At 59.8% G+C, this 56311-nt stretch carries 52 protein-coding genes, 1 tRNA gene and 1 riboswitch (1 of these 54 cut by a window edge); of the genes, 27 read left to right on the top strand and 26 right to left on the bottom strand.

Annotation, left to right across the window (positions count from 1 at the left end):
* Positions 1–131: 131 nt before the first annotated feature.
* The 11 genes from LNV09_RS23560 to LNV09_RS23610 form a co-directional block, all read right to left on the bottom strand.
* Positions 132–207 (bottom strand) — tRNA-Asn (locus LNV09_RS23560).
* 36 nt (positions 208–243) lie between these two features.
* A complete protein-coding gene (locus tag LNV09_RS23565; protein ID WP_263559510.1) occupies positions 244–2397 on the bottom strand; it encodes a TonB-dependent siderophore receptor in 2154 nt (717 codons plus the stop codon).
* 71 nt (positions 2398–2468) lie between these two features.
* A riboswitch (TPP riboswitch) is annotated at positions 2469–2573 on the bottom strand.
* A gap of 96 nt (positions 2574–2669) precedes the next feature.
* Positions 2670–3794 (bottom strand): NAD(P)/FAD-dependent oxidoreductase, encoded by a 1125-nt coding sequence (locus LNV09_RS23570; protein ID WP_263559511.1) that lies wholly within the window; start codon positions 3792–3794, stop codon positions 2670–2672.
* A 44-nt stretch (positions 3795–3838) separates the two neighbouring features.
* The gene (fdxA, locus tag LNV09_RS23575; protein ID WP_263534495.1) at positions 3839–4162 is read right to left on the bottom strand and encodes a ferredoxin FdxA; all 324 of its coding nucleotides are present in this window, start codon (positions 4160–4162) and stop codon (positions 3839–3841) included.
* An 86-nt stretch (positions 4163–4248) separates the two neighbouring features.
* Complete coding sequence (cobA, locus tag LNV09_RS23580) at positions 4249–5052, bottom strand: uroporphyrinogen-III C-methyltransferase (protein ID WP_263559512.1); 804 nt, start codon at positions 5050–5052, stop codon at positions 4249–4251.
* A gap of 2 nt (positions 5053–5054) precedes the next feature.
* The gene (locus LNV09_RS23585; RefSeq protein ID WP_263559513.1) at positions 5055–6383 is read right to left on the bottom strand and encodes a sulfate adenylyltransferase subunit 1; all 1329 of its coding nucleotides are present in this window, start codon (positions 6381–6383) and stop codon (positions 5055–5057) included.
* Entirely contained in the window at positions 6383–7342 is a 960-nt protein-coding gene (gene cysD, locus LNV09_RS23590) for a sulfate adenylyltransferase subunit CysD (protein WP_263559514.1), read from the bottom strand. The genes LNV09_RS23585 and cysD overlap by 1 nt, the downstream gene beginning before the upstream one ends.
* On the bottom strand, positions 7339–8124 hold the full coding sequence (locus tag LNV09_RS23595; protein ID WP_263559515.1) for a phosphoadenylyl-sulfate reductase: 786 nt from the start codon (positions 8122–8124) through the stop codon (positions 7339–7341). The genes cysD and LNV09_RS23595 overlap by 4 nt, the downstream gene beginning before the upstream one ends.
* Entirely contained in the window at positions 8121–8609 is a 489-nt protein-coding gene (locus tag LNV09_RS23600; RefSeq protein ID WP_263559516.1) for a DUF934 domain-containing protein, read from the bottom strand. The genes LNV09_RS23595 and LNV09_RS23600 overlap by 4 nt, the downstream gene beginning before the upstream one ends.
* Positions 8610–8624: 15 nt before the next feature.
* Positions 8625–10331, bottom strand: coding sequence for a nitrite/sulfite reductase (locus LNV09_RS23605; protein ID WP_263559517.1), 1707 nt, complete (start codon positions 10329–10331; stop codon positions 8625–8627).
* Positions 10332–10348: 17 nt separating this feature from the next.
* A complete protein-coding gene (locus tag LNV09_RS23610; RefSeq protein ID WP_263559518.1) occupies positions 10349–11116 on the bottom strand; it encodes a sulfite exporter TauE/SafE family protein in 768 nt (255 codons plus the stop codon).
* Positions 11117–11314: 198 nt separating this feature from the next.
* On the opposite strand from LNV09_RS23610, the gene LNV09_RS23615 reads away from it, so the two are divergent.
* Positions 11315–12232 (top strand): NYN domain-containing protein, encoded by a 918-nt coding sequence (locus LNV09_RS23615; protein ID WP_263559519.1) that lies wholly within the window; start codon positions 11315–11317, stop codon positions 12230–12232.
* On the opposite strand, the gene ybiB is transcribed toward LNV09_RS23615, so the two are convergent.
* Positions 12229–13158, bottom strand: coding sequence for a DNA-binding protein YbiB (gene ybiB / locus LNV09_RS23620; RefSeq protein ID WP_263559520.1), 930 nt, complete (start codon positions 13156–13158; stop codon positions 12229–12231). The two genes, LNV09_RS23615 and ybiB, sit on opposite strands and share 4 nt — an antisense overlap.
* 115 nt (positions 13159–13273) lie before the next feature.
* Here ybiB and LNV09_RS23625 point away from each other — a divergent pair, with 115 nt between their 5' ends.
* Both LNV09_RS23625 and LNV09_RS23630 read left to right on the top strand, forming a co-directional pair.
* Positions 13274–13783 carry a DUF1993 domain-containing protein gene (locus tag LNV09_RS23625; RefSeq protein WP_263559521.1) on the top strand — a complete coding sequence of 170 codons (510 nt, stop codon included), beginning with the start codon at positions 13274–13276 and terminating at the stop codon, positions 13781–13783.
* Positions 13784–13893: 110 nt separating this feature from the next.
* The gene (locus tag LNV09_RS23630; RefSeq protein WP_263559522.1) at positions 13894–14034 is read left to right on the top strand and encodes a hypothetical protein; all 141 of its coding nucleotides are present in this window, start codon (positions 13894–13896) and stop codon (positions 14032–14034) included.
* 130 nt (positions 14035–14164) lie between these two features.
* Here LNV09_RS23630 and LNV09_RS23635 read toward each other — a convergent pair whose 3' ends face one another.
* Positions 14165–14878: a PEP-CTERM sorting domain-containing protein gene (locus LNV09_RS23635; protein WP_263559523.1), complete on the bottom strand. Its 714-nt coding sequence runs from the start codon at positions 14876–14878 to the stop codon at positions 14165–14167.
* 262 nt (positions 14879–15140) lie between these two features.
* Between LNV09_RS23635 and LNV09_RS23640 the strand changes: the two genes are divergently transcribed.
* The 18 genes from LNV09_RS23640 to LNV09_RS23725 all read left to right on the top strand — a co-directional run bounded on the left by LNV09_RS23640 (position 15141) and on the right by LNV09_RS23725 (position 35547).
* Entirely contained in the window at positions 15141–15557 is a 417-nt protein-coding gene (locus LNV09_RS23640; RefSeq protein ID WP_263559524.1) for a gamma-butyrobetaine hydroxylase family protein, read from the top strand.
* Positions 15558–15598: 41 nt separating this feature from the next.
* Complete coding sequence (gene ubiE, locus LNV09_RS23645; protein WP_263559525.1) at positions 15599–16330, top strand: bifunctional demethylmenaquinone methyltransferase/2-methoxy-6-polyprenyl-1,4-benzoquinol methylase UbiE; 732 nt, start codon at positions 15599–15601, stop codon at positions 16328–16330.
* Between the two features lie 632 nt (positions 16331–16962).
* Positions 16963–18021: an EpsD family peptidyl-prolyl cis-trans isomerase gene (locus tag LNV09_RS23650; RefSeq protein WP_263559526.1), complete on the top strand. Its 1059-nt coding sequence runs from the start codon at positions 16963–16965 to the stop codon at positions 18019–18021.
* Between the two features lie 5 nt (positions 18022–18026).
* On the top strand, positions 18027–18911 hold the full coding sequence (epsE, locus tag LNV09_RS23655) for a polysaccharide export protein EpsE (protein WP_263559527.1): 885 nt from the start codon (positions 18027–18029) through the stop codon (positions 18909–18911).
* A 9-nt stretch (positions 18912–18920) separates the two neighbouring features.
* Positions 18921–20342, top strand: coding sequence for a chain length determinant protein EpsF (epsF, locus tag LNV09_RS23660; RefSeq protein ID WP_263559528.1), 1422 nt, complete (start codon positions 18921–18923; stop codon positions 20340–20342).
* A 33-nt stretch (positions 20343–20375) separates the two neighbouring features.
* Positions 20376–21263 carry a polysaccharide biosynthesis tyrosine autokinase gene (locus tag LNV09_RS23665; protein WP_263559529.1) on the top strand — a complete coding sequence of 296 codons (888 nt, stop codon included), beginning with the start codon at positions 20376–20378 and terminating at the stop codon, positions 21261–21263.
* Between the two features lie 6 nt (positions 21264–21269).
* Positions 21270–22178 (top strand): exosortase B, encoded by a 909-nt coding sequence (gene xrtB / locus LNV09_RS23670; RefSeq protein WP_263559530.1) that lies wholly within the window; start codon positions 21270–21272, stop codon positions 22176–22178.
* Complete coding sequence (epsI, locus tag LNV09_RS23675; RefSeq protein ID WP_263559531.1) at positions 22175–22852, top strand: exosortase-associated protein EpsI, B-type; 678 nt, start codon at positions 22175–22177, stop codon at positions 22850–22852. Before xrtB ends, epsI begins: the two co-directional genes overlap by 4 nt.
* Before the next feature lie 157 nt (positions 22853–23009).
* Positions 23010–24521 carry a lipopolysaccharide biosynthesis protein gene (locus tag LNV09_RS23680; protein WP_263559532.1) on the top strand — a complete coding sequence of 504 codons (1512 nt, stop codon included), beginning with the start codon at positions 23010–23012 and terminating at the stop codon, positions 24519–24521.
* Between the two features lie 11 nt (positions 24522–24532).
* Positions 24533–25978 (top strand): O-antigen ligase family protein, encoded by a 1446-nt coding sequence (locus LNV09_RS23685; protein WP_263559533.1) that lies wholly within the window; start codon positions 24533–24535, stop codon positions 25976–25978.
* A 123-nt stretch (positions 25979–26101) separates the two neighbouring features.
* Entirely contained in the window at positions 26102–26854 is a 753-nt protein-coding gene (locus LNV09_RS23690) for a glycosyltransferase (RefSeq protein WP_263559534.1), read from the top strand.
* A 35-nt stretch (positions 26855–26889) separates the two neighbouring features.
* Positions 26890–27336, top strand: coding sequence for a serine O-acetyltransferase (locus LNV09_RS23695; protein ID WP_263559535.1), 447 nt, complete (start codon positions 26890–26892; stop codon positions 27334–27336).
* Positions 27333–28547: a glycosyltransferase gene (locus tag LNV09_RS23700; RefSeq protein ID WP_263559536.1), complete on the top strand. Its 1215-nt coding sequence runs from the start codon at positions 27333–27335 to the stop codon at positions 28545–28547. Before LNV09_RS23695 ends, LNV09_RS23700 begins: the two co-directional genes overlap by 4 nt.
* Before the next feature lie 91 nt (positions 28548–28638).
* The gene (locus tag LNV09_RS23705; RefSeq protein WP_263559537.1) at positions 28639–29730 is read left to right on the top strand and encodes an NAD/NADP octopine/nopaline dehydrogenase family protein; all 1092 of its coding nucleotides are present in this window, start codon (positions 28639–28641) and stop codon (positions 29728–29730) included.
* A 4-nt stretch (positions 29731–29734) separates the two neighbouring features.
* Positions 29735–31051 (top strand): phenylacetate--CoA ligase family protein, encoded by a 1317-nt coding sequence (locus tag LNV09_RS23710; RefSeq protein ID WP_263559538.1) that lies wholly within the window; start codon positions 29735–29737, stop codon positions 31049–31051.
* A 22-nt stretch (positions 31052–31073) separates the two neighbouring features.
* The gene (locus LNV09_RS23715; protein WP_263559539.1) at positions 31074–32165 is read left to right on the top strand and encodes a glycosyltransferase family 4 protein; all 1092 of its coding nucleotides are present in this window, start codon (positions 31074–31076) and stop codon (positions 32163–32165) included.
* A complete protein-coding gene (locus tag LNV09_RS23720) occupies positions 32162–34192 on the top strand; it encodes a heparinase II/III family protein (RefSeq protein ID WP_263559540.1) in 2031 nt (676 codons plus the stop codon). The genes LNV09_RS23715 and LNV09_RS23720 overlap by 4 nt, the downstream gene beginning before the upstream one ends.
* Before the next feature lie 80 nt (positions 34193–34272).
* Positions 34273–35547, top strand: a complete 1275-nt coding sequence (locus LNV09_RS23725; protein WP_263559541.1) for a glucosamine inositolphosphorylceramide transferase family protein — start codon at positions 34273–34275, stop codon at positions 35545–35547.
* A gap of 18 nt (positions 35548–35565) precedes the next feature.
* On the opposite strand, the gene LNV09_RS23730 is transcribed toward LNV09_RS23725, so the two are convergent.
* The 5 genes from LNV09_RS23730 to wecB all read right to left on the bottom strand — a co-directional run bounded on the left by LNV09_RS23730 (position 35566) and on the right by wecB (position 43066).
* Positions 35566–38592, bottom strand: coding sequence for a heparinase II/III domain-containing protein (locus LNV09_RS23730; protein WP_263559542.1), 3027 nt, complete (start codon positions 38590–38592; stop codon positions 35566–35568).
* Positions 38593–38790: 198 nt separating this feature from the next.
* On the bottom strand, positions 38791–39747 hold the full coding sequence (gene fcl, locus LNV09_RS23735; protein WP_318023321.1) for a GDP-L-fucose synthase: 957 nt from the start codon (positions 39745–39747) through the stop codon (positions 38791–38793).
* 107 nt (positions 39748–39854) lie between these two features.
* Positions 39855–40976 carry a GDP-mannose 4,6-dehydratase gene (gmd, locus tag LNV09_RS23740; protein WP_263559543.1) on the bottom strand — a complete coding sequence of 374 codons (1122 nt, stop codon included), beginning with the start codon at positions 40974–40976 and terminating at the stop codon, positions 39855–39857.
* An 87-nt stretch (positions 40977–41063) separates the two neighbouring features.
* On the bottom strand, positions 41064–41804 hold the full coding sequence (locus LNV09_RS23745) for a WecB/TagA/CpsF family glycosyltransferase (protein WP_263559544.1): 741 nt from the start codon (positions 41802–41804) through the stop codon (positions 41064–41066).
* Between the two features lie 155 nt (positions 41805–41959).
* The gene (wecB, locus tag LNV09_RS23750; RefSeq protein ID WP_263559545.1) at positions 41960–43066 is read right to left on the bottom strand and encodes a non-hydrolyzing UDP-N-acetylglucosamine 2-epimerase; all 1107 of its coding nucleotides are present in this window, start codon (positions 43064–43066) and stop codon (positions 41960–41962) included.
* A gap of 223 nt (positions 43067–43289) precedes the next feature.
* On the opposite strand from wecB, the gene LNV09_RS23755 reads away from it, so the two are divergent.
* Positions 43290–44297: an NAD-dependent epimerase gene (locus LNV09_RS23755; protein ID WP_263559546.1), complete on the top strand. Its 1008-nt coding sequence runs from the start codon at positions 43290–43292 to the stop codon at positions 44295–44297.
* A 65-nt stretch (positions 44298–44362) separates the two neighbouring features.
* On the opposite strand, the gene LNV09_RS23760 is transcribed toward LNV09_RS23755, so the two are convergent.
* Positions 44363–45319 (bottom strand): MBL fold metallo-hydrolase, encoded by a 957-nt coding sequence (locus LNV09_RS23760; protein ID WP_263559547.1) that lies wholly within the window; start codon positions 45317–45319, stop codon positions 44363–44365.
* Between the two features lie 47 nt (positions 45320–45366).
* On the opposite strand from LNV09_RS23760, the gene def reads away from it, so the two are divergent.
* Both def and LNV09_RS23770 read left to right on the top strand, forming a co-directional pair.
* Positions 45367–45903, top strand: a complete 537-nt coding sequence (gene def, locus LNV09_RS23765) for a peptide deformylase (RefSeq protein ID WP_263559548.1) — start codon at positions 45367–45369, stop codon at positions 45901–45903.
* A 68-nt stretch (positions 45904–45971) separates the two neighbouring features.
* A complete protein-coding gene (locus LNV09_RS23770; protein WP_263559549.1) occupies positions 45972–47915 on the top strand; it encodes a DUF6600 domain-containing protein in 1944 nt (647 codons plus the stop codon).
* A gap of 41 nt (positions 47916–47956) precedes the next feature.
* Here LNV09_RS23770 and LNV09_RS23775 read toward each other — a convergent pair whose 3' ends face one another.
* A complete protein-coding gene (locus tag LNV09_RS23775; protein ID WP_263559550.1) occupies positions 47957–48607 on the bottom strand; it encodes an arylesterase in 651 nt (216 codons plus the stop codon).
* 20 nt (positions 48608–48627) lie between these two features.
* Between LNV09_RS23775 and LNV09_RS23780 the strand changes: the two genes are divergently transcribed.
* Positions 48628–49299, top strand: a complete 672-nt coding sequence (locus LNV09_RS23780; RefSeq protein ID WP_263559551.1) for an ABC transporter ATP-binding protein — start codon at positions 48628–48630, stop codon at positions 49297–49299.
* On the opposite strand, the gene LNV09_RS23785 is transcribed toward LNV09_RS23780, so the two are convergent.
* From LNV09_RS23785 to LNV09_RS23810, 6 genes are all read right to left on the bottom strand, one after another.
* Positions 49296–49862, bottom strand: coding sequence for a DUF2062 domain-containing protein (locus tag LNV09_RS23785; protein ID WP_263559552.1), 567 nt, complete (start codon positions 49860–49862; stop codon positions 49296–49298). The genes LNV09_RS23780 and LNV09_RS23785 overlap by 4 nt on opposite strands.
* Before the next feature lie 146 nt (positions 49863–50008).
* Positions 50009–50830 (bottom strand): peptidylprolyl isomerase, encoded by an 822-nt coding sequence (locus LNV09_RS23790; RefSeq protein WP_263559553.1) that lies wholly within the window; start codon positions 50828–50830, stop codon positions 50009–50011.
* Positions 50831–50902: 72 nt separating this feature from the next.
* Positions 50903–51178, bottom strand: coding sequence for a BolA family protein (locus LNV09_RS23795; RefSeq protein ID WP_263559554.1), 276 nt, complete (start codon positions 51176–51178; stop codon positions 50903–50905).
* Positions 51175–51840 (bottom strand): septation protein A, encoded by a 666-nt coding sequence (locus tag LNV09_RS23800; RefSeq protein WP_263559555.1) that lies wholly within the window; start codon positions 51838–51840, stop codon positions 51175–51177. The genes LNV09_RS23795 and LNV09_RS23800 overlap by 4 nt, the downstream gene beginning before the upstream one ends.
* A 46-nt stretch (positions 51841–51886) precedes the next feature.
* The gene (gene msrB / locus LNV09_RS23805; protein ID WP_263559556.1) at positions 51887–52309 is read right to left on the bottom strand and encodes a peptide-methionine (R)-S-oxide reductase MsrB; all 423 of its coding nucleotides are present in this window, start codon (positions 52307–52309) and stop codon (positions 51887–51889) included.
* Positions 52306–53811 (bottom strand): protein adenylyltransferase SelO, encoded by a 1506-nt coding sequence (locus tag LNV09_RS23810; RefSeq protein ID WP_263559557.1) that lies wholly within the window; start codon positions 53809–53811, stop codon positions 52306–52308. The genes msrB and LNV09_RS23810 overlap by 4 nt, the downstream gene beginning before the upstream one ends.
* 203 nt (positions 53812–54014) lie before the next feature.
* Between LNV09_RS23810 and LNV09_RS23815 the strand changes: the two genes are divergently transcribed.
* Both LNV09_RS23815 and prsT read left to right on the top strand, forming a co-directional pair.
* The gene (locus LNV09_RS23815; protein WP_263559558.1) at positions 54015–55670 is read left to right on the top strand and encodes a 3-(methylthio)propionyl-CoA ligase; all 1656 of its coding nucleotides are present in this window, start codon (positions 54015–54017) and stop codon (positions 55668–55670) included.
* Positions 55671–55774: 104 nt separating this feature from the next.
* A protein-coding gene (prsT, locus tag LNV09_RS23820) for an XrtA/PEP-CTERM system TPR-repeat protein PrsT (protein WP_263559559.1) crosses the window boundary here: on the top strand, positions 55775–56311 show its start. Its footprint extends 2280 nt past the window's final position; only the first 537 of its 2817 coding nucleotides appear in the window; the start codon lies at positions 55775–55777; its stop codon lies beyond the right edge, outside the window.

The following is a 56311-nucleotide window of genomic DNA, read 5'->3' on the forward strand; positions in this document are numbered from 1 at the left end:
TTAACAGTCCGGCGCTCTACCAACTGAGCTATCGAGGAATTATTCGGTTTGTGACACGACTCAAAAGAGTAGGCCTACATAAATGGGAAAAGCCGCTTGGCATTGCTACCAAGCGGCTTTCACATTTTCTGTGGCTCCTCGACCTGGGCTCGAACCAGGGACCTACGGATTAACAGTCCGGCGCTCTACCAACTGAGCTATCGAGGAACAGAGCCTCAGATTATAGACCAGTTTTCTAGAGCTTTACAAGTGGTATTCCAAACTGGCGCGGAAAGTTCTTGGTGCCAGCGGGTAGAGGTAAACATGGCCAAACTGAAACGGCGACTCCTTCCAGGCCCGCTTGTCGGCCAAGTTGTCTACGCCGACGCGCCACACCAGCAATTGCTGGCCCATCAATGCTTGCTCGAAGCGTGCGCCCGCGTCTAGGCGGGTCCAGCCTGGAATGAAGACGCTGTTGTCGGCCAAGACCGCCCGCGGGCCTTCGTAGACCAGGCCGGCTTGCAGTTGCAAACCGCTTAACGCGGCGATGTCCTGGCGCGCTTGCAGGCGCAAGCTGCGCTCGGCCACGTTTTCGGGCCGCAGGCCGTTGAGGCTCGCGTCGGCGCTGTCCTCGCGGCGTGCTTTGAGCTGCATCGCGCTGGCCAGCAGGCCACCGCCGGCCCATTTCAGGTCGGCCTGCGCTTCCAGGCCTTGATGGCGAGCGATGCCGTCGGCCCGGCGCACGCAGCTGCCTGGCTTGCTATCCGAGCATTCGCCCAGATCGGCCCATTTGGGGCGGCTGGTGTTGAACCAGTTGAGCGACCAATCGACCGTATTGCTGCCGGCTTTCAAGCCGATCTCGAATTGCCGACTGGTCAAAGCGGGCAGGGCACGGCCCGCCGCATCGCCATAGCGCTTGCGGTTCGGGGTGACTTCGCTCTCGACGCCTTCGCCCCAGCTGGTGTAGGCCAGCAATTGGCTGTTGATCGCATAGCTCAGGCCCAACCAGGGCGTAGTGATGTTCTGCGTGTAGCCGGTGGCGCGGGAGCCATCGGTGCGCACGCTGTCGCGCTCCAGCCGCGTATGGCGCAGGCCGGCCCAGGCTTGCCAGTCGGCGCTGAGCTGGATGGCGTCGCGCAGATAGAACTCCGTGCTGCGCTCGTCACGGTTGGTGTTCTCGTCCGTCAGGCTGGGGTCGGCGATGGTGATGGCCTTGCCGTCAATGGTGCCGGTGCCGGCCCAGTTATAGGCCTGCTTTTGGAAGCGACTGTTGAAGCGGCTGAGCAAGACGCCGGTGCTGACTTGGTGAGTGATGCTGCCCGTCGCCAACTTGCCGGCCAAAGACAGATCCAGCGCCTCGCTATTGCGGCGCTCGTTTTCGCTGCGGAAGTCATACATATCGAACGTGCCGTCGGGGCAGTAGCGATCAGCGTAATAGTTGCCGTCCGCTGCGGTGCAGCCATAGGCGTAGGCCAGCCTGTCGTCGGTCTTCAGGCGCTGCACGCCCAGGTGCGCTTGGGCCCGCCAATCGGCATTGAGCTTTTGCGTCACACGCAGTGAGGCATGGCTGTTGTCAAACACCACCGGCTGCGACCAGCTTTGATTGTTCAGGTTGATGCGAGGGTCGAAGTCTTTGGCGCTGGGCAGCTTGTCGCCCAGCATGCTCATGCCGGGCTGGCTGGGCTGGCTCTGCTTGTTCAGCTCGAACTCGGCCTCGACCAGGGTGTCAGGGCTCAGGCGCCAGTCGCCGGCCATGGCCAGCAAATGGCTGCGGCCTTCGGCATCGCGCAACTGGGGCATGAGTTCGGCGGCGGCTGCGTTGACTCGCAGGCCTAAAGCTTGGCCCTCGCCAAAGCGCTGGCTCCAGTCCAGGCTAGCCTCGGTCGTGCCGCGCTCTCTGAGTGACAAACCCAGCACCGTCATGGGCTGAGCTGTCGGCCGTTTGACGATCATATTGACCAAGCCTGCGGGCGAGCTGGTGCCGGCCTGGATGCCGCTGCTGCCTTTAAGAATCTCGACGCTTGCCTTGTTGCCCAGCGCCAAGGCGGTTTCCGCATTGATAGGCAAGCCGTCGCGGCGGTAGTTGAAGCGGTTGTCGAGGTCGAAGCCGCGAATCTTCAGGTAGGACACATAGCCTGCCGCGTTATAGGCGTCGCCGACGCTGGCGTCCAGCGCGGTCAGTCCAGATAAAGCGCTAATGCCGGCATCCATCAGGCGCTCGCTGCTGATCAGGCTGAGCTGTAGCGGTAGCTTAGCGACCGGAATTTCACCGAAGCCGCCGACTTGTGCGGGCGTATCCGCCGAGCGGCCGCTGACCGACACGGTCGGCAGGCTTTGCGCCAAAGCGGCCGTGCCGCAAATAAGGCCGGCCGCAGCGGACAGCAAGGACTTCTTGGAAATTGGAGTTGTGGGTGTCATCGAAACAGTCGGCGATGACAGGGCTGCAAACAGCAAGGCCAGGACGTCAGGAGAAATGCGAATCGACGTCGGCCGATGAAGGCTTGCTTCCCTGCGCGAGGATTAACTCAATCAGGTTCAAAGGGACTTTCTCAGCCGGCCCGGTTTGATCCGGACCAGCACCCCTAGCGTGGACAGCGATGCGAATCGCTGCTTGGGACTATTGTATCGGCCCATGAAAAAGGCCCGCGGTCAGCGGGCCTTTGATCAGCAAAATTCGAACTCAGTCGAACTCAGTCGAACACAGGCGACTCGACGCCCAGCACCTTGTGCAACTTGGGGCTGGTGGTCGTGTACTGCAGATGAATGCGCTTGTCCGGGCTGATGTAAGGCATGGCGCCAAAGGCCGCCAAGGCGCATTCATGGAAGCCCGACAGAATCAGCTTCTTCTTGCCCGGATAAGTGTTCACATCGCCCACGGCAAAGATGCCCGGCACGCTGGTCTGGAATTTTTCGGTGTCCACGACGATTTGCTTGCGCTCCAGCGCCAGGCCCCACTCGGCGATCGGGCCCAGCTTGGGGCTCAGGCCGAAGAACACCAGCAACTGTTCGCAAGGCATCACGCGGGTGACGCCGTCGCCGCCGGTGACCTTGATGTCGGTGAGAACGCCGTCAGCCTCGACGATGTCCGTCACCTGGCCGACCACGAATTGCATCTCGTAGGCGTCGCAGAGTTCGCGCATCTTGGCGACCGAGGCGGGCGCCGCCTTGAAGCCGTCACGGCGGTGCAAGAGGATCACGCTCTCGGCCTTGTTGGCGCTGCCGTCGGCATTGCCGGCGCAAAAGTTCAGCGCCCAGTCGAGTGCGGAGTCGCCGCCGCCGACGATCACCAAGTTCTTGCCGGCGAACTGCGCCGGGTTGCGAACGCGGTAATGCAGCTGGTTGCCTTCGTACTTGTCGATGCCGTCGACCTTCAGCGTACGCGGCTGGAACGAGCCCACACCGCCAGCGATGAAGATGGTCTTGGTCAGGAACTGCGTGCCCTTGGAGGTCTCGACGAAGAAACGGCCGTCTTCTTGCTTCAAGACGGTGGTGACTTCCTGGCCCAGGTGGAAGGTCGCGCCAAAGGGCTCGATCTGCTTGAGCAGGTTGTCGGTCAACTCCTTGCCGGTGCAGATGGGCACGGCCGGGATGTCATAGATCGGCTTGTCCGGATACAGCTCGATGCATTGGCCGCCGGGGTAGGCGAGCGAGTCAATGATGTGGGCTTTGACTTCGAGCAATCCGAGCTCGAAAACCTGGAACAGTCCGACCGGACCGGCGCCGACGATGACGGCATCGGTCTGAATCGCGTCGGGTCCGGGCGTTGGGTTTGCGTCGGCCGTCGTGGCAATCTCTGCGTTCAATTGAGCATCCATTTTTTCTTGGGGCCTGAGCTTGGAGCCAGGCGGCGTTCTACAAATTAGCGGAGCAGCTCGGGCAGCTTGCCCGTGCGATCCTTCCAGTCATCAGCGTCCGGCAGCGGGGCGTGGCGCTTGGTGATGCTGGGCCATTTCTTGGCCAGATCGGCATTCAGCTTAATCATGTGCTGCATATTGCCGGGCACATCTTCCTCCGGCACGATCGCATTGACCGGGCACTCAGGGATGCAGACGGCGCAGTCGATGCACTCATCGGGATCAATGGTCAGAAAGTTCTGGCCTTCGCGGAAGCAATCGACCGGGCAGACATCGACGCAGTCGGTGTACTTGCAGCGGATGCATGATTCGAGGACGACGTGGGTCATGATGGTGCAGCTCGTGTTGTTGTTTGGTCTGAATTGCCGCGCAATGCCATTTCACTCTGAGGCTGAACGGCGGCAAAACGCGGATTTTAATCGCTTGGGGTGCTTATGCCGGCTTGATGCGTCGCAAGACCCGGCGTGATGCTGGAATTTGTTGGCGCGGACTGGGCTTGCGGTGGTGGCAAAGCCAGCGCTTTGGCACCAGCGCCAACGGTCACCACGGTCGGCCGGCCCTTGTGCAGCAGCGAGGCCGCTGCGAGCGAATCCACCCGGTGATCACTGGCCAAGGCATCGGCACAGCCCGCCTTGGAGACCACGCTGACCGGCGTATCTGCCGGCCAACCGGCCTCAATCAGTTTGCGGCCCAAGGGGCCGAGCTGGCGCCCGGCCATATAGAAAACTTCGGTGTCGGCCGAGCGTGCGGCTTGCAACTCGCCCAACTGTGTCATCGCCGTCGTCAGGCTGACGCTGCGGCCCGTGCCGCGCCGTGTCAAAGGGCGCTGCGTTTGCGCGGCAGCGGCAATCGCGGCGGTCACGCCGGGCACCACTTCGCTGGCGATGCCGGCCTCGGCCAAGGCCAATAACTCTTCTTCCAAGCGGCCAAACACGCTGGCGTCGCCGCCCTTCAAGCGCACCACCAGGCTGTGGCTCAAGGCCTGCTTGACCAGGGTCGCGTTGATAGCGGTTTGCTTGGTGGAATGGCAAAAGCCGCGCTTGCCGACGTCGATCCAAACTGCGTTTGGCGCCAAGTCACGCAAGGCCGGGTCTGTCAAGGCGTCGAACAGAACGACCTCGGCCAAACCCAGCGCGCGGGCGCCGCGCACCGTGATCAAGTCGGCCGCGCCGGGGCCGGCGCTGACGAAGATGACTCGGCCTTTGCTCGCGCTGCTCATGATCAGCTCGCCGCGCGCACCAGCAAGGCGCCGCTGGTGCGGTTGCTGGTCGGGTCGACCACGATCAAGGCGCCACCGATGCGGTTGTTGGCGTAGGGCTCAACCGGCAGCGCGCTTTGCGTTTCGATGCGCACATGGCCGATTTCGTTGACCTTGATTTCGGCGGCTTCCTGCTCGGCCAAGGTGTGGATGTCCAGGCGGTGCTCGATTGAGCTGATGCGCGCCTGCACCCAGCGGTTGCCATGGCGCAGCCAATATTTGCGCCCGGCCACGGCAGGCTCGGTGTCCAGCCAGGCGAGGGTTGCCTCAAAGCTTTGCGTCGGCGTGGCCGAGCCGGGCGTGACGATCCAGTCGCCGCGCGAGACGTCGAGTTGACGATCCAGCAGCACACCGGCCGACTCACCGGCGACGCAATGCGCGACCGTCTCACCAGCGCGCCGCACTTCGGCGACGATGGCTGTTTGGCCGCTGGGCAGAATCTGAATCTGGTCGCCGGCCTTGACCTGGCCGTGCGCAATCCGGCCCCACAGGGTGCGCGGCTGATGCCCAACGCCATCACCGGCGTCGCCGGGTTCACGCGCCACATATTGCACCGGGATCGACAGCCCACCTTCGACCTTTTCCTGCACGCCGGGCAGGCTTTCCAGCACTTGCAGCAGCGAGGGGCCTTGGTACCAGGTCGCCCATTCGCCGTCCAGCGGCTGGGTCACGTTGTCGCCGCGCAGCGCCGACACCGGCACGATGGCGGTGACGTCAATGCCGGCTTGCTCGGCAAAAGCGCGCAAGGCTTTGCTGACCGCCGCGAAGGCCGGGCCGGGCTGGGCCAGCGCGTCGAGCTTGTTGACGGCGAAGACGATGCTGGGCACCCGCAGCAGATGCGCTAACAGGCTATGCCGACGGGTTTGCGGCAACAGTGTGACGGCGTCTACGCTGGTGTCCAGCTTGGTGATGTCGACCAGCACCACGGCGGCGTCTGAGCCGGCGGCGGCGGTCACCATATTGCGCGTGTACTGCTCATGGCCGGGCGCGTCGGCGATGATGAATTTGCGCGACTTGGTGGCGAAGTAACGGTAGGCCACGTCGATGGTGATGCCTTGCTCGCGCTCGGCCTCCAGGCCGTCGGTCAGCAGGCTCAGGTCCAGGGGTTGACCGGCGGCGCGCTTTTCCAGCATATCGAGTTGATCAGCCAGAATCGCTTGGCCGTCGAACAGCAGGCGGCCGATCAAGGTGCTCTTGCCGTCGTCAACGCTGCCGGCGGTCAGGAAGCGCAAGGCGCGGTGGTGGGTGTCCACCTCGTTGTCGTGGACGATTTTTTCAGTCACGGTTGTCATCAGAAATAGCCCTCTTTTTTCCGGCGCTCCATCGAGGCTTCCGAAGTTCTGTCGTCCATGCGGGTGGCGCCGCGCTCGCTGACGGTCACGGTCAGCGTCTCGGCGACGATGTCGGTGGCGGTGGCGGCATTGCTTTCGACCGGGCAGGTGCAGGTCATGTCGCCAACGGTGCGAAAGCGCACCGTGGCCGTCTCGACCACTTCGCCGGCTTCCGGCGGCGTCACCTCGGTCAGCGGCACCAGCAGGCCCTTGCGGCGAATCACTTGGCGCTCATGCTTGTAGTACAGGCTAGGCAGCGGGATGTTCTCGCGCGCCAGATAGAGCCATACATCCAGCTCGGTCCAGTTGCTGATGGGGAAGGCGCGGAAATGCTCGCCCGGCCGGATGCGCGTGTTGAACAAGCTCCACAACTCGGGCCGCTGCTCCTTGGGCTGCCATTGGCCGAAGCTGTCGCGGTGGCTGAAGATGCGCTCTTTGGCGCGGGCCTTTTCCTCATCGCGGCGGGCGCCGCCGATCAGCACATCGAAGCGGTTCTCTTCGATCGCCTCCAGCAGCGTGACGGTCTGGTGGCCGTTGCGCGACTCCAGCGGATAGGCCAGGCGCACCGTGCCTTTTTTGATCGACTCGTCCATGTGCGCGACGATCAGGCGGTCACCCGATTCGGCCACCAACTGGTCGCGGAATTCAATCACTTCGGGGAAGTTGTGGCCGGTGTCCACATGCACCAGCGGGAAGGGCAGCTTGCCCTTGTAGCTGCCGTCGGCTTGGGCGTTCTTGAAGGCTTTTTCGGCCAGACGCAAGACCACGCAGGAATCCTTGCCGCTGGAGAACAGCAGGCCCGGCCGCTCGAAGGCAGCGGCCACTTCACGCAGGATAAAGATCGCTTCTTCTTCCAGGTGGTCGAGGTGGCGGTGGTCGATATTCGGCAGCAATTGGTTCAAATTAACGGGGGCGTTCATGCCGAGGCTCCATTGGTCAATTCAGGGACGCGTGTTGCATGCAAACCGCATTCTTTTGCGCTTGCATCCTCCCACCACCAGCGCCCCGAGCGGAAATCTTCTCCGACCGAGATCGCCCGGGTGCAGGGCGCGCAACCGATGCTGGGCATGAACTGGTCATGCAGCGCGTTGAAGGGCACGTCAAACGTGGCGATGTAGTGCCAGACATCGGCCCAGCTCCAGTCGGCCAGCGCGTTGATCTTGGCCCGGCCGTTGTTGTCGGTTTCGCTGAAGGGCACGACCGCGCGGTTGCTGGACTGTTCGCGGCGCAGGCCGGTGATCCAGGCGGTGTGGCCTTCCAGCATGCGGCTCAGCGGCTCCAGCTTGCGGATCGCGCAGCATTCCTTGCGCAGCGCCAGGCTTTCATACATGGCGTCAGCGCCGCGCACACGCACGAAAGTGACAACCGCATCATTGATCGGGCTGTAGACCGCGACCTTGAGGCCGTAACGGGCCTCGATCTGCGGCAGCAGCGCCAGCGTTTCGGCATGCAAGCGGCCGGTGTCCAGCGTGGCGATGCTGATGGGCAGTTTGTGGCGGGCGATCAGGTCGGTGATGACCATGTCTTCGGCGCCCAGGCTGCTGGATTGCAGCAGGCCATTGCCATGATCGAGTGCGGCCTCTTGCAGCAGCTCCACCGTCTTGGCCAGGCGTTCGGCAAAGCCGGCTGTTTCTCGGGCGTAGAGCTTGATGGCCGAGGCGCTGGTCGCCGCGCCGGGTAGCGAAAAGACCTCGCCGCTCATGCCTCACCTCGTGCAAACAAGGGCTGCTTGGCGTCCACATCGCCCTGGTAATGACCTTTGAAGAAGCCCAGCGCGCGCTCGGCCGCGGCCTTCGACTGGTCGGCGCGCATATGCACCGCGTCAAAGCCGGTGCGGGCCAGCAGCGGCAGCATGTCGACCAAGACCTCGCCGGTGGCGCGGATCTCGCCGGCAAAGCGGTAGCGCGAACGCAAGAGCTTGGCCTGGCTGTAAGCGCGGCCGTCGGTCCACTTCGGAAACTTCAGCGCGATCATCGTGAAGCGAGGCAAATCGGTCACCAAGTCTTCGATCTCAAGGTCGTTGTTCAGTTCAACTGCAGTGACCAGACCGACCGGCCAATGGCCACGCACCGCATGCCATTGCTCCAGGCTCAGCAGGATGTACGGCGCTGGATCGGGGCAGGGCATCGGTCCGTCTTCGCCGACCACGTGGTGCCATTGCTGATTGTGGTTATCAATAAACTTCATGATGGTCAGGCTCTTTCAGTTGGCGGCGCCGGTCACGCCGGTCACAGTTCGTACGGCGTTGGCGGGCGCCTTGAAGGGCTCCAGCCCGATGCGGCGCACGGTGTCTATGAAACGTTCGGCCTGGCCGTTGCGCTGAGTGCGGTAGGTGTCGATGACGGACTCGATCACATCGGCCACTTCGTCGGCGGCAAAGGAGGGGCCGATCACGCGGCCTGGCACCGACTGGCCCGACAAGGTCGAGCCGTCCGAGCCGCCCAGCGAAATCTGGTACCACTCCTTGCCGTCCTTGTCGACGCCGAGCACGCCGATGTGGCCGCTGTGGTGGTGGCCGCAGCTGTTGATGCAGCCGCTGATGTGCAGGTCGATGTCGCCGATGTCGTACTGCTCGTCCAGGTCTTCGAAGCGCTCGGTGATGGCCGCCGCGACGGGGATGGAGCGGGCATTGGCCAGGGCGCAGAAGTCGCCGCCGGGGCAGGCAATCATGTCGGTCAGCAGGCCGATATTCGGCGTTGCCAGGCCCAGCGCGCGGGCGGCTTCGAAGACGGCGGGCAGGTCGGCCTCGCGCACCCAGGGCAGCACCAGATTCTGGTCATGGCTGACGCGCAGCTCGCTGGCGCTGTAGCGATCGGCCAAGTCGGCCGCCGCTTCCATCTGTGCGTCGGTGGCGTCGCCCGGCGCAATGCCGGCACGCTTCAGCGACAAGGTCACGGCCCGGTAGCCGCTGAGCTTGTGGCGCGCGACATTGCGTTCCAGCCAGCGCTTGTAGGCGCCAGCTTCGACACCGGCAAAGATGTCTGAGGAGGCAGTGGCTTGCACGCCGGCCGGCGTGACGAAGCAGGCCGCCACGCGGTCCAACTCGGCTTGTGGAATCAAGTGCTCTTGGCCCCCGGCGTCCTGTTCAAGAATTTGCTTGAACTCGGCGTTCACGTCGTCGAAGAAGGCCTGACCTTCGGCCTTGACCAGGATTTTGATGCGAGCCTTGTAGAGGTTGTCGCGCCGGCCGTAGCGGTTGTAGACCCGCACGATGGCTTCGATGAAGACCAGAATCTGCTGCCAGGGCAGGAATTCGCTGATGACCTGGCCGACGATGGGTGTGCGGCCCATGCCGCCGCCAACCAGCACCTTGAAGCCAACCTCGCCGGCCGCGTTCTTCAGCAACTGCAGGCCGATGTCATGCCAGGCAATCGCGGCGCGGTCTTCTGTCGTGCCCGAGACGGCGATCTTGAACTTGCGCGGCAGGAACGCAAACTCCGGATGCAGCGTGCTCCACTGGCGCAGCACTTCGGCGTACGGGCGCGGGTCTACCAGTTCGTCATGTGCAACGCCGGCAAAGCAATCGCTGGTGATGTTGCGGATGCAGTTGCCGCTGGTCTGGATGCCGTGCATGTCAACGGCGGCCAGGCGGTCCATCACATCGGCCGATTTGTCCAGCGGGATCCAGTTGTATTGCAGGTTCTGGCGGGTCGTGAAGTGACCATAGCCGCGGTCGAATTCACGCGCGATGGCACCCAACTGGCGCAGCTGGGCGCTGCTCAGCGCGCCATAAGGAACGGCCACGCGCAGCATTGGCGCGTGGCGCTGCACATACCAGCCGTTTTGCAGGCGCAGCGGACGGAAGTCTTCGTCCGGCAGGTTGCCGGCCAGATGGCGCTCCAGCTGGTCACGGTACTGCGCCGCGCGGGCGTGGACGAATTGGCGGTCAAAGTCGGTGTAGGCGTACATAGTTCTTTGAAATAGATTTAATGGATGACTTTCCAGCCGGCCAAAACCAGCGAGCCGCAAAGCAGGCCGCGAATCACGCCGTCAGGCAGGCGGCGCGTCAGCTGCGCGCCCAACCAGATGCCGGGCATGGAGCCCAGCAGCAGCGGCAGCAACAAGGCCCAATTTACATTGCCCAGCGTCGCATGGCCAATGCCCGCGACGAGTGTCAGGGGAACCGCATGGGCAATATCGCTGCCGACGATGTAGCGGGCCTCCAGGCGCGGGTAGAGCAAGAGGATCAAGGTGGCGCCAATCGCGCCGGCGCCGATCGACGACAGCGACACCAGCACGCCCAGAATCACGCCGCAAGCCACCGTCAAGGCCGGTTTGCGTGACTCGGGGATGTAGCGCTCCAGCCGCAGGCCAATCACTTGCCAGGACTTTTTGAAGGCCACCACCACGGCGGTCAGCAGCAGGGCGATGCCCAAGGAAAAGGTCAGCGTACTGGCCCAGCCCTTGGTGATCTCGGTCATGTGCATGATGGCCACGGTGCCTATCGAGGCCGGGATGCTGCCGAGCAACAAGAGGCCGGTCAGCTTCCACTTCACATGGCCATGGCGCGCGTGGGCAACCGATCCGGATACTTTGGTCAACGCCGCAAACCACAAGTCGGTACCGATGGCAACGGCCGGGCTGAGCTTGAAGACCGACAGCAGCAGCGGCGTCATCAAGGAGCCGCCGCCCACGCCGGTGATCCCGACGATGATGCCGACGCCCAAGCCGCTCAATACTGCAATCCAGTCCATGCATCTCCTTGTTGAGCGGCCACGGAGGCAACCCTAGGGGGCGGACTTTAATGTTCGGCTATAGATATGCAAACCATTTGTTCGTAAATTGCTTATTCGATAATTCGTATATAGCGGCCTGCCGGCTAGGTCGCCCGGCCCGCTCGCGGTAAGCTCAGCGTCCCCGCCTTCCCTGAATTCTGTCAAACCTACGTCCACATGTCCCAATTCCCCAGCTCCCGCGCCGAAGCCACCAAAGTGGCGATTTACTGGGATTTTGAAAATCTCCATGCCGTGCTGGCCAACGCCGCGCATGGCGACAGCGCCTACCGCGACAACCGGCTCAAGCTGCAGCCGGTCTTTGTCGACCTCAAGCCCATTCTTGAATATGCCGCGTCCTTGGGCGACATCATCATCAACCGCGCCTATGGCAACTGGCAGTTTTTTGCCAATTACCGCCATGCCTTGAACGAGGCCGGGGTCGATTTGATCCAGATGTTCCCGCGCGGCTCGAATATGAAGAACAGTGCCGACATCCGCATGGCGCTGGATGCGCTCAGCGATGTGCACAACCACCCGCATCTGACCCATGTGGTGGTGATCTCCAGCGACAGCGACTTCATCAGCCTGGCGCAAAAGGTCAAGCAGGCCGGCCGCTTCATCGCCGGCGTCGGCGTGGCCGGCTACAGCAACCGCTTCTGGACGGTCAGCTGCAACGAGTTCAAGTTCTATCAAAACCTGTTGGCCGCGTCGGCGCCTAGCCCAGTTGAAGGAGAGCCGCTGGAGCTGGAAGCTGGGGCGGGCGTCGTGCCGCCTGCGGTAGACGAGGTCGAGTCGGTCGAAGCTGTCGGCTCACCGTCGCTGGAGGACGCCAAACAAGCCTTGCTGCGCGCGCTCAAGCAATTGGTGGATCGCAACGGTGAAAACTATGTGTCGCGCAGCGCGCTCAAGGTCTTCATCAAACGCCTTTTGCCCTCGTTTGATGAGCAGGCGCTGGGTTGCAGCAATTTCTCGGAGTTCTTGCATCGCTTCCCCGACTTGGTGGTCGAGGTCGACGCGATCAGCGGCGGCCATGTGGCGTTCGCCAATCAGCCGGTCGGGCAGGCTGTTGCCTCGCCGGAAGATCCGGCCGCTTAAGAAGTGGCCAGCTGAACCAAGGCCCGCACCTGCTCCGTGATGCGCGGGGGCACGGCCGCGCTGCCGTCCAGCATCGCGCGGATCAGCGCCGCGTTGGCCTGGGCATCACAAGCGTCTGACAGCGGCCAAGCTATGTCCTCGGTGTCGGCCGGGTGCAGATCCGAGCGTTGGCCGTCTGCATAGCCGTAGAGCTGGGCCTTGCGACGCAGATGCGCATAGGCCTCGCCCTCGCTGGCGCGCATCAAAAGCGCGCGCCCACCGTTCGCCGTCAGCCCCGTCAGAGCCTCGCCCATGCTGATCAGGTACTCCGGATGCGTGACGGCCACCACTCGCACACTGCGCCCAGGTGCGGCGTCCAGCAGCTTGGCCACGCTGTGGCCGCTATTGCGCACGCCCAGGCGTGGCCGCAAGGCCATCAAGGCGTCGAGACCAGGGTTCAGCGCGGCCAGCGGCAGGCAAGCCAGACGGGTGCTCAACAAATGCGCGGAAGCTTCGGCCACCGATTCGGCCAAAGGCAGACCCAGCGCGGCCAGCAAATCGAACGGGCTTTCGCGGCTGTCGAAATCATGCCGCCCGTGTATCAACACCGGCACACCCTCGCGCGCCAGCAATAGCGCCACCAGTGGCAATAGATTGGCCTGCTTGCGGGCGCCGTTGAAGGTCGGCAGCAACACGCAGCGGGGGCCTGTGGCGCCACCAGGCACGCTGATGTGCGCCGTGCGTGCCTGCATCGCGCGCTCGAAGCCCGTCAGCTCCGCCTCGCACTCGCCCTTGATGCGCAGCGACAGCAGGATCGCGCCCAGTTCCAGATCCGGTACGGCGCCGTCCAGGATGGCGCCAAACAACGCCTCGGCCGTGGCCGCGTCCATATCGCGGGCGCCCTTGACGCCGCGGCCGATTTCCTTGATGAGGGGAGCAAATTGCATGGTGGCAGTTTAGTGGCCAGCAGCGTGAGCCGCAGAAGGATAGGCGGCGCTCAGCCAAAACTCGCGCGGCCTGCCAGAATGGCGCTCTTCCAAACCTACCGACTGCGCCATCCCCATGAGCAACCCAATTTTTCAAGCCTCCGTACCCGTGTTCAAGCAGATGTTGGGCGGCTTGTCCGACGTGCTGGCCAAGGCCGAAGCCCATGCGAGCGCGCGCAATATCGACGCCAATGCCTTGCTGCAAGCGCGCCTGTTCCCCGATATGTTCGCGCTGACCAAGCAGGTGCAAGTGGCCTGCGATTTCGCCAAGGGCGTGTGCGCTCGTTTGGCCGGCGTCGAAGTGCCCTCAGCCGAAGACAGCGAGCAGAGTTTTGCCGAGCTGCAAGCGCGCATCCAAAAGACCTTGGCCTTCATTGAAGGCCTGGACGCCACCAAGTTCGTAGACGCCGCTGCCCGCGACATCGTGACCCGCCCCGGCACGCCCAAGGAGCGCCACTTCACCGGCCAGGACTATTTGCTGCATTACGGTCTGCCGCAGTTTTTCTTCCACGTCACCACCGCCTATGCATTGCTGCGCCATAACGGTGTGGAAGTGGGCAAGAAAGACTATATGGGCGCCTATTGATGATCGGTCTGAGCCCCTGTCAGTTCATGGCAAACTCGGGGTCGTTTCAGGTAAGTTCCAGCAACATTGGCGCAATATCGAGGTGATGTGCGCCACAACAGGAGATCGCAATGGCAAAAGGTCAGCAAAAAACCAATAAAGAAGCGAAGAAGCCAAAGAAGGACACATCCCCTCCAAAGCCGATTTCTCCTGATGCAGTGACGCCAACACGGGTGACGGTGGTGGCCGATCGCAGCAAGAAGGCAAAGTGAATTGGCGGCCCGTGCTCGCGGGCCAAGCCGGCCAAGTCAGGCCAAGCGCTGCTAAACAGCGCCGATAAAAATGGACCCCTCGGGGTCCATTTGTCGTTCTGCAGAGCGCTTGTTTAAAGCGCTTGAAGGCCTAGCGGTTGTGCCGGTTCGAGCGGCGGCGCGATACAAAGCCGATCACGCCCAGTCCAGCCATCAGCAAAGCGTAGCTGCTGGGCTCCGGCACGGCGGTAACCGGCGGCAGGGCGTTGAAGCGCAACAAGTCCTGGTGATCGGCATTGCTGAGCTTCTCGACTTGATACAGGTTGGCGCCCTTGTAGGCAGCGCCGGCATCCAGGTAGCTGTTGGCCTGGCTCATCAGCGAGGCGTAATTGGCGCTGCTGTCATTGAGGCTGAAGCCCTGGCTGACATCGCCATAGCTGCCCTCGGTGACGCTGAATTTGCCGGCCTTGCTTTCATGGGTCAACTCCCACACCGCCAGCTGAAAAGCCGCGCGCTCGGTGTTGGTGTCTACCGATGCATAGCTGGCAGACAGCAGATTTTGCAGATTGCTGCCCTGGCTGGTGTTGAAACTGCCGACCTGGTAGGTCTGCAGCGAGCTGGAGGTGTACTGCCCCAATTCCACGCAGTAGGCCGAGAAGCTCCTTTTGTCGCTGGTCTCGAAGTTCAGCAAGCCGGCGGTGACGCCGCTCCTGTTGCTGCTGAATTGTTTGATGTCGAGCTTGACGCCGCCACCGGAAATGCCGGTGTACTTGAGGCTCAAGTCGGTGGCCAAAGCGCTCGAAGTGACGGTCGCCAAGCCGGCCAGAAGCAATGTTGTGGCAAAAGCAGAGTGGAGTTTTTTCATGTGACTGTGAGCCGGGCCTGAACCCTGGGCTTTTTTCCTCTTGTCCTCGTGACTGAAGCTGCGGACTGTAGGGACAGGCCCTAGCCTGCGCCAGACCTTGCGCCGCACTTGTCACAGTGGTTGTGAGCTTGTGCACGGGCCAAGCCCCGGTGTTTCATTTGCTTACAGGGTGGCTCTCAAGTGGTATGGGCTGGCGAAGGCAAGCGCACCGTTAAACTCCCGCTTCTGCGCCGCAGCGTGCGAATCAACGAGATCCTTACCCATGGCCGGCCTTAACTCCACCACCCCCACGCCCACCGACATCACCGTTCACCAGCAGTCGCGCGTGCTGGAGGTGGCGTTCTCGGATGGTGCGCGCTTTCGCATCCCCTTCGAGTTGATGCGTGTCTACAGCCCCTCGGCCGAGGTCAAAGGCCATGGCCCCGGCCAGGAAACGCTGCAAACCGGCAAGCGCGAGGTGCTGATCACCGCCTTGGCGCCGGTCGGCCATTACGCCGTGCAGCCGCAGTTCTCCGATGGCCACGACAGCGGCCTGTTCTCCTGGGACTATCTGTACGACTTGGGCGCCAATCAGGCCAGGCTGTGGCAAGACTACGAAGCCCGCTTGGCGGCAGCCGGCCTCAGCCGGGATCAGCCGATGCCGATCAAGGGCGGCGGCAGTGCCTGCGCCAGCCACTGAAGCCCACTTCATCAATCACAGAATTTGAAAGCCTTGCTCCCATGACCAGCACCCATTTCGGCTACAAAACCGTTGACGAAGGCGAAAAAGCCAGCCGCGTGCGCGGCGTGTTCGACTCGGTCGCCTCGCGCTACGACGTGATGAACGACCTGATGTCCATGGGCATGCACCGCGCCTGGAAGGCCTATACCGTGGCCGTCGCCAATCTCAAGGCGGGCGAGCGCGTGCTCGACATCGCCGGCGGCACCGGTGATCTGGCGCGCGCCTTTGCCCGCAAGGTCGGCGACAGCGGCATGGTCGTGCACACCGACATCAACGAGGCGATGCTGCGCCAAGGCCGCAACCGCCTGCTCGACGAAGGCTTGATCCTGCCCACCAGCCTGTGCGACGCCGAAAAGCTGCCCTTCAAGGACGAAAGCTTCGATCTCGTCAGTGTCGCCTTCGGCCTGCGCAATATGACCCATAAAGATCAGGCGCTGGCCGAAATGTGTCGGGTGCTCAAGCCCGGCGGCCGCCTGCTGGTGCTGGAGTTTTCCAAAGTTGCAGCTCCCTTGCAAAAGCCGTACGACTGGTACTCATTCAAGATCTTGCCGCGTCTGGGCCAGATGATCGCCGGCGACGCCGACAGCTACCGCTACCTGGCCGAGTCCATCCGCATGCACCCGGGCCAGCAAGAGCTCAAGGCGATGATGAAGACGGCCGGCTTCGGCCATGTCGATGTGCACAACCTCAGCGCAGGTGTAGTGGCGCTGCACGCGGGGATCAAGTGTTGATGTTTGCGCCACCTTCGATGCGGCCATCGTCATCGTTGCGGTGCAGGCTTGCCACCCAAGCCTTGTCCTAGTCTGCGCAATGGCCTGCCCCTCGAAGCCAGGCTGATCTTCAAATATGGGCCTCTGGGTCCCTGGCATCCAGGCCAAGAAATATTCAGGCCAGCAAGAGAATCTAGCCAGGAACAAGGGGATGCAGGGGATGTGCGTTGCCCTGGCACATCACAAGAATGGGATGGGCCGCCCCGACCTTTCTTGACCCCCCCCTTGGCGGCCGACGACCTCTATCGTCGGCCTAGGGCCGCTCACAGTCATGGATCAAAATTCAGCTCCGTGACATCTTCGCCAAGCTTGCCATCCAAGCTCGGCCGGCCAAGCGAGCCAAATCGCACCCCCCTGAACCAATGCCCCAAACCTCCACTTGCGTCATATCAGGCCATTGCAAACGCGTTCATCCGGGTAAACCGTAGGCAATCCCACCGGGATTTACCCCTGTGCTGGGGTGAATTGTCATTTTCCAAAGTTACACTCGCTCGTCCCAAAAGGGCTAGCTGCGTGCTGCATTGCAGCAAAAATTTTAGACAGAGACGCCGGGGCCGGCGTCTCAGGTGGACGAGAACAAGGGTAGACAAGTCATGAAGCTGAAGACGACTCAACAAGAGCAACAAGAATTTCTGGGTGCACCCACATCGACGCGCCTGTCCGCCCTGGTTGCGGCCGTGGCGGTGACGGTCTTGCTGGCCGCTTGTGGCGGCGGCAAGTCCGATAAAGCCTCGCAGACCGCAGCCAAGGTCAATAAAGAAGAAATCACCGTCCACCAGATCAACTTCGTGCTGCAGCGCCAACAAGGCCTCAAGCCCGAGCAAGCCGAAGCCGCCTCCAAGCAAGTGCTGGAGCGCCTGATCGAGCAAGAACTCGCCGTGCAAAAAGGCCAAGAGCTCAAAATCGACCGCGACCCCAAGGTGGTCCAGCAGATCGAAGCTGCCAAGCGCGAAATCATCGCCCGCGCCTATGTCGAGCGCATCGGTGACTCGATCGCCAAGCCCACCGCCGAAGAAGTCAGCAAGTACTACAACGAAAAGCCCGCGCTCTTCAAAGACCGCCGCATCTTCAGCCTGCAAGAGTTGGCCATCGAGGCCACGCCCGATCAGTTCGGCGCCATTCGCGACAAGCTGCAGTCCTCCAAGAACATGGCCGAGTTTGCCGAGTTCCTGAAGACCAACAACATCCGCTTCAATGGCAACCAAGCCGTGCGCGCCGCCGAGCAGCTGCCGCTGGCCGGCCTGGACGCCATCTCCCGCATGAAAGACGGCGACTCCGCCGTCACGCAAACCCCCACCGGCCTGACCGTCTTGTTCCTGGTCGGCTCGCGCAGCCAGCCGGTCGACGAAGCCCGCGCCAAGCCAGCGATCGAAGCCTTCCTGGGCAACCAGCGCAAGTCCGAGCAAGTGCAAAAAGACATCAAGGCGCTGCGTGAAGCCGCCAAGATCGAATACATCGGCAAATTCGCCGAAGGTGCACCGGGCAGCGCCGGTGCGGCGGCCTCCGCTGCTGCAACCACGCCAGCCACTCCCGCCCCGGCCACCACGGACGCGCCCGCAGCGGTAACAGCGCCCGCTGCACCGGCTCCTGTGGCGCCGGCCGCCAGTGGCCTGGATGCCAGCGCCATCTCCAAAGGCATGGGCCTGAAGTGAGCGCCATGACTAGCAAGCGCAACAACAACCACGAACGGACGATGACGATGGCAAAGCTCGCGACGAAGCAAACCCTGCTGGCTTGTGCGCTGATGGGCGCCCAGGCATTGATGATGACGCCGGCCTTCGCGCAAGCGTCGGCTGCCGCCCCGGCTGCTTCAGCTGAATACCGGCTCGGCGCCGGAGACGTGATGCGCGTCTCGGTCTACCAGAACCCCGACCTGACGCTGGAGACCCGGGTCTCCGAGAACAACGTCGTGTCCTTCCCATTGCTGGGCAGCATCAAGGTCGGTGGCTTGAGCGTCACGCAAGCCGAGCAACTGATCACCGACGGCCTGAAAAAAGGCAACTTCGTCAAGAACCCGCAAGTCACCATAGTGGTTCTGCAGGTCAAGGGCAACCAGGCCAGCGTCTTGGGGCAGGTCAACCGCCCGGGCCGCTACCCGATTGAAACCGCCGACATGCGCCTGACCGACCTGATCGCCAATGCTGGCGGCGTGCTCACTGGTGCCGGCTCCGAAACGCTGGTGCTTACCGGCAAGCGCGAAGGCAAGCCCTACCGCCTGGAAATCGACTTGCCCGGCATCTTCGCCGTCGGCGGCGGCGCGCAAGACGTGTTCATCCAGCATGGCGACGTCGTCTGGGTTGACCGTGCGCCCATGGTCTACATCTACGGCGAAGTGCAGCGCCCCGGCCCCATGCGCCTGGAGCGCGGCATGACGTTGATGCAAAGCCTGGCCACGGGTGGCGGCATCACCCAGCGCGGTACCGAAAAAGGCATCCGCGTGCACCGCAAGAACGCCGACGGCAAGGTCGAAATCATTCAGCTCCCGATGGACGAGAGTTTGAAAGATGGCGACGTTGTGTATGTCAAAGAGAGTTTGTTCTAAGGATTCGGTATGACATTCGGACAATTTATTGCGATCCTTCAAGCCCGCTGGAAGTTGGCTTTAGCGGTCTTTGGCGGGACAGTATTCATCGTCATGGTCGTGAGTTTTTTGCTGCCTAAGCAGTACACAGCGACGGCCAGTATTGTTGTTGATGCAAAGCCCGACCCCTATACAGCGATGGGTTACCCTTCCATGGTGACGCCGGCATTTATGGCAACCCAAGTTGACATTATTCAAAGTGACCGAGTTGCCCTGCGTGTGGTGCGTAGTTTGAGATTGGCGGAAAACCCACAGGTTCGAGAACAGTGGAAGCAAGCGACAAAAGGTGAAGGCAATATTGAAGTTTGGTTGGCCGAGTCTTTTCAAAAGAATTTGGATGTGCGCCCGTCGCGTGAATCCAATGTTGTGAATGTTTCTTACAAGGGCTCGGACCCGAAGTTTGCGGCTGGTTTGGCAAATGCCTTTGTGCAAGCCTATCTCGACACGGTTCTGGAGTTGAAGGTAGACCCGGCCAAGCAGTACAGCAGTTTCTTTGAAACCCGCTCAAAAGAAGCACGAGCAACGCTAGAAGCTGCGCAGGTCAAACTGAGCGCTTTTCAGCAAGAGAAGGGCATCTTCAACGCAGATGAGCGCCTCGATATTGAGAATGCGAGGCTCAATGAGCTCTCATCGCAATTGGTCGGCTTACAAGCGCTTTCTTCGGAGTCTGGCAGCCGCAATACCCAGGCGACAGGTTCTTCCGGCGACAAGATGCAAGAGGTGCTGAACAACCCTATCGTTGGTGCACTGAAGGCTGATCTTTCGCGCGCCGAAGTGAAGTTGCAGGAAGTAAATTCGCGTTTGGGCGACAGTCATCCACAAGTGGTCGAATTGAAGGCAAATATTGCCGAACTCCGAATCAAAATCAATGAAGAAACTCGTCGGGTCACCACAGGTGTCGGTGTAACGAATAACATTAATCGGCAGCGTGAAACGCAGTTGCGGGCTGAGCTTGATGCGCAGCGCAAAAAAGTTCTCGGCATGAAGCAAGTTCGCGATGAAGGCATGGTTCTATTGCGCGATGTAGAAAGTGCACAACGCGCCTATGACTCTATCCTGCAGCGCTTGACGCAGTCCAGCCTCGACAGTCAGTCCACTCAGAGCAATGTGAATGCTCTGACTATGGCCACGCCACCTATGGATCCGTCGAATCCCAAGATGTTGCTTAACGCGATCGTGGCCGTATTTGGCGGCACCTTGTTGGGCGTGATGGTCGCCTTCATTCGGGAGATATCTGACCGTCGCGTGCGTTCGGTCGAAGACATTTCCAGCGCCCTTGGTATTCCGGTTATCGGAATATTGCCAAAAACAGGTAGCAAGAAATCTGGTCTGCTGGCCGTTGCTGACGCTCAGCGCCGTGTGATTGGCCACTCGCCTGCTGTTGGCCAGTGATCCAACTCCAAAAGAACATAGAGGGATATCCAAATGACCGAAGCTAACGCGGCGCAGGCGAGTGCAAAGGCTGAGCCTGCGCAACAAGATCGTTCCATCGGCGCCATCATTGCCGAAACCAGGGATCTGTCGGCAGATCAAGTTGCCAAGGTGCTCGAGTACCAGCGCGGCAAGAATGTGCGCTTTGGAGAGGCGGCCATTGCATTGGGCTATGCCAATGCGGACGATGTGCTGTTTGCCTTGGCGCAACAGTTCAATTACCCCTATGCGTCCGAAGTCAAGCGCGGTCAAAACCCCGAACTGATTGCCTTGAATGAGCCGTTTTCAGCTCAGGCGGAAATGTTCAGGGCGGTGCGCAGCCAGGTCATGATGAGGGTCTTCAATGACCTCGACGGCCCACGAAGGGCTTTGGCCGTGATCAGTGCCAACCAAGGGGACGGCAAGACGTTTTTTGCTGCCAACTTGGCCGTCACTCTGGCGCAATTGGGTGGCCGTACCTTGTTGATCGATGCTGATATGCGAGGCCCGCGCCAACATGAGGTGTTTGGTGTTGCCAACACCGCAGGCTTGTCCGGTATTTTGTCGGGCCGGTCTGAAGGCCAATTGGTCCAGCAAATCACAGCTGTGCCGGGCCTATTCCTGCTTCCGGTTGGCATCACGCCTCCAAATCCGCTCGAACTGATCGAGCGGCCCGCTTTTGCATTGCTGATGCGCGAATTGCAGTCCAAGTTCGACTACGTGATCGTTGATACTCCGGCTGCCGAGCTGGGTTCGGACGCAGTAGTCATTGCATCGCGCTGCGGAGCGGCTTTGCCGATCGCGCGCAAAGGGCAATCAAAGCTGAGCCTATTCCAAGACTTGGTCACTGCCTTGACCGATGCGCAGACTCAGGTTACTGGTGCTGTCTTGAACGAATATTGACCGAACATGTCTCAGACTTCGCCAGCGAGCCCGACGTTGCCCAATGCTCAAATAGAAGGCTCTCCCGTACTTGAGAAGCAGGATCTAGGCCTGCTCTTGGTTCTGCTGCTTGGCTTTTTGGCCATGTATGTGCCAACTTATCTCAATCTTTCTGGTACGGTTTGGGCGAGTGACGAGCAAGGGCATGGGCCAATTATTCTGGCGGTTAGCATTTGGTTGCTGTTTCAGCAGCGGCATGTGTTGGCCGCGCTGAAGCCAAAACCTGCTTATGTGGCGGGTGGCTTAAGTTTTTTGCTGGCGATTGTTTTGTATGTATTCGGGCGATCGCAGTCGGTGCTGCTCTTTGAGGTGTCGTCGCAGATATTCACGCTAATAGCGATTGTTTTGATTGTTCTTGGAACCTCGGCGCTACGCTTGATTTGGTTCCCTTTGTTCTTTTTGATTTTCATGGTGCCATTGCCTGAAGTCTTGGTAACTTGGTTGACCACACCTTTAAAGTCAGCCGTTTCCGCCGTGGCATCAGGGATCTTGTATCAGTTGGGTTATCCGATTGGGCGCGCCGGGGTTGTGTTGACCGTTGGCCCCTATCAGCTTTTAGTAGCGGATGCCTGTGCAGGTTTGAACTCCATGTTTACCTTGGAGGCGCTTGGCCTGCTCTATATGAAGCTCATGAATTACACCTCGGTGGGGCGCAATGTTACGCTCGCCTTGTTGTTGATACCAATTTCTTTTGTGTCCAATATCGTACGCGTGATGATTTTGGTATTGGTGACCTATCACTTTGGGGATGCAGCCGGACAAGGTTTTGTGCATGGTTTTGCCGGTATGGTTTTGTTCATGGTTGCCCTGGTTTCGATGCTCTTGGTAGATAAGTTGCTCAATGTCTTTTGGGATACAGGTAGGGTTGGAAAATGAAGTACAACCCAATCGCCGTTGTCGTGATGGCCGTTTTGATGGCAGCCTCGTCCGGGGCTGCACATCTGATGACGCCGACCGTGCATCTGGCGGATAAAGTTGGCCAACCTAATTTGGAGGCCATATTTCCCAAGAGTTTTGGTGATTGGGTAATTGATAGAAACACCCCAGTGATATTGCCCGCACCCGATGTGCAGGCGCGCCTGGATAAGATTTACAACCAAGTGCTCAGTCGCACTTATGTGAATAAGCGCGGCGAGCGAATCATGTTGTCGGTCGCTTATGGCGGCGACCAGTCTGATGGCACCCGCCTGCATCGCCCGGAAGTGTGTTATCCGGCCCAGGGTTTTCAAATTACATCGAACCGAGCAACGGACTTGCAGTTGCCTGGCAAGAATTTGCATATTCGCCAATTGACTTCCAAATTGGACCAGCGATTCGAACCAATTACTTATTGGGTGATTGTGGGTGACGAGGCAGTGACTTCCGCAACGCAGCAAAAGCTGGCACAACTTTCCTATGGGGTGCGCGGCCTGATTCCTGACGGCATGTTGATGCGTGTTTCTTCCATTGATATGGATTCGGAGCGCGCATTTGGTATTCAGAGTGAATTTCTGCAGGCTTTGGCCTTGGCTGTTCCTCCCGAATCACATGCAAGAATATTCGGCAAGTAGAGCCAAACTTCAAGCAGTATTGTCATAGTGCTTGCGCGTTAGCCTGGAAAAATCTGCTGCATTCGAATAGCCAAGCTGCATACATGCTGACTGGCCTGCTTGTCAGACGCAACTGAATCCACTTCCTTCCATTTCTATTGAATGTCCTGCTGACAAGATGAGCGAGCTAGCGGTAAAGACAGTGAGTGCAGCCAAGTGGGGTTTGCTTTCCGCCGTCGCTAAATTCGCCATGCAATTGGGTGTGAATATTGCTGTAGCTCGCCTTTTGGGGCCAGATAGTTATGGTTTGTTTGCATTGGCGACCTTGGTCTTAATCTTTGCTACTTTTTTTTCTGAATTTGGCTTGGGTTGGAGTTTGATGCAGCGCGAGACCATCGATGAGGAATCGATACGTTTTGTTTTTACGTGGCAATGTATCAGCGGACTGTTGGGCGCGGCAATTATGTTTGTCGGAGCCGCTGCGGCGGCCAAATTTTTACATGAGCCGCGCTTGACAGAAGTTGTGCGCTGGTTGGCACTTACCTGTATTTTCAATGCCGTGGCATCTACGGCTAGCAACCTGCTGCGGCGAGAATTGCGATTTAAAGAACAGGCAATTGTGCAGGTTCAGAGTTATGCCAGCGCATATGGCCTTTTGGGATTACCTCTGGCGGCTTTAGGATTTGGTGTCTGGAGTTTGGTTGCGGCTTGGGTGTTTCAGGCATTTCTAGGCGCAGTATTAAGTTTTCGTTGTCGACCACATCCAAGTCGGCTTCTGTTTCGTGTGGCTAAGCCAAGAGAATTCATCAATTTTGGATTTATTGTCCTCGTGACAAATATCTGCAATTGGCTCCTGCTCAATGCAGATCGATTTCTTATCGGCAGAATTTTGGGTACTCATTCCGCAGGACTGTATGCTGTTGGATACAATCTTGCTTCCGTCCCAAATGGTTTGTTGATTTCTGCTTTGCAGCCTGCTTTTTTGGCCTCAGGCGCCCGTTTGCAGGATCAAATTCCTACTTTGCGAAAAGCATATTTGGAGGTTCAGTCCTTCATATGGATGGTAGTCGCTCCCGTGTTTTCTGCGTTGGCGTTATCCGGCTCAGATATTGTGCGCATACTCTATGGCCCCAATTGGGATGAGAGCGGCCGGGTATTCGTGCTTCTATTGATGGTCATGCCAGCTTATCTAGCATGGTCAATGACAACGCCGATACTTTGGAATACCGGAAGGCGGCGACTGGAGGTGCTTTGTCAGATCCCTTTATTGCTGGGTGGTTTAGCAGCCTTGGTATTGGCTTCGCGTTTTGGCTTGGTTGCAATGGCAGGCGTGGCAGCTGCGCTTATCTTTTTACGCTTTGCGGTGTTGGCTGTGCCGGCAGCTAGGGCGTTAAAACTAAGCGGTGCCACTGTTTTGAATTTATTCTGTCGGGCGGTTATGTTGAATGGTTTGGTACTGGCTTCTGGCTACTTGAGCGGCCTTATAGCTGACCATTTGAATGGTCACGCCCTTTTATTGCTCCTCAGCCGCACAGGTGGGTCGGCCCTGATCGCAGTACTACTTTGGGTGAGTGTACCTAAGCTTTTGGGTCAACCGGCAGCGACATTGTTGACTCGATTCCTGCCTACAAACTCTTGGCTTACGCGCCATTTTGCCCGACATTTTAGTGGCACAAGCACGACACGTTAAACGAGAATCTCATGGAACCAATCATTTATTACGGCATGTATCTGTTAATGGCGTTTGCCGTGGCAATAGGTTTTGTGCTGGTGGTGGGTGGGACCTTGCATCTGGGTGTAAAGCGGCCTGATGGTTTCTTGATATATATGTTTGTGCCTATGGTGATCGCTATCGCAATAGGTACCTTGGCCTCGGGAAGAAATTTAGGGTTCTCAGAGGATATGTTGCCAGAATTGGCGGAGGGTGGAGGTGCTGTGGCGAAATGGGTGCAGCGGCTCACTTCACTCTTTTTGCTTGCAGCATCGGTACAGCAAATTACAACATTTGCGCTCGCGAAACGGCAGATAAATACTCCCCGCGTCTTAATGGCGGCATTTGTGGGATTTTGGATTTGTTCAGTCGCACTGCCAGCGATTTTTGGTACGCGACCAGTATTTTCGCATGAGTACGCCTACGCGCTCGTAATTGGCTTTGCTGCAATGTTGACAACTGAAAAAGGGGCCCTTCGCACTATTGTTTGGGCGCGAAATGCGTTGATTGTATTCATGGGCGCGGGCTTGTTGGTCCTTGCCGTCAAGAAAAGCATGGTGTTAGCGCCATATTTGACGGGTTTCATTCCTGGTTTTAAATATCGTTATTACGGGCTTTCTTCCGGCCCAAACGCAATAGGACCATTGGCAGTTCTGACCCTTATCTGCATTTGGTGTAGCCCATTTACTCAACGTTGGCTGCAAAATTTCGCCTGGGTCGTGGCTGCGGTGACACTCGTGCTTGCACAATCCCGAACTAGTTGGATTGCGGCGGTTCTTTGTTTGGTTGTTTTGCTTTTTGTTCAGCAAAAAGGCAAGCCCAAGGGTTTAGGTTTGGGGCTGCAACATAAGGAATTCACGCAATCTGCGCTGTTGGGTGTGATGATTTTGGTTGTCGCGGCAATGTTTGTGCTTATTTCTGGTGCCTTTGACGCGAAAGTTGAAAAGTTTTTTGAAACCCGGATGGGCAATGACCTACTGACTTTGACCGGGCGTACAGAGATTTGGGCTGTAGCTTTCCGTGAATGGCAGCGAAGCCCCGTATTTGGGTATGGACCGGCTATGTGGGACCCATATCATCGCTTCCAGATAGGATATGCATCGGCCTTTCACGCTCACAACCAATTCGTGAATGTGCTGGCGGTTTCCGGGGTTGTGGGTATGATCAGTTTTTTGATTTATTTGCTCGTTCTAGTCAAGCGGCTAATTCCTCGGTATGCCGCCTTCGGAGGCTTGCCTGCAGCCTTGGTTGTACTAATGGCTGTTCGGTCTGTTAGCGAAGTGCCAATTTCTTTGCATAGCTTTGGTAGCGAATCCATGTTTCATGTGCTGTTGTTAATGTTGGTTTCCGCTGCGCCGATTCAAAAAGCTCGAATGAGTTGTGTCGGACAAAATTCAAAGAAGGCTACTCAAGATTTTCGACTTCGAGATGTTTGAGTAAATGAAACTGGAGAGCGATTCGCTGTCATTGAAGGTTAATGTTGAATTCAATCGTCTAATTGCTCTGTTGAGTTAGTAACTATTTCGACTAAATAACGTTAATTATAATTATTAAATTGCATGAAATTTTCAATAGTAACTTGCACTTGGAATAGTGTGAAAACATTGAATGAGACTATCGACTCCGTGCAAGCCCAGAAAGGTGTAGGCTTAGAAATAGAGCATATTTTCGTCGACGGGGGTTCAACCGATGGCACGTTGGAGATTATTAGTCGGCGTTGCCCGAAAGCTATATTGCTGCGTGATGTAGGTGGTGGTATCAGTCATGCTATGAATGCGGGGATAGATGCAGCTAGTGGCGAAGTTGTTGCCCATCTGCATTCGGATGACTTCTTTGCTGACCCAGACGTTCTCGCCGCAGTTGCTGAAGTGATGGCAAGTGGTGCGATGTGGGCCTTTGGTCGCATTGATGTGTTGTGTGGTTCCGATTTGCAACGCAGCAGTGTGCCTATGCAAAGGTTTACTCGATTTGCATATGCCAGCGGGTCCGGAAAATTGTTTGTGCCTCACCCAGCAACCTTTGTTCGTAAACAGGCGTTCTCAGAGGTAGGCCAGTTTGATGAAGGTCTCAAATTGGCGATGGATATTGATCTCTGGATGCGCTTGGGGTGGCGGCATGTTCCTGCGCAGTTGGACCGACCGTTGGCCATTTTTAGAGATCACCCGGGCAGCGTCTCGTCGGCAAACAAGCTAAAGGCGCGAAGAGAAGAACTTTCGGTGCGGCGGCGGTATTGGTGGCGAAATCCATTGGCTCATCTCTTATTCGAAATACGTTATTTGAAGCGTACTCGTCATTTGAGAAGTGGTGACTGAATATCTAATCGCCGATATTTAATTGGGTAAATCAAATGCTGTTGATATTTCGAATTTCCCATTGGCTTTTCAGCCATCGCATCCCAGTTCTGCCGCGCCTTTTGTATGCCTTGAATCGAATGTTGTTTGCCATCGCTCTGCCGCCCAGCGTACAGCTTGGGCAAGGTGTGTTGTTCGGCTACAGCGGCTTAGGCATCGTGGTACACGCGCGCACGGTTATCGGTGACCGGGTAAAGATTTCGCAAAATGTCACCATTGGCGGACGTTCCGGGTTTTTTGAGGTGCCGATTCTGGAAGACGATGTGGAGATCGGTGCCGGCGCTTGCGTGCTTGGGCCGGTTCGAATAGGTCGCGGGGCCAAGATTGGCGCAAATGCTGTCGTACTGACTGATGTGCCTGCTGGTGCCATCGCTGTCGGGGTACCTTCTAAGCTGCTGCCAATCAACGGTAAGGCACCAGGGGCTACGCAGGTAAATTCATGAATTTGCGTCTGCTGTTTTTGTTGTATGACTATTTGCCAGCTGCTCGGCCTGATGTGGCGGTATTGTTTGGCAAGGAGTTGAAGCGACTCGGTGTTGCCTCCGATCTGCTAGGGCAAATGGTGCTTCGCAAGTCGGTCTCGGGGGGGCAGGCTTGGCCTGCCGGGGATGTCTTCGTACATGGTACCGAGTCTCACAGTGTGCTTGGACAAATGTTGCGGCCCGTTCATGATTTGGCGCTGCTGCGTCGCCTCCAGCCCCAACACGCTGTCATTCAAGTCCGCGACAAAATTCGCACAGGCTTGTTGTCGCTTTGGGTAGCGCGCTTGACCGGGCGGAAGATGACTTATTGGATGTCTTTTCCCTTTGCTGAGGGTTTCAAAGTCAGGGCTCAGCAAGTGGGGCCGAACCAAGGGCGAGCGAAGCAACTTTTTTATCACTTGCGGGCGGCATTTGCTGGTCATATCTACTACCACTGGCTGGCGCCGCGGGTTGATCACCTGTTTGTGCAGAGTGAAGCCATGCTGGAGTTCATGGTGAGGAAAGGCGTGGCGCGTAGCAAGATGACGGCGGTACCCATGGGCGTAGACCTAGATTTGTTTGAAGCGAATCATTGCGTGTTGCCTCGCCCGCCACAATTTCACGAGCGCAAGGTGTTGGCTTATATGGGCACCCTGGGGCATTCAAGGCATTCTGACTTTTTGCTTGCGGTGTTGAAGCAGGTCAGGGTGCAGGAACCCACCGCTATGCTTTTGTTGGCTGGCGACGGTGCCAGTGACGATGAAAAGGTGTGGATTCGCCAGGTGATCGCCGATAGCGGTTTGGCTGATCATGTGTGGTTGACAGGTTGGCTGCCTCAGGTCGAGGGATTGGCCTTGTTGCGTCATGCCGACGTGGGGCTTTCTCCGATTCCGCGTGGCCTGTTGTTCGATGTGTCATCGCCGACAAAGGCAGTTGAGTATTTGGCCTTGGGTCTGCCTTGTGTCGGCAATGACATTCCGGATCAGAAAGTAGTGCTGGAACAAAGTGGCGCCGGTCTTTGTGTCCCCATGGAAATTGACGCATTTGCTGCGGCTTGCTTGCGTCTGCTTCAAGAACCAGGTTTCGCTGAGGGCTTGCGTGCTAAAGGGCCATGCTGGGTTGTTGAGCATCGCGCTTACAAGGCCATTGCGCAGCAAGTGGCGGCCGTATATCAAACGCTTGTCACAGATTGAATGCTAGCCTTCGCGACTTGGCCTAGCCATTTCATTTGGGTTTCGAACTTAGCCTTTGTTTTAATTTGTTTGGTTTGTGGGGAGTAGGGAAATGCGCGTAGTTATCGTCGGAGCTGGAAATGCGGGCTGTGCCCATGCGGCTGAGTTGTCGCTTCGTGGTCATCAGGTCGTTTTGTTGAAGACTTCGAAGTCCATGCACGACGCCAACTTTGAGCGTGTGTTGGAACGCCAAGGCATGGATGTGATTGACAACCCGCGCCACGGCGAGCGCCGCTTTCAGCCTTTCACGCTGGCGACTCGTGACTTGGATGCGGCCTTTGCTACCCGGCCGGATATTGTGTTCGTCGCTACACAGTCAACTCAACATGAAGCGATTGCCCGCCTGATCGGCCCGCGTTTGAATGCTGGGCAGTTAGTCGTTGTGAGCCCAGGCTATATGGGTAGCTGCTACTTCCGCAAATACAGTTCATCGCCTGATGTGATCGTGGCCGAAGGTGAAAGCCTGCCATTTGATGCTCGCATTACCGAGCCGGGCGTGGTCAATGTGTTGTGGGAGAACACTCGCAACGCCTTGGCCTTTCTGCCACGCAGCCGTAGCCAAGAAGGTTTGGCGATCGCGCAGGCGCTGTTGCCTCGCTATGTGGCGGCGCGCAGCAATGTGGTTGAGTCGGCGATGCACAACCCGAATCTGATCTTGCATACGGTGGGTACTTTGTTGTCGGCCAGCCGAATTGAGTATTCGCAAGGCGAATTTTGGATGTACCGGGAAGCGTTTACGCCGTCCACTATTCGGTTGATGGAGCGGTTGGACGAAGAAAAGAAGGCCATCATTGCCCGCACGCAAGGCGAGCCAAGCGCTTATCTGGAGGCCTTCAAGTTCCGCAATGAAGAAAACCTGGACATGCCAGCCATCGACGTGTTGCGAAAGTACGCGAGCGAAGGCGGACCAAAGGGCCCGACAGATATGACGACCCGCTATGTCACTGAGGATGTGCCCATGGGGCTGGGGCTGATGTCGTCCTTGGGCCAGCGCCTGGGGGTGCCGACACCGGTTTGCGATTCATTGATTGTGTTGGCCGGAGCCTTGCTGGGGACCGAGTTTGAATCAAAGGCGCGAACCTTGGATCAACTCGGTTTTGCCGGTATGTCTGCGGATGAGTTTGTGGCTGAGATCAACGGTTGAAGCGATGAGCCTGATTGACCACTTGGAAAAGGCCTACTACAAGTACCGAGCCTTCATCCCACAGCGTTTGCTGTATCACCCGCAGTACTTTCAGGTGTTGGAATTGCAAGCGCAGCGTGCGCAGTCTCCCGACGGGTTGATGCGGCAACGACAAGCGAGGCTGCGGGCTTTGTTGGCGACTTGCGTTAATGATGTGCCTTTCTACCGAAACGAAGTCAAGTTAAGTGCCTCCGAACTGGTTCATGAAGACCCATATGCTTTGCTAGAGCGCTTCCCTCTGTTGGAGAAGAACACGGTGATGAGCCGGCAGGCTGAGTTTCGCAATGAGCGTTACAGCTTGAGCCGCCTTCATTACGCTACCAGCGGTGGCTCCACCGGGGAGGGCATAGGACTGTGGCGCAATAAGAGATTGGCCGATATCGAGCGGGCGTTTTTCGCGTTCGAGTGGGGCAAATTTGGCTTTAGCTTTGACAAGTCGCAGTACTTGCGCATTGGCGCCGATGCCAGAGCCAAAGCGAATGAGCCACCTACGCGCGTCAATGGCAATCGATTGATGCTGTCGCCGTACCACGTCAATGTCGGGCACAAGACCGCTATCTTGGCGGCGCTGCGACGTTTCAAACCGGCGTTTATCCACGCCTATCCGAGTGTGGCGGCTGATTTAGCCGATTTATTGAAGGGCGAGGACCTGGGTTTTGAGGTGCGAGCGGTTTTGCTGGCCTCAGAACCTGCGACGTCAAGCCAACTGAGTGCGATAGCGCGTGCCTTCAAATGCCCAATCTCGGTGAACTACGGTTTGACCGAGCGCACAAATATTGCCTTTGCTCGGTATGAAGGAGGCGAAGCTCTGAGGTTTCAGTTCGATGATTTGTACGGGGTCAATGAAAATCGTTTGATAAATGGCCGGGCTGAGATCGTCGGCACGTCCCTTTGGAACGACGTGACGCCCTTAGTTCGCTATTGCACCAAGGACTTTGGTGCAATAGATGCAGGCGGTTTGTGTGAATTGATTGAAGGCCGCAGTCAGGAGTTTTTGACCGACCGATTTGGTGGGCGTATTCCTGGCCTATCGATCGTGATCGACGAGGTGACCTGGGATTTTGTGCGCCTGTATCAGGTGCGCCAGCGCAAGCCAGGTGCAATTTCTATTGCTGTGGTGCCGCGTGGCGATGCAATGACCGAAGAGCAACAAAAATTTGTGCTGGACGCCCAACTGAAACGGTGGGGTAGTTTTTTTGATGTTGAGCTTGAATTGGTGAATGACATTCCCTTGGGCAAAAACGGCAAGCGCAAGTTGGTGCAGATCGATCTGACAACATGAATATGAAGTCAAAGGCTGTAGCGTGAGTGCGCACCTAGCCTTGATGATAGGCACCGACCCAGTTGGCAAAGGCGGTGTGGCGGCGGTGGTCTCGGTCTATATCGACAACGGTCTGTTTGATCGTTTGCCCATTCGCTATTTGTCCACACACCGGGAAGGCAGCAAGTTCAGCAAACTTTGGGCAAGCGTTAATGCGACCGCCAAGCTTGTAGCTTTGTTGGCTTCGGGGCGGGTCTCTCTCGTGCACGCCCATGTCGCCTCGAATGGCAGCTTTTTGCGCAAATCGCTTTATTTGGGGTTGGCGCGGCTGTTTGGCGTGGCGACGGTATTCCATTTGCATGGCGGTGGATTTCAGGAGTTTTATGCGGGCTCTCCGGCCTGGCTGCAACGCTGGATCGCTCACACCATTGCTCGATCGAACCGGGTCGTGGGGCTGTCTACGGCTTGGGCAGAGTTCTTGGCGAAATTTGCTCAGCCTGGGGCGGTGCGGGTGATCGCCAATCCAGTATTCCTGCCTGTGACGGTGTCGCATCAGCGTGAAGAAGCCGGGCGCTTGCTTTTCTTGGGCCGCGCCGAGCAAGCGAAAGGTATTTTTGATTTGCTGGAGGCAGTGAAGTTGCTCGCACCTCTTTGTCCCGGTTTGCGCCTCGCCATTGGGGGTGATGGGGATGTAGAGAGGCTACGCAGTCGGGCGGCGGAGTTGGGTATTGCAGAGCACGTCGAGTTTCTGGGTTGGGTGCTCGGCGACGCGAAGCTGCAGCAGTTCGCCCGCGCCGAGGTGTTTGTGCTGCCGTCCTTCCATGAGGGCTTGCCGATGGCGATGCTGGAGGCGATGGCGCATGGCAAGGCGATGGTGGTGACGCCAGTGGGCGGCATTCCGGAGGCGGTGCAGCCTGGGCAGCAAGGCTTGTTGGTCACGCCCGGCCAACCGCAGGAGCTGGCGGATGCGTTGCTTCGCCTGTTGCGGGATACCGGCTTGCGAATGCAACTGGGGGAGCGGGCGAGGGCGCGGGTGGCGGAGCGATTTGGCACCGAGCGGGTATTGGGCCAGGTCGCAGCTTTGTACCGGGAACTGGGTGTCCAGGAGTTTGGCGCGAAGGGGCCTGGCCAATGAGTAGCCAGGAGGCCGGCGGCCGGCTGGCTTGGTTCTGGAACCGCCTGTGTTGCATGACGCCGGCCGAGGTCGCGCATCGGGCGCTCTATGCCTGGCAGTCAAAGGCTGAGCGTGTGCTGGGCCTCGGCGTCTTGAGTGCAGAGCCGGTCAGGCAGTTAGGTGGTGGCGCCCAATGGGTGCGGGCTTCGCCTGCGCCTAGCTCGGTGGATGCGGCAGCCTATCTGGCCGAAGCGGCGGCGATTGAGCGCGGCTCTGTGCGCCTGTTCGCCAGCCAACGCTACGAGGTGGGCTCGCCCCCGCAATGGAATCGCTGCCCCTTGACCGGGGTGCAAGCGCCGGCGCTGGCGGCGCATGCGATTGCTATCACCGACCGCGCTCAGGTGGGTGACATCAAGTACCTGTGGGAGCTCAATCGGCATCTGCATTGGGTTGCGCTGGCGCAAGCCTGGGCACTCAGCGGTGACACAACCCACTTGCGAGCTTTGGGCGAGCAATTGCGCTCGTGGCTGGATCAATGCGCTTTTGGCATCGGCCCGAACTGGACCAGCTCCTTGGAATACGCGCTGCGTTTGCTGAATTGGTCGGCGGTCTGGCAGTTGATTGGCGGCTTGACCTCGCCCTTGTTTGACGGTGCCCAGGGGATGGACTTGCGCCAACGTTGGCTAGCCAGCATCAATCTACATGCGCGCGCGATCAGCAAGCATTTCTCGCGTCACTCGTCGGCGAACAATCACTTGGTGGGCGAGTTGGCGGGCATTTTTGTAGCGGCGCAGACTTGGCCTTTTTGGGCGTCGTTTGAGATCTTGGCGGAGCAAGCGCGCCGGGAGTTGGAGCGTGAGGTGCAGTTGCAGGTTACGGCAGATGGTGTGTTGCGAGAGCAGGCCTTCGAGTACGCGACGTTTACCTTCGACTTCTTCCTGGCCGCAGAGCGCGCAGCTGCGGCTGCTGGCCGGCCGATGTCGCCCGCCTATCTGGCCCGTATGAAGGCGATGTGTGAATTCGTCGCCGCCGTCACCACCGTCAAGGGTGAGGTGCCGCAAGTGGGCGACGCCGATGGCGCCGAGGCTTTCAGGCTTGACCCGCGCTCAGGCCGAGACTGTTTCGCGGCCATGCTGCAAAAAGGCGCTGCGTTGTTTGCCATGCCCGAGTGGCTGCCACTTAAACACAAGCTGCGTGATGACGTGGCCTGGCTCGATATGGCAGGCGCAAATCTGGCCCAGCCAGGCAAGCTAGCTGGTGCCGCTCTGCGTCAATTGGATTTTCCTGAGGGGGGCTATTTCCTCTTCGGCCGCAATTTGGGTGGGCCGGATGAGGTGTTAGGGCTGGTGGACGCCGGCCCACTAGGTTACTTGGGTATCGCGGCGCACGGCCATGCCGATGCTTTACAGGTCTGGCTATCGGTCGCCGGCTTGCCGGTGTTGATCGATCCCGGTACCTATTCCTATTGGGCTGACAAGTGGTGGCGAGACTATTTCAGAGGGACGGCTGCACACAACACGGTGCGAGTGGCCGGTCTGGATCAGTCGGTCAGCGGCGGGCGCTTTATGTGGACACGCAAGGCGCAGATAGGTGCAGATCGATCAGTGCAGCGCAGTGCTGATGGCGGTTTTCACTTGCGCGCCAGCCATGATGGTTATCGCCGCTTGCCCGGCCGCTTCTGCCACACCCGTGAAGTGAAATTTGACAAAATCGGCGAAGAGTCGAAATTGCTGGTGATTGACGAGGTGCGCGGTAGCAGCGCGGAACTGATTGAACTGTTCTGGCATGTGGCACCCGATTGGACTGTCGAGCCTGCTGGCGAGGATCAGCTTTCACTCAGGCACAAGATTAAAGGCCTATGCATTGGTTTGCGCATCAATGCCTCCCTTGCTGGGCGCTTAGAAGTCATCACGGCTCAGGATGCCCCCCCCCTGGCTTGGTGGTCCAAAGACTATGGTGAAAAGAAGCCTTGCCATACCATTCGATGGGCGGGGCAAGGTAGCGAGTTGCGGATAGAGACTCAGTTCAGCCTACCAAGGAATTTATAAAACTAAAGCGCTGATGAGGCGGCCAGTAGAGCTGCCCAGAGCAAACATGCTGAACGCAAGAGTAGGGAGTGGAGTGAAAAATGAAGGATGTGATCGAGTTAGCCTATCGATGGCTGGACCGACAGATGTTTCGTGCCAGCCAGATTGAACTGTCGCAGGCTACGAAATCGCTGGCCGCTTGGCCAGATTGGCAGTTGTCGGTGGGTGGTTTGCCGCTGGCCCAACTTGAAGACGGAGTCAGAGCCTATATTGGGTCGGGCCTGACGATTCCGATTGAAATTCGATGTGGCCAGTCGCGCGAATTGATTTACACCGCCCAGGCTTGGATTGAACATCGTTCACTGCGGCGCAGCATGGGCTTGGTGCTGGCTAAGCTGCCCGCCGTGTTGGCGAAGGCGCAATTGGTAGCGCAGACAAGGCCACAGAGCTTGCCTGGTCCGGCTACACAGTTGCGTAGCGCTTCGCCCGCGCCAAGCAGTTCTTTTCGTTTGATATACCAACTGCTGCGCGACGCAATAAGGTCGGTGCTGATGCGGGAGCAATGGGTACTAGCAGTTGGGCGCTGGGGCGATAAGACGGATAAGTTCTTGGTCACGGCCGTGATCGAACCACCGGGTGATCGGTTTTGGGCAGATCCTTTTGTTACCGAACTTGCGGGCAAACGGTGGCTGCTTTTCGAGGAATTGGTCTTCAAGGAGAACCGGGGCAAGATTGCCGCCGTGGAACTGGGGGAGCAGGGGCAAATTATTGGTTCGCCTCGACTGGTGCTCGATTTACCCTATCACCTGTCTTACCCCTTCTTGCTAGAAGATGCAGGCAAGCTCTACATGATCCCCGAGTCGTCCGCCAATAGGACGGTTGACCTGTATGTGAACGGGGGCAGCATTGAGACTTGGACCAAGGTGGCTACCCTTTTGTCGGGTGAGCGCTGGGCCGATGCGACGGTTATTCAATATGAGGGCAAGTGGTGGATGTTTGCAGCCCGGGGCGATGCTGGCGCCTCAATCTTTGACGAGTTGGTAATTTTTTGGGCGCATGATTTGCTGGGGCCATGGCAGGCACATGCAGCAAACCCAGTCAAGATCGATGCGCAAACTGTCCGCCCAGCGGGAGCCATGTGGGTAGAAGACGGCGCACTTCATCGCGTAGTCCAAGATTGTTCAGCAAGGTACGGCGCTGGGGTCAGGGTTCAGCGCGTGACCGAACTCTCGGCGACAAGTTTCTTTGAAGAGGACTTGGGTCCAATTTCCTGGGACGGGTCGTCAGAGTTTTTTGGTTTACACACGCTGTCGACTTTTGGCTCGACAGCGTGCGTGGACTTGCTCAGACGCATTCCTGTTTTTGATTTGATCTGAGCTTGCGTTCTGGCTGCCCTACAAAGGCAGCTTGACGAGCTTCTTGTCAAAAACAGCTGCTGTGCCGCCGTTGATAGTCACTGCAGCGCTCGTGCCTGTTAAGTTGACTGTAACGGGCACCGCTCGGCAGTCCTCCCTGATGACGGTGACGGCTGCGAGTTCCTTGCTTGGCGATGCTGCCGAGTATCTGGCCCGATGTTGATCGGCTGCGCCGTTTTCAGGTGCTACAGGGAAACCGCTGAACAAGGCAGGCGCATTGCCTGCCATGCCGTAAACATCAATGCAGGCAGAAGCGACACCATTGACGATCTTGACGGTCTTGCCGCTGACGGTTGGCAAGGTCAAGCTCTGGAAGTTCAGTTCCCATGTTCGGTTTGACGTGCTGGTGGCCCAGTCGTAAATGATCAGCACTTTTTCGGAGCGGTTGTAGGCAATGGATCGAATTGCATTGCTGAGAACTGGAGACCACACAGCCGTGGTTTGGTTTTGACCTTGGTAGGCCAAACTGGCATCACCCGTCGTGGCGGCCCAGGTCCCGGTATCAGTGAAGTTGATCAGTTGCCCACGGGCATCCATGGTATCAACCGGTTTGCCCGGCGCGGTTGGATTGGCACTGGGCTCAGCTTGCCCGATACCGCCGTCAAAGGTCAGCGCATTTTTGAAACGAGTGGCGCGCGCCACTGTCAGATGGTGTGGCGAGCCATAGTAAGGGTAGTAACCACCGCTGATCAAAAGGGGTAAGCCTTTTGAGCTGAAGTTGAAGGAGTTGTTGTCAGCGTGCGAATGGCTAAAACTGCCTAGGCGGCTGGACCTGAAAAACACACTGCTTCTTGCCGGGTCGGCGGCTTTGCTGTGGATGGCGACAAGCCCTGCATCTTCAAACAACGAGGAGTTGAGTGACGGCGCTGTCGCTGCTGGCCGGCTCGGGTAGAGACCCAACATCATGTAGTTTGCGGGAGTGACAGCCCATCTATAGGCCAAGCTCGCTGAATTCTGGCGCCAATACCACTCGTGAACTGGGTCGCGGGTCAATGAAGCATAGAGCCTGTAGCTGTCGCTGCTGTAGTCCCAGAAATGGCTACTTCGTTCGTTGTCGTCGCCGAAAGAGCTTCTGCTGGGGCCGGGCACATTTGTAAAGGCTATTTGACTGTTGCCAAACTTGCCAACGCTAGCCCATTTGCTGAGATCAACTCCTGCGATCAGTCGTGCCGTGGCTACGGAATTGGCAAAGTTCGCCATCGTGTACCAACCATAGGCTTCACCATTGCCGTAGGCACCGTCGGAGCCTCCCCAGATACCAATTGTTCCGGTCAGCCAAACTTCCCATGACTCGGCAAGCCAAGTCTTGGCCTCAGGAAAACCTGTGGTGCCGACTGCGTAAAGCAGTGCTTCCGTAATCAATTGCGCTGCCGTTAATACATGGGAGTTGTACGGATTGGCGTCCAGAGTTGCTACATCGGCCCGGGCTTGCTGGATCCGGTCTTTCAAGGTTGCAACAATAGTCGCCGTCTGCTGCGAAGTGAGCGCCGCCCCAAAAAAGTCCAGTCCTTTTGCCAGTGCAAGATAGATTTGTCGATTCGCTTGGTCTTGAATGGCTTCGCTGGTTGGCCCCGTGGTGGACCATGCGGCGAGCGCCATGACGTGGTCGATGCCCGCCTTCTGATACTTCAAGTCACCGGTGAAAATGAAGCCGTAGCCTAGAGCCTCAATGGCGGCATGTTCTGCCTCAGTTTGCTTTTTGATTGCTATCAATGCGCCCGCGTCAGCTACGGAAAGCGCCGCCCTCGGGGCACTGACAGGCGCGGCGGTCGGCGGAGTTGCAAGAGCTGTATCGGCTGCAGTCAAGAAAGCACTGAAGGAGGTACCCAACTCGCTGGCGCGCGCTGCTGCGGCGATCTTGGTTGGGGTTGACCCGGTTGGAACAAGCCTAGGATGCGGCTTGCTAGCAGCCGCATTCGCAAGGGCCAAGCCAGATGGAAGTGTTGCATTTGAAGCGCCAGTTGCTACCGAGAAGCGCCGAGCTTCGCTGGTGATGAGCACCTTCTTGTTGTCGGTATAGCTGACCGTCCAGGTGTACTGTCCTGGAGCTAGCGATTGATCGGCCAAGAGCAGGCGCGGTGAGCTGGACTGTCGTGTCAACACAAGTTCACCATTTGGCTTGTTGAGCCTAAAAATCCATGCGACTTTAGTATCGCGTGTAGTGGGTTGCCGCCATGAAAAAACCGGCGTTGAGGTCTGCACAATTGCGCAGTCTCTGGGCTCCAGCCGTCGAGTTGTCCAAGTTGCCGAATCAATGAAATCGGCCTTTATGCTGGGAACGCAACCATCGGAATAGACGGAGCTGATGCCTGTTCCATAAAGTTCAATGTACTTGGGCAGTACAGTCGCAATAGGTTGTTTTGGCAACGCAGCCACGGCCGAGTTCGTGACCGGAGCAACAGAAGGGGCAAGCACAGGGGCAGGCGTTGGTGCTGCAGCCAAAGGCGGCAAGCTGGGTAGCACCAGCGTTGGCACAGCAACCGAAACTTTGGGTGCAGCATTGGCCACAGTAGCTGCAGCGGGAGGTGCAGCCGTTGGCGGTACCGTCCCAATCTGGCCAGCGACGGTCGCCATCGGGACGGAGGTGCTGGTTGTTGGGCTCGCCGCAGTTGTTTTTGATGCCGTTGCAGGTGCAGATGCAGGTGCAGTTGCAGTTGCAGCCGACGCGGCCGGTGGCGCGGTCGCTATCTTGCTGTTGGTGTCCAATGCCTTTGCGGCTTGCGCCTGTGCGCTGGGGCCACTGGCTACGCTATCCGCAGCCGATGCGGCATTGGCCACAGCTACAGCAGCCGAAGCGGAGTCGGATGCGCTTTGCGCCGCAGCTGTCGCTCCTGATGCTTCCCCGCTTGGTGTGATTGCGGAGACAGATTTGTTGTCAGCACTGTTTTCCCCCCCCGCCCCACCTCCGCAGGCGTTGAGCAAGGCACCAGCGACAAAGAGGCCAATTAGCTTTGTCAGGCGTGGGGTTTTCGTCGAATTGCAGAGGGACTGCGGAAGGTACTTCATGGCACTGGACATCTCGCTGGCTGACTTTCCTAGGAGGCATTTACCTTGGTAGGGGCAATGAGTCGATAGACTCGTGCCACTGACTTTGGCGGGAAAGCTGGTATAGGCATTGTCGGCAAGTAGCGATTTGTCTTTAGTGATTTACCTCTCACTTATCCTTAGTCAAATGCAAGCAATGGAAACAGTCTTGTTTGGCGATCAGTTCGATGTGGCCTGCTTGGTCAGGAAATCGGCAAGAGCGAGCCGTATACCCTCTTCCAAGCTGGTGCTGGCGCGCCAACCCAGCCCAGCCAGCCGGCTTACGTCCATCAGCTTGCGCGGCGTGCCGTCCGGCTTGCTCGCATCAAAGACGATGCGGCCTGCAAAGCCGACCACTTTCATCACTGTTTCGGCCAGCTCGCGAATAGTCACATCGGTGCCGGTGCCCACATTGACCAGCGGGCCGTCGTAGCCAGATTCCATCAGGTAGACGCAGGCGTCAGCCAAGTCGTCCACATAGAGAAACTCGCGCATTGGCGTGCCGCTGCCCCAGACCACGTACTCGGCGTCGCCGCGCAGCTTGGCCTCGTGTGCCTTGCGGATCAGCGCGGGCAGCACATGGCTGTTGCTGAGGTCGTAGTTGTCATTCGGCCCATACAAATTTGTGGGCATGGCGCTGATGTATTGGCGGCCATATTGCTGGTTATAGCTTTCGGCTAGTTTGATGCCGGCAATCTTGGCAATCGCATAAGGCTCGTTGGTTTGCTCCAGCGGGCCTGTCAGCAAATACTCTTCTTTGATCGGCTGCGGGCAGTCACGCGGGTAGATGCAGCTGGAGCCCAGGAACATCAGGCGCTGTACGCCGGCCAGATGTGCACCGTGAATCAGATTTGCCTCGATCAGCAGGTTTTGATAGAGGAAATCGGCGCGGTAGATATTGTTGGCGTTGATACCACCAACTTTTGCTGCGGCAATATAAATGTAGTCCGGCTTTTCTTCGGCCAAGAAACTATGCACAGCTTGCTGATTCAACAAATCCAGCTCGGCACGCGTACGGGTCACCAGATTCGTATAGCCAGCCTTTTGCAGGCGACGCACCAAGGCCGAGCCCACCATGCCGCGATGGCCGGTGATATAGATTTTTGACTGCTTGGTGATGGTGCTACTGCTACTCATGTTTCTACTCAAAAGGTGAAGCTCTTACGACAAAGGGGCCGCTGAACCGGCCCCTCGAAGACTAACTAGCGCTCAAATATTACGAGCTCGGTGTCGCCCGTTACAGCTTACTCGTTGTAGTCGTAAGCTTTGAATCCAGCCATTTTTACCAGGCTGTCGCGGCGCGCCGAGGTGTAGTCGGCCTCGACCATTTCGGCCACCAATTCACGCAACGTGGTGGTGGGCACCCAGCCGAGTTTTTCTTTGGCCTTGGTTGGGTCGCCCAAGAGGGTTTCGACTTCGGTCGGACGGTAGTAGCGCGGGTCAACCTTGACGATCACATCGCCGACCTTGCACTTGGCCTTGTCGCCGGTCACAGATGCCACGGTGCCGATCTCGTCAGCGCCTTCGCCGGTGAAGGCGATGGTGATGCCCAACTCAAGTGCAGCAAACTCGACAAACTGGCGCACGCTGTACTGCACGCCGGTGGCGATGACGAAGTCTTCGGCCACTTCTTGCTGCAGCATCATCCATTGCATCAGCACGTAGTCGCGGGCATGGCCCCAGTCGCGCAGCGCGCTCATGTTGCCGAGGTACAAGCAGTCTTGCAGGCCTAGCGCGATGCGCGAGACTGCGCGGGTGATCTTGCGGGTCACAAAGGTCTCGCCGCGCAGAGGGCTCTCGTGGTTGAACAAGATGCCGTTGCAGGCGTAGATGCCGTAGGCCTCACGGTAGTTGACCGTGATCCAGTAGGCGTACATCTTGGCCACGGCGTAGGGGCTGCGCGGGTAGAAGGGCGTGGTTTCCTTTTGGGGGATTTCTTGCACCAGGCCATACAGCTCGGAGGTCGAGGCTTGGTAAAAGCGAGTCTTCTTCTCCAGGCCCAGGATGCGGATCGCTTCCAGGATGCGCAGCGTGCCCATGCCGTCAGCGTCGGCCGTGTACTCGGGGCTCTCGAAGCTAACGGCCACATGGCTCATCGCGCCGAGGTTGTAGATTTCGTCTGGCTGTACCAGCTGGATGATGCGGATCAGGTTGCTGCTGTCGGTCAGGTCACCGTAATGCAGGGTGAAGTTCTTCTTGTCGACATGCGGATCTTGGTACAGATGGTCGATGCGGTCGGTATTGAACGATGACGAGCGGCGCTTGATGCCGTGGACTTCATAGCCCTTGGAGAGCAGCAGTTCAGCCAGGTAGGCGCCGTCTTGGCCGGTTACGCCGGTGATGAGCGCGATCTTCTTCGTAGTCATATTTCTATATTTAGGTTGAGTATTCGGCCTGTCGCTTCAAAGCAGCAGAATTTTTGTGCATTATCGATGGGCTCAGTTATCAGGCGCTTAGCGCTGCCGCCATTCCTTCAGCAGCAATCCAAAGAACGCCATGTCTTCGATGAAATAGCGCCTGAACATGCGCCGCGGCTCTTGCAGGAAGCGGTAGAACCACTCCAGCCCGGTTTTCTGCATCCACACCGGCGCGCGCTTGACCTTGCCGGCCGCTACGTCAAAGGTGCCTCCCACGCCCATGGCGAAGGGAATCTTCATCTGCGATTGATAGGCGCCGAGGAATTGCTCTTTCTTGGGCGAGCTGATGGCAACAAACAGTAGGTCGGCTTTTGCCACCGCAATTTGCGCCACCACGCCGGCTTCTTCCTCCGGCTTCCAGTAGCCGTTGCGATAGCCGGCAAACACCAGCTTGGGGTATTTGTGAGCGTAGATATCGCGCACGCGTGAGACGATTTCTTCTTTGGCGCCGAGCAGGTAGACGCGCCAGCCTTTGTCGGCCGCGCCAGCCATTAAGGCCTCGAACAAATCAACCCCGGCTACGCGCTCCTTCAGTGGCTTGCCCAGCAGGCGCGAGGCCCAGACGACGGGCATGCCGTCGGCGTTGATCAGCGCACAGTCATTGATGATTTGGCGCAGTTCGGGGTCCTGCTGGGCCTTGACCAACTTGTCGACATTGACGACGACATGTTGATGCGGCTTGCCGCTTTTGATGAAGCCCTCGATGGTTTGCACCGTTTCGGCCATCGTCAGGTTGTCGATGGTGCAGCCCATCATTTGAATGCTTTGGCGGGTCATGTGTGAGTGCTTGGGAGAAATTGACGAGGCGGGACGATGGCAGCTTAGGGTCAGCGCGCGATTCTAGGCGGCGAATATGTCCGCTTGAGTATTGCGCTCATTGATCCAAGCGGCGGCACCCGGCCTGGCGAGCCCGCCTCTCGAATTCAGGCGCTTCAAGCCCCCAGCTTCTCCGCCAAGATCGCCACGATCCGCTCGGCCGATTTGCCGTCCCACAGGGCCGGGCGGCGGCCTTTTTTGCCGCCGTTTTTGATCGTGTCCAGCGCCAACGGGATGATGACGGCGGGGTCGGTGCCGGCCAAGACATTGCTGCCTTCGTCCACGGTGATGGGCCGCTCGGTGTTTTCGCGCATGGTGATGCAGGCGACACCCAGCGCGGTGGTTTCTTCTTGCAGGCCGCCGCTGTCGGTCAGCACCACGACCGCGTCTTTCCACAGATGCAGGAAGGACATATAGGCCTGTGGGCCCATCAGGGTGACATTGGCGCCGAGGTTGACGCCGAATTTCTCGATATTGGCGCGGGTGCGCGGGTGGACCGGGAAGACCAGCGGCAGCTCGGGCGAGACCGCGCGCAGCACGGTGGCAATGCGCTCCAGCGCTTCCGCACTGTCCACATTGCTGGGGCGGTGCAGGGTGACGACGCCGTAGCGGGCATGCTGGCGCTTGAAGGCGTCGGTCTCGAAGCCGGTGGTGTCGGTGGTTTGCAGCTTGTGGGCCTGGAACAGCACGTTGTCGGCCATCACATGGCCCACGTCATAGACCACGCTCATGTCGCGGCCTTCGCGACGCAGGTGTTCGGTGGCGCTGGGCTCGGTGACGAAGAACCAGTCGGTGATGGCGTCGGTGACGAGGCGGTTGATTTCCTCGGGCATGGACATATCGCCGCTGCGCAGGCCGGCTTCAACGTGGGCGACGGGCACGCAGGCCTTCTTGGCGACGATGGAGCAGGCGGCGGTGGAGTTGACGTCACCGACCACCAGGCAGGCAGCCGGTTTGTCGGCGGCGATCAAGGCTTCATAGGCGACCATGATCTTGCCGGTCTGCTCGGCATGGGTGCCGCCGCCGCAGCCCAGGCGCACATCGGGGGCGGGGATGCCGAGCTCTTCAAAGAACACCTCATTCATATCGCGGTCGTAATGCTGGCCGGTGTGGATGATCTTCCAGGCCAGGCGGCCGTCAGCTTGCAGCGCCCGCACGATGGGGGCGATTTTCATGAAATTGGGGCGCGCGCCGGCGATCAGGTGAATGCAAGGCTTGGTCATGGCTGGGTTCTCGCGGATAGATGCTGCTGGGGTGGCGCATTCTAGGGGGCGAAAAAGGCAGTTCTGTTGAAGCCAGCAGGTGATTGCCGTGAAGGCCGTCACGGCAGTGGACTGGGCTTTTCGCATGCGAGGCCCAATGCCGGCATGGGCTTGGGCGAGAATGCCGGGCGCTTGGCTGCAAGCAAGCCTCGAATTCCAGACCATCCCCCAGGAGATCACATCCGTGAAAGTACTCGTTACCGGCGCGGCCGGCTTTATCGGCATGCATGTCAGCCAACTGCTGTTGGCGCGCGGCGACCAAGTGGTGGGCCTGGACAACCTCAACGACTATTACGACCCGCAGCTCAAAGCTGACCGCTTGGCTCGGCTGACGCCGCTGAAGGGTTTCAGCTTCGTCAAGATGGACGTGGCCGACAAGGAAGGCATCGCCCAGCTGTTCGCGACCGAGAAGTTTGACCGCGTGGTGCATCTGGCCGCGCAAGCCGGCGTGCGCTATTCGATCGAGAACCCGCACGCGTACATCGAGAGCAATATCGTCGGCTTCACCAATATCCTGGAAGGCTGCCGCCACAACAAGGTCGAGCACCTGGCCTATGCCTCAAGCTCCAGTGTCTACGGCGGCAACACGCTGATGCCTTTCTCCGAGCATCACAGCGTGGATCACCCCGTCAGCCTGTACGCGGCGACCAAGAAGGCCAATGAGCTGATGGCGCACACCTACAGCCATCTGTTCCGCCTGCCGACCACCGGCCTGCGCTTCTTCACCGTCTACGGGCCCTGGGGCCGGCCGGACATGGCGCTGTTCTTGTTCACCAAGGCCATCATCGACGGCAAGCCTATCAATGTGTTCAACCACGGCAATATGGTGCGCGACTTCACCTATGTGGATGACATCGCCGAGGGCGTGCTGCGCGTGCTGGACCGGGTGGCGACGCCGGAGCCGGGCTATGACGCGATGAAGAGCGACCCGGCGCATTCGAACGCGCCGTATCGTGTGTTCAATATCGGCAACCATGCGCCCATCAAGCTGATGGAATTCATCGAGGCGATTGAAGCCGCCGTGGGCAAAGTGGCCGAGAAGAACTACATGCCGCTGCAAGACGGCGATGTGCCGGCCACGCATGCCGACGTGGAGGAACTGGCCGCCTGGACCGACTTCCGCCCGGCCATGCCGGTGCCGGACGGCGTGGCCAAGTTTGTGGCCTGGTACCGGGATTACTACAAGGTTTGATCGGCTGACAACTGCCTACGGCGCGACCGCCATGCGCCCTAGGTCGGATGTTCTTGAATCGCGGGTTAGGCCTTGTCCAGCCACACCGCCAGCCCCTGGGCATTGAGCTCAATGTCCATCTCCAGCAGCGCGGCCTGCTGCGCTGGTGCCAATTGGCAACCATGCGCCTGCAGGCGGCGTAAGTAGATCTCCCGCAGGCCGGCTTTCAGCTGCTGATGCCGATCCGGCGCGTCTCGCAGCTGAAGTCCCAAGGCCTCCATCTCGTCCACCTGCGCCAGCAGCAGCGCGGCCAGGCGCGGCAGATCCTGCTGGTCGAAGCCGATGCGGCCATAGTGCGTCAGATACATCGCCTGCGGCTCAAAACTCATCAGCCGCAGCACCGAAGCGCGCAAGGCCTGCGGGTCGAACTGCACCGGCGTGCTGGTGGGCAGCAGCCATTCGCCCGCCGCCGTGTCGAACTCACGGTAGCTCAGGCCAAAGGTGTCGCCGGTGAACCAGCCCCGGCTGCGCGCGTCCCAGATGCAGTGGTGGTGGCGGGCGTGGCCGGGGGTGTCGATCAACAAGAGCGGGCGGCCGCCCAGCGCTATCGTTTGCCCATCCATGCTGGCTTGCGCCCGCTCGGCCGGCACCGGCTGCAGCTCGCCGTAGGAACGCTGCATTTCGGCCATGCCGTAGACGGCCAAGGCGCCCTCGAACAAGGCTGAGGGGTCGACCATATGGCGCAGGCCGCGCGGATGCACCAGCAGCTTGGCCTGTGGCAGCGACTGCATCAAGAGCCCGACGCCGCCGGCATGGTCCAGGTGCACGTGCGTGGGGATCACCCAATCGACGGCGGACGGCGCCAGGCCCAGATGGTCGAGCGCCTTCAGCAGGCGCGGCACGGCGTGGTTGGTGCCGGTGTCGATGAAGGCGGCGCGGCCGTTTTCGACCATCAAATAGGCAGCGTCAAAGCGCGGGCGCTGAAAACCGGTGTCGATGGCGTAAATGCCGTGGCCGAGTGGTTCGAGGTAGTCAGGCTGCACAAGTGTCTCCTTAGAATGCGCCAACGATAGCGCAGAGGACGACAGCCATGGCCGTACATGAGATTTTGAAAATGGGTGACCCGCGCTTGTTGCGCGTGGCCAAGCCGGTGACCGAGTTCGGCACCCCTGAGTTGAAGGCGCTGATCAAAGATATGTTCGAGACCATGAAGGCCGCCAACGGCGCCGGACTGGCGGCGCCGCAGATCGGGGTTGATCTGCAACTGGTGATATTTGGCTTCCAGAGCAATGAGCGCTACCCGGAAGCGCCGCCGGTGCCGCCCACCGTCTTGATCAACCCGGTCGTCACGCCGCTCTCGGACGAGATGGTGGAAGGCTTCGAGGGCTGCTTGTCGGTGCCGGGCCTGCGCGGCGTGGTCGAACGCTTCGAGCGCCTGCGCTACAGCGGCTTTGATGCCGACGGGCAGCCGATCGAGCGCGAGGCGGATGGCTTCCATGCCCGCGTCGTCCAGCATGAGTGCGACCATCTTGTCGGTGTCTTGTACCCCTCGCGTATCAAGGACTTCAGCCGCTTTGGCTTCACCTCGGTGCTGTTCCCCGACATGGACCCGAACGCCGACGATTGAAATAGTTTGTAAAGCAGGTCGGCTTGGGTGCCATCTCGAACGTTGAGCTTGCACTGAAGGAGCACCCCATGCTTGCCGCCGCATTGAAACGAATTTTTGTCCCCGCCCTGATCTTGATCGGTCTGTTGGCCGCGCCCATCAGGGCGGCTCAGGCCGCCGATGGCGACCCCCCGGCGCGTGCCGGGCGCGTTTCCGAAGTCATCGGCGACGCCTGGCTGTTTGACGCCGACAGCAAGGAATGGGTGCGGGTGACGCGCAACCAGACCGTTGCCGAGGGCGACCGCCTGCGCACCGATGAGCGCGCCCGCGTCAGCCTGACGGTGGGCTCGACCAGCATGTGGCTGGACGAGCGCAGTGACCTGGAATTCAGCCAACTCGATGAAGGTCGCGTGTTGCTGATGTTGGCCAAGGGGGATATGGGCCTGAGCCTGCGCTCGCAAGCGGCCGTCAGTGAGTACAAGGTGCAGACCCGCGAAGGGCGCTTCTACGCCGAACAGCAGGGCATGTACCGGGTCGAACAGATGGACCGAGGCAGCCGTGGCTTCGCCTTCAAGGGGCGCCTGCGCTTTGAGTTTGAGCGTGGCGAAGGCAGCCAGCCGGTGTGGCTGCAGAACGGCGAGCAAGCTGAATTTTGGTGGGCCGGCGGCCCGCGCACTGAGCGCCAGCGCTTGGGCAGCGACAGCTTTGGCGAATGGCTGCTGGCGCAAAGCCGTGCCGAAGGGGATCGCTTTGCCTCCGGCGTCAGCCAGCGCTATGTCTCGCCCGAGATGACCGGCGCCGACGAGCTGGACCGCCATGGCCGCTGGGAGTCGTCGAGCGAATATGGCAATGTCTGGATCCCGACGGCGGTGGCGGTTGACTGGGCGCCTTACCGCTATGGCCATTGGGCCTGGTCGCGCCACTGGGGCTGGACCTGGGTGGACGATGCGCCCTGGGGCTATGCACCGTTTCACTATGGGCGCTGGGTGACTTATGGCGGGCGTTGGGTCTGGGCGCCGGGTAGTTATGTCGTCAACCCGGTCTATGCGCCGGCCTTGGTGGCCTGGGTGGGCGGGGTCTCGGTCGGGGTTGGCGGCGGCTATGGCTATAACAACCGGCCCTACTACGGCTGGTATCCGCTCGGCCCGCGCGAGATCTATGTGCCGCCCTACCGGCACAGCCCTTCGCACATTCACCGCATCAATATCGACCCCGATCCGGTCACCGTGAAGCGCCCGCACAGCAACCGTGATGTGGTCGGCGCGGTCAGCTATTTGCCCGGGCAGGGCGGGCCGGTGCGGGCGATGCCGGTCGGCGAGGTGCGGCCGGTGCGGCCGATGCCGACGGCGCCGGCTCGCAATGATTTGATGGCGGTCTTGCCGGCGCGCAGCGCCGTCGAGGCGCAGGTCAAGCCAGCCCCCGCGGATATGCCCTGGCGCAGTGAAAATTTGGGGCGACGCGAGCGTGAACGCGAACGCGAGCGAGATCAGGCCCAAAGTCAGATGCGTGACCCAGCGCGCGAGCGCGCCCGCCCGCAGTTGCCGGATGCGAGCGGCCCGCCTTCGGCGGCGCGGTCAGTGACTGTGCCCGAGCAGCGCAGCGAAAGCCAGCCCTCGGCGCAGCGCCAAGAGCGCACCGATCGAATTGAGCGTTTGGAGCGGATCGAGCGGCAACAGCAGCAACAGCAACAGCAGCAGCAGCAGCGCGTAGAAGCCGCGCCGCCGCCATCGCAGGTCCGCCAGGCGACCGACCGCGCGATGGAGCAGATGAGGGAGCGTGCGGTGGAGCGTCAGCAAGAACGGCCGCAAGAACGGCAACAAGAGCGCCAAGCCGAGCGTCAGCGTGCGGTGGAACCGGCGGCGCCGCCGCAGGTCCAGATGCAAGCCCCGCGCCCGCAGCCCGAGGCTCAGCGGCCTGCGCAGCCGCAGCGCCAAGATGATGCCGGCCCCAGGCGCAACCGCGCCGAGGAGGGCCAGCGCTCCGGCGGCGAGCGGGCTAGCGGTGAGCGGCGCCGGGGCGAGGCCGAGCGTTGATCAAAGCAGGCCTAAACAAAGCAGGCCTATACAAAGCAGGCTTATAGCAAGGGCTGCAATTTCGGCCACACCAGATCCAGCATGAAGGGATGTGCCTTGGCCAGCGGGTGGATGCGGTCGGGCTGGAACCAGTCCAGGGCGTCGGGCCGGTCCGCCACGCCCTTGAGCAAGAAGGGCAGCAGCGCGGTCTTTTCTTCTTTGGCCACCCGCTCGAACAGGCCGGCGAATTCGCGCCCGTAGCTGGCACCGTAATTCGGCGGCACTTGCATGCCCAGCAGCAAGACACGCGCGCCGGCTGCTTTGGCCGCGCGCGTCATGGCCGTGAGGTTTTCATGGCTGGCGGCCAGCGGCAGGCCGCGCAGCGCGTCATTGCCGCCCAATTCAATGATGACGACGCTGGGCTGGTGCTGGGTCAACAGGGCGCCTAGTCGAGCGCGTCCGCCGGCCGTGGTGTCACCGCTGATGCTGGCGTTCAACACGGCCTGGGGCATTTTCTTTTCTTTGAGGCGTTGCTCCAGCAAGGCCACCCAGCCCTGACCACGCGCCAGGCCATATTCGGCCGAAAGGCTGTCGCCGACCACCAGCACCAGCGGCGCCGGTTTGGCCGCTGCCGCCTCGGCAAGACCCGGCACAGACCAAGCCAATGCCAAGGCGCTAAAGTACGCCCAGCAATCACGCCGTCTCGATGTCATCACTTGGAAATCTCCGCTCAATGTCCGTCAATATCGTTGAAGTCGACCGGGTCAGCAAACGCGTGCAAGACGCTTCCGGCGAGCTGACCATTCTGCATGACATCTCGTTCAATCTCGCCGCCCAGGAATCGGTTGCCATCGTCGGCGCTTCAGGTTCGGGCAAAAGTACCTTGCTGGCGATTTTGGCCGGCTTGGATACGCCCAGCAGCGGCACCGTGCGCCTGCGCGGGCAAGATTTGTTTGTACTGAACGAGGATCAGCGCGCGGCAGTACGCGGCGCCGAGTTGGGCTTTGTGTTCCAGAGCTTTCAGCTGCTGCCCAACTTGAACGCGCTGGAAAACGTGATGCTGCCGCTGGAGTTGCGCGGCGACCGCGATGCCAGGGCAACGGCGACGCATATGCTGGGCCGGGTCGGCTTGTCACAGCGGCTCAATCATTACCCGCGCGTGCTTTCGGGGGGCGAGCAGCAGCGGGTGGCGCTGGCGCGTGCCTTCGTGATGCGGCCGGCCCTGCTCTTGGCCGATGAGCCCACCGGCAGCCTGGACTTCGCCACCGGCGCGGCGGTGATGGCCTTGATGTTCGAGCTCAACCGCGAAGCGGGCACAACCTTGGTGTTGGTCACGCATGATCCATTGATTGCGCAGCGCTGTCAGCGCCAGTTGCGTATCGAAGCCGGCGCGCTGGTGGTCTAAGCTCTTGCGGCATGGGCCCGCTGGCGCAGGCGCCGCCAGCGCTCGCCCCTGATCACCGCCCACCAACCGAAGTACACCACCAGATAGGCCAGCGCGCCCAGCACCAAGCCGGCCAAGGGCAGGCCGATCAACAGCGGCTCGCCCAGCGCCTGCACCCAGGCCCACAGCGAGGGCCACCAGGTCGCGGGCTGCTGCCACTCAAGCGCCAGCATCTCCGGCGTGGCGATAGGGCCGTGATGGCCAGAGGCCATGCGACCCAAGGCGATGGCCAAGCTCCAGATCGGCACAAGGGTCAGCGGGTTGGTCAACCAGGTGGCCGCTATTGCCGCGGCCACATTGGCGCGGCAGACGATGGCCAGCAAGGCGGCCAACACCATCTGCGTTGGCAGCGGGATGACGCCGGCGGCCAAACCCACGGCCACGCCCATCGCGACGCGGCGCCTATGCGCCACCCACAGCCAGGGCCGCGGCGCCAAGTAGCGGCCCAGCCACTTCAAGCCCCTGGTTTGGGACAGCGTGTCGGGGTGGGGCAAGATGCGGCGGGCAAGACGGGAAGCGGGCACGCAATTCTTTCGGCGGCTAAATATAAAAAAACCCGCGCTGCCGGTGAAGGCGCTGCGCGGGTTGAGCAGTTTCGACTAGGTGGGAGCTCAAGCGGCAATTACAAGCCGCTATTGAGACTGCTCAGCAGTCAAAATGCTATGCTCGCTCAGTTCGGAGCCGCGCCTTGCGGTGCGCTGGCGAACTTGTAATCGGTCTTGGCCTTGCTCTTCAGCTCTTGCTGATAGGCGCCGAGCTTTTGCTGTTCCAGGCGCTTGACAATTTGCGGCTTGACGTCGTCAAAGGCGGGGAATTGCGCTTCGCGGCTGTCGTCCAAGCGGATGATGTGGAAGCCGAACTGCGATTTGACCGGCGTTTGCGTCATTTCACCCTTTTGCAGCAGGGCCAAGGCTTCGGTGAATTCCTTCACATAGCTATTGCCATTGGCCCAGTCCAGATCGCCACCATTGGCGGCGGAGCCTGGGTCTTTGGAGTTCTTGGTGGCCAGGTCTTCAAACTTGGCGCCGGCCTTGATCTGAGCGATCAGGGCTTTGGCTTCGTCTTCTTTTTCCACCAGGATGTGGCGGGCGCGGTATTCCTTGCCGCTGTTCTGAGCCTTGAACTTGTCGTACTCGGCCTGCGCTTCGGCGTCCGAGACGGGGTTCTTCTTGGCGTAGTCGGCAAACAGCTCACGGATCAGAATGCTCTGGCGGGCCAATTCCATCTGGGCCTTGTAGTCGGCGCTGGCGGGCACGCCGCGCTTTTCGGCTTCCTGGATGAAGATCTCGCGCAACACGACTTCGTCTTTGACCTGCGTCTCCAACTCAGGCGTGCGTTGCTGCTGGCCGCTCTTGGTGACTTGCGTGAGCAGGAGCTCGGCGCGGGCCTTGGGCACCGGTTTGCCGTTCACGACGGCGATATTTTGCGCGCTGGCGGCCAGCGGCAACAGAGCAGCGGACAGGGCCACAGCGGCCAACAAATTTTTCTTCATGAGGCAACGATCGTTGAGGCTAAAAAAATTGCGCCGGTGAGGGCGCATCATGATCAATACGGGCAGCTTGATTCAAATTTCATCCGGTGCGCGGGCATCGATGGCCAGCGCATGGATGCCTTGTTGCATCAACTCTGCCAGACAATGATATACGAGCCGGTGGCGTGCCACCCGGCCCAAGCCTTTGAAGCGCTCGCTGACGATGCTCAGGCTGTAATGCCCGCCTTCTTTGGCACCGGCGTGGCCGGCATGTTGATGGCTGTCGTCTTGCAGCTTCAAGACGCTGGGCTCCAGGCCGGCGAGCAAGCGCGCTTCCATCTCCGTCAGGCTGGCTTTGGGCGTGCTCATGGCTTTTCCCCTTCTTTGGTGGCGTCTTCGGGTGCGGCGTCGGGCTTGGCTTCAGGCAGGTAGCGGCTCATGTAAATGCCCTGCGCCAAGGTGAACACCAAGATCAGCCCGGTGGTGCCGAAGGCCTTGAAATTGGCCCAGGCCGAGGTGGAGTAGTTGTAGGCCACATAGATGTTGAGCACTCCGAGTGCTGCAAAGAACAACACCCAGGCGCGGTTCAGCGTCTTCCAGACAAAGTCGGGCAGTTCCAGCTCCGCGCCCAGCATCGCCTTGATCAGGTTCTTGCCCCAAAAAGCCTGCGAGGCCCAAAACACGGTGGCCATCGCCCAGTACAGACCAGTGGGCTTCCATTTGATGAAGGTGGCGTTGTGGAACCAGATCGTCGCTCCCCCCAGCGTGACAACCAATCCCAGGCTGATCCACAGCATCAAATCGATCTTCTTGCCGCGCAGCTTCAGGATCAAGGCCTGGGTCAAGGTGGCCAGCATCACCACCACGGTGGCCAAAAGTACAGCCGCTTCGTCCGGGCCGACCTTGCCGCCGGAGACTAAGAAGCCGAAGTTATCGGTCGCGAACTGGGCGGCCCAGTCCTTGTGCGCATCGGCATATTTGAAAGTGCCGAAAAACAGCAGCAAGGGCAAGAAATCGAGCAAAAGCTTCATGGAGAGCGCGGCCGGGTCCGAAAGCGAGAGACAGAGAAGCGGCCGATCAGGGCTGCTGGGGCGTGAAGTCTATCGCAGCCGAGTTGATGCAAAAACGCTCGCCAGTCGGCTCGGGGCCGTCGGGGAAAACATGGCCCAGGTGCGAGCCGCATTTGTTACAGCGCACTTCAACCCGCACCATGCCGTGGGCATGGTCGACCACGCGCTCGATCACCTCGGCATTGACCGGGGCGAAATAGCTGGGCCAGCCGCAGCCGGCATCGAACTTGGTGTCGGCCTCGAACAGCGGTGTGCCGCAGCCTATGCATTTGTAAGCGCCGGCCTCGAAGTGATCCCAGTATTTGCCGGTGAAGGCGCGTTCGGTTGCGGCGTGGCGGGCCACCGCGTATTGCTCCTGGTCGAGCTGGGCGCGCCACTCGGCGTCGGTTTTTTGGACCGGGTAGGTCTTGTCGTCTATGGGTTTGCTCATGATGAACAGCTGACTTCCAAAGTTTGAGCCCAGTCGGGCGGGAGGGCGGCGTCCGAGGCGCGCTCAGGTTCGTCGTAGGGGCGTTGCAAAACTTTCAGCAGCCGCTCGGTTTCGCTGAAATCGCCGGCCTGCGCGGCCCGGATTGCGCCTTCGGCCAGGTGATTGCGCAACACGACAGCCGGGTTGACGGCGCGCATGCGCAGGCTACGCTGCACGTCGTCGCTGCTCTCAAGGCTCAAACGGGCCCGGTAGCGCTGCAGCCACTGCGCCAGCGCGGTTTGGTCGATGAAGAGATCGCGCAGCTGGGCCGGGTCGTCGGTTTGCGTGAGCGAGCTCAAGCGTCTGAAGCTCAGCGTGAAATCGGCGCGTGGCCCGGCCATCAGCTTGAGCCAGTCGTCAAGCAGCGCTTGGTCCTGAGCCTGTTCGGTCAGCAGGCCCAGTTTGGCGCGCATGCGCTGCATCAAGGCGGCCGGGAAGGCGGCTTTGTAGACATCCAATGCCGCCAATAGCGGCGCGCCGTCGCGGTCAGCATCAATCATCAGCGGCAGCAGCGCTTGTGCCAAGGCATGCAGATTCCAAAAACCGATATTCGGCTGGCGGGCGTAGGCATAACGGCCTTGATGGTCGGAATGGTTGCAGACATGGCCCGGATCGAAGCCGTCCATAAAGCCGAACGGGCCGTAGTCCAGCGTCAGCCCGAGCATGGACATATTGTCGGTATTCATCACGCCGTGGCAGAAGCCGACCGCCTGCCAGTCGGCCATCAAGGCTGCGGTCTGGCGTACCACCCGCTCGAGCAGTGCGACATAGGGCTTGGCTGCGGCCAGGCATTCGGGCGCATGGTGGTGAATGAAGAAGTCAGCCAGCTGGCGCAGCTCGGCATGCTGGTGGGTGTGGGCGAAATGTTCGAAATGGCCGAAGCGGATAAAGCTCGGCGCCACGCGGGTGACCACGGCCGCGGTTTCCAAGGTCTCGCGTCGCACCGGCAGCGCCGAGGCGGTGATGGCCAAGGCCCGCGTGGTGGGTATGCTCAAACCTGCCATCGCTTCCGAGCACAAGAACTCGCGGATGGACGAGCGCAGCACCGCGCGGCCGTCGCCCATGCGGGAGTAGGGGGTGGCGCCCGCGCCCTTGAGTTGCAACTCCATGGTGCCGGCGGCGGTTTCGACCTCGCCCAGCAGCAGCGCGCGGCCGTCGCCGAGCTGACCGGCCCAGGCCCCGAATTGATGGCCGCTGTAGACCGTGGCCAGCGTGCGCATGCCGGGCCAGACCGCATTGCCGCTGAGCACGTCCAAGGCCTGCCAGTCGGCACGCTGCCACCAGTCGGCGGGCCAGCCCAACTCGGCGGCGAGGCCGGCGCTGCGCGCGACCCAAACCGGATTGGCCATGCCTTGTGCAGGCAGCTCGGTGTGAAATGCCTCGCCCAGCGCGGCGTAACGGTTCAGCCAAGCGGTGGGCGGCGGCGAGCTTGAGACGGTGGCGTGCGGTGCAGGGCTGTTCATTCGGGCAGTGTAGCCAGCGAGCCAGGGCACTGCCGTCGAAGGGGCAATGCCTCGGCAGAGGCCGCCGCCGGGACGGTGAATACCCCTAGAGCCGTTGCCAAGCAGCTGTAACACCGGCGACTATGGCGCTGGCGTGGGCAGGCCTAGACTGAATGTGTAAATTGGCGCCGCCTGCGCCGGTGCCTCAAACAGGAGACAGACACATGGCTTTGATGGGTCAGATGATGACGATGCCGCTGCTGATTTCGTCGCTGCTCAAGCATGCGGCTCGGCATGCGGGCGATACCGAGATTGTCAGCAAGCGGGTCGAGGGCGATTTGCATCGCTACAACTGGCGCGCGGCGGAGCTGCGAGCGCGCCAACTCGCGCAGGCGCTGGCCCGCTTGGGCTGCGCCCCAGGCGATCGCGTCGCGACCTTGGCCTGGAATGGTTACCGGCATCTGGAGATCTATTACGGCGTGTCGGGCTCGGCCCTGGTCTGCCACACCATCAACCCGCGCCTGTTCCCCGAGCAGATCACCTGGATCGCCAATGACGCGCAGGACCGCGTACTCTGCTTTGATCTGAGCTTCCTGCCTCTGGTGGAAAAGCTGGCAGCGCAACTGCCCAGCATCAAGCACTATGTGTTGATGACTGATCGCAGCCATATGCCGGCGCAGAGCTCGCTGCCTGGCCTGCTTTGCTATGAAGAGCTGATCGAGGCCGAAGACGGCCGCTACGTCTGGCCCGAGTTTGACGAGCAGACGGCGTCGAGCATCTGCTACACCTCGGGCACGACCGGCCACCCCAAGGGCGCCGTCTACAGCCACCGCTCGAGCGTGCTGCATGCTTTTGCCGCGGCACTGCCGGACGCCCTGGACTGTTCCGCCCGCGATGTGGTGATGCCGGTGGTGCCGATGTTCCATGTCAATGCCTGGGGCCTGCCCTATGCCTGTGCCATGGTCGGCTGCAAGCTGGTGATGCCGGGGCCGCATATGGACGGCAAGTCGCTGTATGAGCTGTTCGAAGGCGAGGGCGTCACCTTCAGCGCCGGTGTGCCGACGATCTGGCTGGGGCTGCTGACGTACGTGAAGGCCCATGGTCTGAAGTTCAGCAGCTTCAAACGCACGGTGATCGGTGGGTCGGCCTGCCCGCCGGCGATGATGGCAACGCTGATAGACGACTACGGCGTCGATGTGATCCACGCCTGGGGCATGACCGAGATGTCGCCGCTGGGCACAGCCGCCAAATTGAATGCAGCGCAGTTGAAGTTGCCCAAGGATCAGCAGCGCCGCCAGCTGGCCAAGCAGGGCCGCGCGATCTATGGGGTTGATATGGCCATCATCGATGACGAGGGTCAGGTCTTGCCTTGGGACGGTACGAGTGCCGGCAATCTGGTGGTGCGCGGGCCTTGGGTGATCAGCCATTACTACGGCCATGCCGAGTCACCGCAGATCAGCGTCGAAGGTGAGCCGGGCTGGTTCCCGACCGGCGATGTCGCCACCATCGACGCCCAGGGCTTCATGCAGATCACCGATCGCAGCAAGGATGTGATCAAGTCAGGCGGCGAGTGGATCAGCTCGATTGATCTGGAAAACATTGCGGTCGCTCACCCCGCCGTGTTTGAGGCGGCGGTGATAGCCTGCGCTCATCCGAAATGGGATGAACGGCCGCTGCTGGTGGTGGTCAAGAAGCCGGATGCCGAGTTGACGGCCGAGCAACTGTTGGAGTTCTTCGAAGGCCGCATCGCCAAGTGGCAGATTCCGGACGATGTGGTGTTCGTCACCGAGTTGCCGCACACCGCCACCGGCAAGCTGCAGAAGCTGAAATTGCGGGAGCAGTTCAAAGCCCATCGCCTACCGACGGACTCCCAGGCCTGACCTAGCGTGCAATCTTGACGGCATAGAGGGGGGCGATGGTTGGTCTGGCGGGTGCCTGGCCCTATACTTTTCGACCACATCACTCACCCTCCTGCTCAGGCGCCATGACAACTTCTTTGCTCAAGCGAATTGCTCCCGTTGTTTTCTCGGCCTGCCTGTTGGTGGCCTGCGGTGGGGAGGGCTACGACAGTCTGATGAACTCAGCCCGCACGGCTTTGTCCAAGGGCGAGAGCAAGACGGCCATCATTCAGTTGAAGAATGCACTGCAGAAGAATCCGGAGTCCGGCGAGGCGCGTTTTCTCTTGGGCAAGGCCTTTTTGGACAGTGGTGACGCGCGCTCGGCCGAGGTGGAGTTGCGCAAGGCGATCGCCGCCAAGTTTGAGGCCGCACAGATCGCGCCGGTGATGGCGCGTGCGCAGCTGGCGCTGCAGGCCTACAAGCCGATGATCGAGCTTTACGGCGAATTCAAGCTGGCAGACGCGGCGGCAAGAGCCGACCTGAAAACTTCGCTGGCGACCGCCTATGAGGCGACCGGCGCGCGGGAGAAGGGCGAAGCCGCCTTGCAAGAAGCGCTGCAGGCCAAGCCCGGCTTTGCGCCCGCCGTCTTGCTGCAGGTTCGCCTGAAGCTGCGTGGCGGCGAT

Source organism: Paucibacter sp. B2R-40 (assembly GCF_025717555.1).
Classification (GTDB): Bacteria; Pseudomonadota; Gammaproteobacteria; order Burkholderiales; family Burkholderiaceae_C; genus Paucibacter_A.

Bases quoted from the DNA above. Each gene is read 5' to 3' on its own strand.
- LNV09_RS23565 (WP_263559510.1), bottom strand. From the start codon at position 2,397: ATGACACCCACAACTCCAATTTCCAAGAAGTCCTTGCTGTCCGCTGCG.
- LNV09_RS23570 (WP_263559511.1), bottom strand. From the start codon at position 3,794: ATGGATGCTCAATTGAACGCAGAGATTGCCACGACGGCCGACGCAAAC.
- fdxA (WP_263534495.1), bottom strand. From the start codon at position 4,162: ATGACCCACGTCGTCCTCGAATCATGCATCCGCTGCAAGTACACCGAC.
- cobA (WP_263559512.1), bottom strand. From the start codon at position 5,052: ATGAGCAGCGCGAGCAAAGGCCGAGTCATCTTCGTCAGCGCCGGCCCC.
- LNV09_RS23585 (WP_263559513.1), bottom strand. From the start codon at position 6,383: ATGACAACCGTGACTGAAAAAATCGTCCACGACAACGAGGTGGACACC.
- cysD (WP_263559514.1), bottom strand. From the start codon at position 7,342: ATGAACGCCCCCGTTAATTTGAACCAATTGCTGCCGAATATCGACCAC.
- LNV09_RS23595 (WP_263559515.1), bottom strand. From the start codon at position 8,124: ATGAGCGGCGAGGTCTTTTCGCTACCCGGCGCGGCGACCAGCGCCTCG.
- LNV09_RS23600 (WP_263559516.1), bottom strand. From the start codon at position 8,609: ATGAAGTTTATTGATAACCACAATCAGCAATGGCACCACGTGGTCGGC.
- LNV09_RS23605 (WP_263559517.1), bottom strand. From the start codon at position 10,331: ATGTACGCCTACACCGACTTTGACCGCCAATTCGTCCACGCCCGCGCG.
- LNV09_RS23610 (WP_263559518.1), bottom strand. From the start codon at position 11,116: ATGGACTGGATTGCAGTATTGAGCGGCTTGGGCGTCGGCATCATCGTC.
- LNV09_RS23615 (WP_263559519.1), top strand. From the start codon at position 11,315: ATGTCCCAATTCCCCAGCTCCCGCGCCGAAGCCACCAAAGTGGCGATT.
- ybiB (WP_263559520.1), bottom strand. From the start codon at position 13,158: ATGCAATTTGCTCCCCTCATCAAGGAAATCGGCCGCGGCGTCAAGGGC.
- LNV09_RS23625 (WP_263559521.1), top strand. From the start codon at position 13,274: ATGAGCAACCCAATTTTTCAAGCCTCCGTACCCGTGTTCAAGCAGATG.
- LNV09_RS23630 (WP_263559522.1), top strand. From the start codon at position 13,894: ATGGCAAAAGGTCAGCAAAAAACCAATAAAGAAGCGAAGAAGCCAAAG.
- LNV09_RS23635 (WP_263559523.1), bottom strand. From the start codon at position 14,878: ATGAAAAAACTCCACTCTGCTTTTGCCACAACATTGCTTCTGGCCGGC.
- LNV09_RS23640 (WP_263559524.1), top strand. From the start codon at position 15,141: ATGGCCGGCCTTAACTCCACCACCCCCACGCCCACCGACATCACCGTT.
- ubiE (WP_263559525.1), top strand. From the start codon at position 15,599: ATGACCAGCACCCATTTCGGCTACAAAACCGTTGACGAAGGCGAAAAA.
- LNV09_RS23650 (WP_263559526.1), top strand. From the start codon at position 16,963: ATGAAGCTGAAGACGACTCAACAAGAGCAACAAGAATTTCTGGGTGCA.
- epsE (WP_263559527.1), top strand. From the start codon at position 18,027: ATGACTAGCAAGCGCAACAACAACCACGAACGGACGATGACGATGGCA.
- epsF (WP_263559528.1), top strand. From the start codon at position 18,921: ATGACATTCGGACAATTTATTGCGATCCTTCAAGCCCGCTGGAAGTTG.
- LNV09_RS23665 (WP_263559529.1), top strand. From the start codon at position 20,376: ATGACCGAAGCTAACGCGGCGCAGGCGAGTGCAAAGGCTGAGCCTGCG.
- xrtB (WP_263559530.1), top strand. From the start codon at position 21,270: ATGTCTCAGACTTCGCCAGCGAGCCCGACGTTGCCCAATGCTCAAATA.
- epsI (WP_263559531.1), top strand. From the start codon at position 22,175: ATGAAGTACAACCCAATCGCCGTTGTCGTGATGGCCGTTTTGATGGCA.
- LNV09_RS23680 (WP_263559532.1), top strand. From the start codon at position 23,010: ATGAGCGAGCTAGCGGTAAAGACAGTGAGTGCAGCCAAGTGGGGTTTG.
- LNV09_RS23685 (WP_263559533.1), top strand. From the start codon at position 24,533: ATGGAACCAATCATTTATTACGGCATGTATCTGTTAATGGCGTTTGCC.
- LNV09_RS23690 (WP_263559534.1), top strand. From the start codon at position 26,102: ATGAAATTTTCAATAGTAACTTGCACTTGGAATAGTGTGAAAACATTG.
- LNV09_RS23695 (WP_263559535.1), top strand. From the start codon at position 26,890: ATGCTGTTGATATTTCGAATTTCCCATTGGCTTTTCAGCCATCGCATC.
- LNV09_RS23700 (WP_263559536.1), top strand. From the start codon at position 27,333: ATGAATTTGCGTCTGCTGTTTTTGTTGTATGACTATTTGCCAGCTGCT.
- LNV09_RS23705 (WP_263559537.1), top strand. From the start codon at position 28,639: ATGCGCGTAGTTATCGTCGGAGCTGGAAATGCGGGCTGTGCCCATGCG.
- LNV09_RS23710 (WP_263559538.1), top strand. From the start codon at position 29,735: ATGAGCCTGATTGACCACTTGGAAAAGGCCTACTACAAGTACCGAGCC.
- LNV09_RS23720 (WP_263559540.1), top strand. From the start codon at position 32,162: ATGAGTAGCCAGGAGGCCGGCGGCCGGCTGGCTTGGTTCTGGAACCGC.
- LNV09_RS23725 (WP_263559541.1), top strand. From the start codon at position 34,273: ATGAAGGATGTGATCGAGTTAGCCTATCGATGGCTGGACCGACAGATG.
- LNV09_RS23730 (WP_263559542.1), bottom strand. From the start codon at position 38,592: ATGAAGTACCTTCCGCAGTCCCTCTGCAATTCGACGAAAACCCCACGC.
- fcl (WP_318023321.1), bottom strand. From the start codon at position 39,747: ATGAGTAGCAGTAGCACCATCACCAAGCAGTCAAAAATCTATATCACC.
- gmd (WP_263559543.1), bottom strand. From the start codon at position 40,976: ATGACTACGAAGAAGATCGCGCTCATCACCGGCGTAACCGGCCAAGAC.
- LNV09_RS23745 (WP_263559544.1), bottom strand. From the start codon at position 41,804: ATGACCCGCCAAAGCATTCAAATGATGGGCTGCACCATCGACAACCTG.
- wecB (WP_263559545.1), bottom strand. From the start codon at position 43,066: ATGACCAAGCCTTGCATTCACCTGATCGCCGGCGCGCGCCCCAATTTC.
- def (WP_263559548.1), top strand. From the start codon at position 45,367: ATGGCCGTACATGAGATTTTGAAAATGGGTGACCCGCGCTTGTTGCGC.
- LNV09_RS23770 (WP_263559549.1), top strand. From the start codon at position 45,972: ATGCTTGCCGCCGCATTGAAACGAATTTTTGTCCCCGCCCTGATCTTG.
- LNV09_RS23775 (WP_263559550.1), bottom strand. From the start codon at position 48,607: ATGACATCGAGACGGCGTGATTGCTGGGCGTACTTTAGCGCCTTGGCA.
- LNV09_RS23780 (WP_263559551.1), top strand. From the start codon at position 48,628: ATGTCCGTCAATATCGTTGAAGTCGACCGGGTCAGCAAACGCGTGCAA.
- LNV09_RS23790 (WP_263559553.1), bottom strand. From the start codon at position 50,830: ATGAAGAAAAATTTGTTGGCCGCTGTGGCCCTGTCCGCTGCTCTGTTG.
- LNV09_RS23795 (WP_263559554.1), bottom strand. From the start codon at position 51,178: ATGAGCACGCCCAAAGCCAGCCTGACGGAGATGGAAGCGCGCTTGCTC.
- LNV09_RS23800 (WP_263559555.1), bottom strand. From the start codon at position 51,840: ATGAAGCTTTTGCTCGATTTCTTGCCCTTGCTGCTGTTTTTCGGCACT.
- msrB (WP_263559556.1), bottom strand. From the start codon at position 52,309: ATGAGCAAACCCATAGACGACAAGACCTACCCGGTCCAAAAAACCGAC.
- LNV09_RS23810 (WP_263559557.1), bottom strand. From the start codon at position 53,811: ATGAACAGCCCTGCACCGCACGCCACCGTCTCAAGCTCGCCGCCGCCC.
- LNV09_RS23815 (WP_263559558.1), top strand. From the start codon at position 54,015: ATGGCTTTGATGGGTCAGATGATGACGATGCCGCTGCTGATTTCGTCG.